At 66.2% G+C, this 56547-nt stretch carries 52 protein-coding genes and 1 tRNA gene (2 of these 53 only partly in view); 14 read left to right on the top strand and 39 right to left on the bottom strand.

The annotated features are described in order from the left end of the window. A protein-coding gene (locus tag AC5P9W_RS13730; protein WP_180832915.1) for a GH92 family glycosyl hydrolase crosses the window boundary here: on the bottom strand, window positions 1–1004 show its 5' end (the start). 1462 nt of this gene lie to the left of the window's left edge; only the first 1004 of its 2466 coding nucleotides appear in the window; its start codon is at window positions 1002–1004; its stop codon lies off the left edge, out of view. 1155 nt (window positions 1005–2159) lie between these two features. Between AC5P9W_RS13730 and AC5P9W_RS13725 the strand changes: the two genes are divergently transcribed. After that, complete coding sequence (locus AC5P9W_RS13725) at window positions 2160–5237, top strand: TonB-dependent receptor (RefSeq protein WP_495219320.1); 3078 nt, start codon at window positions 2160–2162, stop codon at window positions 5235–5237. A gap of 200 nt (window positions 5238–5437) precedes the next feature. Next, window positions 5438–5632, top strand: coding sequence for a heavy-metal-associated domain-containing protein (locus AC5P9W_RS13720; RefSeq protein ID WP_021204511.1), 195 nt, complete (start codon window positions 5438–5440; stop codon window positions 5630–5632). 79 nt (window positions 5633–5711) lie between these two features. On the opposite strand, the gene cueR is transcribed toward AC5P9W_RS13720, so the two are convergent. The 18 genes from cueR to hisS all read right to left on the bottom strand — a co-directional run bounded on the left by cueR (window position 5712) and on the right by hisS (window position 26223). After that, entirely contained in the window at window positions 5712–6167 is a 456-nt protein-coding gene (gene cueR / locus AC5P9W_RS13715) for a Cu(I)-responsive transcriptional regulator (protein ID WP_227852208.1), read from the bottom strand. Window positions 6168–6178: 11 nt separating this feature from the next. Further along, on the bottom strand, window positions 6179–8680 hold the full coding sequence (locus AC5P9W_RS13710) for a heavy metal translocating P-type ATPase (RefSeq protein WP_111103025.1): 2502 nt from the start codon (window positions 8678–8680) through the stop codon (window positions 6179–6181). A 160-nt stretch (window positions 8681–8840) separates the two neighbouring features. After that, the gene (locus tag AC5P9W_RS13705) at window positions 8841–11798 is read right to left on the bottom strand and encodes a TonB-dependent receptor plug domain-containing protein (RefSeq protein WP_206621939.1); all 2958 of its coding nucleotides are present in this window, start codon (window positions 11796–11798) and stop codon (window positions 8841–8843) included. Window positions 11799–12203: 405 nt separating this feature from the next. After that, entirely contained in the window at window positions 12204–12941 is a 738-nt protein-coding gene (locus AC5P9W_RS13700; RefSeq protein WP_206621938.1) for a copper homeostasis protein CutC, read from the bottom strand. Next, window positions 12938–13936 (bottom strand): glycosylasparaginase, encoded by a 999-nt coding sequence (locus tag AC5P9W_RS13695; RefSeq protein ID WP_180832222.1) that lies wholly within the window; start codon window positions 13934–13936, stop codon window positions 12938–12940. The genes AC5P9W_RS13700 and AC5P9W_RS13695 overlap by 4 nt, the downstream gene beginning before the upstream one ends. A gap of 51 nt (window positions 13937–13987) precedes the next feature. Beyond that, window positions 13988–15010, bottom strand: a complete 1023-nt coding sequence (locus AC5P9W_RS13690; protein ID WP_021202824.1) for a glucokinase — start codon at window positions 15008–15010, stop codon at window positions 13988–13990. Window positions 15011–15094: 84 nt separating this feature from the next. Further along, entirely contained in the window at window positions 15095–15379 is a 285-nt protein-coding gene (locus AC5P9W_RS13685) for a hypothetical protein (RefSeq protein ID WP_005409434.1), read from the bottom strand. A gap of 35 nt (window positions 15380–15414) precedes the next feature. Then, window positions 15415–17004, bottom strand: a complete 1590-nt coding sequence (locus AC5P9W_RS13680) for a calcineurin-like phosphoesterase C-terminal domain-containing protein (protein WP_021202826.1) — start codon at window positions 17002–17004, stop codon at window positions 15415–15417. 147 nt (window positions 17005–17151) lie between these two features. After that, window positions 17152–17772 (bottom strand): bifunctional phosphoribosyl-AMP cyclohydrolase/phosphoribosyl-ATP diphosphatase HisIE, encoded by a 621-nt coding sequence (hisIE, locus tag AC5P9W_RS13675; RefSeq protein WP_021202827.1) that lies wholly within the window; start codon window positions 17770–17772, stop codon window positions 17152–17154. Beyond that, window positions 17762–18538 carry an imidazole glycerol phosphate synthase subunit HisF gene (gene hisF, locus AC5P9W_RS13670; RefSeq protein WP_180832224.1) on the bottom strand — a complete coding sequence of 259 codons (777 nt, stop codon included), beginning with the start codon at window positions 18536–18538 and terminating at the stop codon, window positions 17762–17764. The genes hisIE and hisF overlap by 11 nt, the downstream gene beginning before the upstream one ends. Beyond that, complete coding sequence (hisA, locus tag AC5P9W_RS13665; RefSeq protein WP_197575599.1) at window positions 18532–19266, bottom strand: 1-(5-phosphoribosyl)-5-[(5-phosphoribosylamino)methylideneamino]imidazole-4-carboxamide isomerase; 735 nt, start codon at window positions 19264–19266, stop codon at window positions 18532–18534. The genes hisF and hisA overlap by 7 nt, the downstream gene beginning before the upstream one ends. Next, complete coding sequence (gene hisH, locus AC5P9W_RS13660; RefSeq protein ID WP_006436751.1) at window positions 19263–19865, bottom strand: imidazole glycerol phosphate synthase subunit HisH; 603 nt, start codon at window positions 19863–19865, stop codon at window positions 19263–19265. Before hisH ends, hisA begins: the two co-directional genes overlap by 4 nt. Continuing rightward, on the bottom strand, window positions 19862–20935 hold the full coding sequence (gene hisB, locus AC5P9W_RS13655; RefSeq protein WP_111099135.1) for a bifunctional histidinol-phosphatase/imidazoleglycerol-phosphate dehydratase HisB: 1074 nt from the start codon (window positions 20933–20935) through the stop codon (window positions 19862–19864). Before hisB ends, hisH begins: the two co-directional genes overlap by 4 nt. Further along, the gene (gene hisC / locus AC5P9W_RS13650) at window positions 20932–22026 is read right to left on the bottom strand and encodes a histidinol-phosphate transaminase (RefSeq protein ID WP_111099134.1); all 1095 of its coding nucleotides are present in this window, start codon (window positions 22024–22026) and stop codon (window positions 20932–20934) included. The genes hisB and hisC overlap by 4 nt, the downstream gene beginning before the upstream one ends. Further along, entirely contained in the window at window positions 22023–23318 is a 1296-nt protein-coding gene (hisD, locus tag AC5P9W_RS13645; RefSeq protein ID WP_495219319.1) for a histidinol dehydrogenase, read from the bottom strand. Before hisD ends, hisC begins: the two co-directional genes overlap by 4 nt. Next, window positions 23315–24226 carry an ATP phosphoribosyltransferase gene (hisG, locus tag AC5P9W_RS13640; protein ID WP_111102999.1) on the bottom strand — a complete coding sequence of 304 codons (912 nt, stop codon included), beginning with the start codon at window positions 24224–24226 and terminating at the stop codon, window positions 23315–23317. The genes hisD and hisG overlap by 4 nt, the downstream gene beginning before the upstream one ends. A gap of 34 nt (window positions 24227–24260) precedes the next feature. Then, complete coding sequence (locus tag AC5P9W_RS13635) at window positions 24261–24569, bottom strand: YerC/YecD family TrpR-related protein (RefSeq protein ID WP_180832226.1); 309 nt, start codon at window positions 24567–24569, stop codon at window positions 24261–24263. A 259-nt stretch (window positions 24570–24828) separates the two neighbouring features. After that, on the bottom strand, window positions 24829–26223 hold the full coding sequence (gene hisS, locus AC5P9W_RS13630) for a histidine--tRNA ligase (RefSeq protein WP_495219318.1): 1395 nt from the start codon (window positions 26221–26223) through the stop codon (window positions 24829–24831). Window positions 26224–26349: 126 nt separating this feature from the next. Between hisS and AC5P9W_RS13625 the strand changes: the two genes are divergently transcribed. Then, window positions 26350–27102: a Crp/Fnr family transcriptional regulator gene (locus AC5P9W_RS13625; protein WP_021202837.1), complete on the top strand. Its 753-nt coding sequence runs from the start codon at window positions 26350–26352 to the stop codon at window positions 27100–27102. Between the two features lie 129 nt (window positions 27103–27231). Here AC5P9W_RS13625 and thrC read toward each other — a convergent pair whose 3' ends face one another. Genes thrC through thrA form a run of 3 tightly spaced genes read right to left on the bottom strand, consistent with a single transcriptional unit; the run spans window position 27232 to window position 31966 of the window. Next, on the bottom strand, window positions 27232–28521 hold the full coding sequence (gene thrC / locus AC5P9W_RS13620) for a threonine synthase (RefSeq protein WP_111099132.1): 1290 nt from the start codon (window positions 28519–28521) through the stop codon (window positions 27232–27234). Window positions 28522–28550: 29 nt separating this feature from the next. Then, window positions 28551–29465: a homoserine kinase gene (locus AC5P9W_RS13615; protein ID WP_495219317.1), complete on the bottom strand. Its 915-nt coding sequence runs from the start codon at window positions 29463–29465 to the stop codon at window positions 28551–28553. Next, window positions 29462–31966, bottom strand: coding sequence for a bifunctional aspartate kinase/homoserine dehydrogenase I (gene thrA / locus AC5P9W_RS13610; RefSeq protein WP_495219316.1), 2505 nt, complete (start codon window positions 31964–31966; stop codon window positions 29462–29464). Before thrA ends, AC5P9W_RS13615 begins: the two co-directional genes overlap by 4 nt. Window positions 31967–31993: 27 nt before the next feature. On the opposite strand from thrA, the gene AC5P9W_RS13605 reads away from it, so the two are divergent. After that, window positions 31994–32263, top strand: coding sequence for a hypothetical protein (locus AC5P9W_RS13605; RefSeq protein ID WP_197575604.1), 270 nt, complete (start codon window positions 31994–31996; stop codon window positions 32261–32263). A gap of 60 nt (window positions 32264–32323) precedes the next feature. On the opposite strand, the gene AC5P9W_RS13600 is transcribed toward AC5P9W_RS13605, so the two are convergent. After that, window positions 32324–33274 (bottom strand): DMT family transporter, encoded by a 951-nt coding sequence (locus tag AC5P9W_RS13600; RefSeq protein ID WP_021202842.1) that lies wholly within the window; start codon window positions 33272–33274, stop codon window positions 32324–32326. A 168-nt stretch (window positions 33275–33442) separates the two neighbouring features. Further along, window positions 33443–34138, bottom strand: coding sequence for a helix-turn-helix transcriptional regulator (locus tag AC5P9W_RS13595; protein ID WP_021202843.1), 696 nt, complete (start codon window positions 34136–34138; stop codon window positions 33443–33445). 81 nt (window positions 34139–34219) lie between these two features. Here AC5P9W_RS13595 and AC5P9W_RS13590 point away from each other — a divergent pair, with 81 nt between their 5' ends. Continuing rightward, window positions 34220–34999, top strand: coding sequence for a DUF6491 family protein (locus tag AC5P9W_RS13590; protein ID WP_021202844.1), 780 nt, complete (start codon window positions 34220–34222; stop codon window positions 34997–34999). On the opposite strand, the gene AC5P9W_RS13585 is transcribed toward AC5P9W_RS13590, so the two are convergent. The 3 genes from AC5P9W_RS13585 to AC5P9W_RS13575 all read right to left on the bottom strand — a co-directional run bounded on the left by AC5P9W_RS13585 (window position 34996) and on the right by AC5P9W_RS13575 (window position 36961). Then, window positions 34996–36048 (bottom strand): linear amide C-N hydrolase, encoded by a 1053-nt coding sequence (locus AC5P9W_RS13585; protein ID WP_495219315.1) that lies wholly within the window; start codon window positions 36046–36048, stop codon window positions 34996–34998. The genes AC5P9W_RS13590 and AC5P9W_RS13585 overlap by 4 nt on opposite strands. 65 nt (window positions 36049–36113) lie before the next feature. Continuing rightward, window positions 36114–36527, bottom strand: coding sequence for a DUF6691 family protein (locus tag AC5P9W_RS13580; protein ID WP_134731443.1), 414 nt, complete (start codon window positions 36525–36527; stop codon window positions 36114–36116). Beyond that, window positions 36524–36961 carry a YeeE/YedE family protein gene (locus AC5P9W_RS13575; protein ID WP_058982685.1) on the bottom strand — a complete coding sequence of 146 codons (438 nt, stop codon included), beginning with the start codon at window positions 36959–36961 and terminating at the stop codon, window positions 36524–36526. The genes AC5P9W_RS13580 and AC5P9W_RS13575 overlap by 4 nt, the downstream gene beginning before the upstream one ends. Window positions 36962–37046: 85 nt before the next feature. Between AC5P9W_RS13575 and AC5P9W_RS13570 the strand changes: the two genes are divergently transcribed. Further along, on the top strand, window positions 37047–37367 hold the full coding sequence (locus AC5P9W_RS13570; protein WP_134731441.1) for an ArsR/SmtB family transcription factor: 321 nt from the start codon (window positions 37047–37049) through the stop codon (window positions 37365–37367). Between the two features lie 3 nt (window positions 37368–37370). Here the strand turns inward: AC5P9W_RS13570 and AC5P9W_RS13565 are convergent, their stop codons facing one another. The 5 genes from AC5P9W_RS13565 to AC5P9W_RS13545 all read right to left on the bottom strand — a co-directional run bounded on the left by AC5P9W_RS13565 (window position 37371) and on the right by AC5P9W_RS13545 (window position 43516). Next, window positions 37371–37799, bottom strand: coding sequence for a BLUF domain-containing protein (locus tag AC5P9W_RS13565; RefSeq protein WP_019661399.1), 429 nt, complete (start codon window positions 37797–37799; stop codon window positions 37371–37373). Between the two features lie 83 nt (window positions 37800–37882). Then, the gene (locus AC5P9W_RS13560) at window positions 37883–39016 is read right to left on the bottom strand and encodes a response regulator (protein WP_134735659.1); all 1134 of its coding nucleotides are present in this window, start codon (window positions 39014–39016) and stop codon (window positions 37883–37885) included. Continuing rightward, window positions 39013–39588, bottom strand: a complete 576-nt coding sequence (locus tag AC5P9W_RS13555; RefSeq protein WP_019661397.1) for a chemotaxis protein CheB — start codon at window positions 39586–39588, stop codon at window positions 39013–39015. The genes AC5P9W_RS13560 and AC5P9W_RS13555 overlap by 4 nt, the downstream gene beginning before the upstream one ends. After that, on the bottom strand, window positions 39588–40412 hold the full coding sequence (locus AC5P9W_RS13550) for a CheR family methyltransferase (RefSeq protein ID WP_019661396.1): 825 nt from the start codon (window positions 40410–40412) through the stop codon (window positions 39588–39590). Before AC5P9W_RS13550 ends, AC5P9W_RS13555 begins: the two co-directional genes overlap by 1 nt. Then, complete coding sequence (locus tag AC5P9W_RS13545; RefSeq protein ID WP_164144279.1) at window positions 40409–43516, bottom strand: response regulator; 3108 nt, start codon at window positions 43514–43516, stop codon at window positions 40409–40411. The genes AC5P9W_RS13550 and AC5P9W_RS13545 overlap by 4 nt, the downstream gene beginning before the upstream one ends. A 151-nt stretch (window positions 43517–43667) precedes the next feature. Here AC5P9W_RS13545 and AC5P9W_RS13540 point away from each other — a divergent pair, with 151 nt between their 5' ends. Both AC5P9W_RS13540 and AC5P9W_RS13535 read left to right on the top strand, forming a co-directional pair. Then, window positions 43668–44831 (top strand): two-component system sensor histidine kinase NtrB, encoded by a 1164-nt coding sequence (locus AC5P9W_RS13540; protein WP_407073566.1) that lies wholly within the window; start codon window positions 43668–43670, stop codon window positions 44829–44831. Further along, a complete protein-coding gene (locus AC5P9W_RS13535) occupies window positions 44821–45180 on the top strand; it encodes a response regulator (protein WP_021202849.1) in 360 nt (119 codons plus the stop codon). Before AC5P9W_RS13540 ends, AC5P9W_RS13535 begins: the two co-directional genes overlap by 11 nt. Window positions 45181–45287: 107 nt before the next feature. On the opposite strand, the gene AC5P9W_RS13530 is transcribed toward AC5P9W_RS13535, so the two are convergent. Then, window positions 45288–45752: a GNAT family N-acetyltransferase gene (locus tag AC5P9W_RS13530; protein ID WP_111099126.1), complete on the bottom strand. Its 465-nt coding sequence runs from the start codon at window positions 45750–45752 to the stop codon at window positions 45288–45290. Between the two features lie 332 nt (window positions 45753–46084). Then, window positions 46085–46161: transfer RNA gene (locus AC5P9W_RS13525), tRNA-Arg, on the bottom strand. A 109-nt stretch (window positions 46162–46270) separates the two neighbouring features. Between AC5P9W_RS13525 and AC5P9W_RS13520 the strand changes: the two genes are divergently transcribed. The 6 genes from AC5P9W_RS13520 to AC5P9W_RS13495 all read left to right on the top strand — a co-directional run bounded on the left by AC5P9W_RS13520 (window position 46271) and on the right by AC5P9W_RS13495 (window position 52125). Next, the gene (locus tag AC5P9W_RS13520; protein WP_346483762.1) at window positions 46271–46861 is read left to right on the top strand and encodes a phosphatase PAP2 family protein; all 591 of its coding nucleotides are present in this window, start codon (window positions 46271–46273) and stop codon (window positions 46859–46861) included. 108 nt (window positions 46862–46969) lie between these two features. After that, the gene (locus AC5P9W_RS13515) at window positions 46970–47302 is read left to right on the top strand and encodes a hypothetical protein (protein WP_031269856.1); all 333 of its coding nucleotides are present in this window, start codon (window positions 46970–46972) and stop codon (window positions 47300–47302) included. Window positions 47303–47379: 77 nt separating this feature from the next. Next, on the top strand, window positions 47380–48486 hold the full coding sequence (locus AC5P9W_RS13510) for a polysaccharide biosynthesis/export family protein (protein ID WP_031269857.1): 1107 nt from the start codon (window positions 47380–47382) through the stop codon (window positions 48484–48486). 19 nt (window positions 48487–48505) lie between these two features. Then, a complete protein-coding gene (locus AC5P9W_RS13505) occupies window positions 48506–49186 on the top strand; it encodes a YjbF family lipoprotein (protein WP_495219314.1) in 681 nt (226 codons plus the stop codon). 3 nt (window positions 49187–49189) lie between these two features. Continuing rightward, a complete protein-coding gene (locus AC5P9W_RS13500; protein WP_021202854.1) occupies window positions 49190–49951 on the top strand; it encodes a capsule biosynthesis GfcC family protein in 762 nt (253 codons plus the stop codon). Between the two features lie 32 nt (window positions 49952–49983). After that, the gene (locus AC5P9W_RS13495; protein WP_031269862.1) at window positions 49984–52125 is read left to right on the top strand and encodes a YjbH domain-containing protein; all 2142 of its coding nucleotides are present in this window, start codon (window positions 49984–49986) and stop codon (window positions 52123–52125) included. A 46-nt stretch (window positions 52126–52171) separates the two neighbouring features. Here the strand turns inward: AC5P9W_RS13495 and AC5P9W_RS13490 are convergent, their stop codons facing one another. The 5 genes from AC5P9W_RS13490 to AC5P9W_RS13470 all read right to left on the bottom strand — a co-directional run. Continuing rightward, entirely contained in the window at window positions 52172–52858 is a 687-nt protein-coding gene (locus AC5P9W_RS13490; RefSeq protein ID WP_193743835.1) for an acyltransferase, read from the bottom strand. A 26-nt stretch (window positions 52859–52884) separates the two neighbouring features. Then, window positions 52885–53718: a glycosyltransferase family protein gene (locus AC5P9W_RS13485; protein WP_152525791.1), complete on the bottom strand. Its 834-nt coding sequence runs from the start codon at window positions 53716–53718 to the stop codon at window positions 52885–52887. Further along, window positions 53715–54863 carry a DUF1972 domain-containing protein gene (locus AC5P9W_RS13480; protein WP_021202858.1) on the bottom strand — a complete coding sequence of 383 codons (1149 nt, stop codon included), beginning with the start codon at window positions 54861–54863 and terminating at the stop codon, window positions 53715–53717. Before AC5P9W_RS13480 ends, AC5P9W_RS13485 begins: the two co-directional genes overlap by 4 nt. Continuing rightward, complete coding sequence (locus AC5P9W_RS13475; RefSeq protein WP_021202859.1) at window positions 54860–56269, bottom strand: O-antigen ligase family protein; 1410 nt, start codon at window positions 56267–56269, stop codon at window positions 54860–54862. The genes AC5P9W_RS13480 and AC5P9W_RS13475 overlap by 4 nt, the downstream gene beginning before the upstream one ends. A gap of 91 nt (window positions 56270–56360) precedes the next feature. Beyond that, a protein-coding gene (locus tag AC5P9W_RS13470; RefSeq protein WP_021202860.1) for a glycosyltransferase family 4 protein crosses the window boundary here: on the bottom strand, window positions 56361–56547 show its final stretch. The gene runs 920 nt beyond the window's last position; 187 of the gene's 1107 nt are visible here — the last part of the coding sequence; its start codon lies off the right edge, out of view; it ends in the stop codon at window positions 56361–56363.

The following is a 56547-nucleotide window of genomic DNA, read 5'->3' as shown; positions in this document are numbered from 1 at the left end:
GCGTTGCCGCCCTGCACACGCACCCGGCCCAGCTGCTCACGCCACGACTGCTGGGACAACGCACGCATGCGGTCGAAACCGAGCAGCGCTCCACCCTGCATGCCATCTGCGCGCAGATTGATGCGCGCGCCTTCGGCATCCACGTGCGAGATTGCGCTGACCGCCGTCACCGACTGGCCCTTGGCCAGGTCGAAGGTCAGCCAGGCACCGTTCGGCTTCTGCTCGCCTTCCATGCTGTGCCGCGCACCCGGCAGGCCACCGCCCTCGCCCCAGGTGCCATGCGCCTTGAACGGACGGTCGAACTCGATGCGGAACCAGGTGGTGTACTGATGACCGCCACAGAAGCTCTTGGTCACCAGCTTGCCCTCGACTACACGGTCGCCGACCACATCGACCACGCTGCCGATCACTGAATGGCGTTCGTTGGCCTGGCCGACATTGACGAGGACGTGGCCATCGCCGCTGCGCTGGCTGAAGGTGTAGCGCTCGGCTGCGGCACGGGTGCGCGCGGTCGCCTCGGCATCGATGCCGCCGTAGCTGGTCAGGCGCACCTTGTAGTAGCCAGCCTGGCCGATCTCGCCGTCATGGGTGTAGTTCGAGGCATACGTCTTGTGGTCGAATTTCTTGGGGTTTCCGGTATCGAAATCGCCGCCCGGGCCGATCGAGCCGGTCACCGGCAGCACCGACACCTGGCCGCCCTGTTCCCAGCAGCCGGCACCGGAGATGAAGGAGTGGCCAAAGCCACGGATCTTCTCGTCGTCATAGCGCCAACCCGAATAGTGGCTGCCGATCGGGCTGACCTGGATCAGGCCGAACGGCGCCGACGCGCCCGGGAACGTATTGCCGTCGTCCTTGCTGCCGATGAATGTATTGACCTCCCGCTCCAGCGCTGCCGGCGCGGCCTGCAACAGCATCGGCATGGCCGAAAGTGCCAACAGGCAGGCCAGGCGCGCCAGCGGGCGCGAGGTCGATGGGACGGCGGGAGCGGACGGCACTGGGCGCATGTCGGGTTCCTGTAGTCGATGACGCGGAGGCAGACGGCCGGGGTCGTTCGGCACCGTTCCGCTGAGTCCCGCCGTGACTGGCAGAGAGCTCCCCCTGGAATGACGCCCGACCCGCGCGGTCGTGAATTTAGATCGATTCAAGTAGACCATGCAGGTTCAGCCGAATGCATTCTGCGGCGCAGCATGAGGGGGGGTGTTCGGCAGGGCTGCGCCCTGCACCTGCTCCGAGCTGGAGCAACAGCAACAGCAACAGCAGAAGCTGGTTTCCTGTGGGGAGTCGGGGTGGGTCCGGTTGCGGGGGACGCCGTAAACCCGTCCCTGGGGGCTTGGCCGCGGCATCCATGCCGCGGACACCCCCGCAACCGGACCCACCCCGCCTTCGACAGATCTCTGCGGTCTGTGGATCCACGCCATGCGTGGATGAATCTCTCACAGATAACGAAACAATCGGGGGTCAGATCCGTTTTCCAAAGGAAAACGGATCTGACCCCATGACCCCATGCCGCACCAAGATCAATCCAACCGTCACCGGGAAACTGTCAAAGGTGGGGCGGTGTGGGCTGGCAGGACCGTTGGCGCCATGGATGGCGCCATCGAGCCCCCAGGGGTGAGGGCGCTTTGCTTGCGAAGCACTGCTTCGCAAGCGCCCGAACGCCCAGCCGCCAGCGGCTGGGCCGGACCGCGGAGCGGGGTTTACGGCGTCCCCGCAATCCGACACCGCCCCGCCCAACCCACAGACAACCCAGAGCCGCTTTGGCTTTGGCTTTGGCTTTGGCGTTGGCTTTGGCTGTTGCCGGCCAGCGGCCGGCACTACCGCAGGTGCAGGGCGCAGCCCTGCCGACCCACCCTTCCCCTGCGCACGAAAACGATTTCACCGATTTCAGCAAACCGTCATCCCTTCGCCACGCCAGTACCATATTGCGCAGCAGCATGCGCCCACGGGCGACCCGTGCTAAAAATCGCCCGCCCATCGCTTAGATCGATCCAAGAACGACATTGCGATGGCCCGGAGTTGGGGGAGCAGCAACAGGACGTACCAGGCCACACGCGCGGTGCTCTGCCACCCACATGGCGACAGCCGCAAAGTCACTTCAAATTAGATCGATTCAAGTTGTCCGTGCCACGTCACCGGATCAATCCAGGAGAGAGGGAGAGATGGGAATGAAGCATTCAATACGTACGCATGGCCAGGACGCACTGTCGTTGGCCATCGCGCTGGCATTGGCCGCCGCCGTCATTCCGGCTGGCGCCGCCGCGCAGCAGGCCACGTCCACCGGCTCGCAGGACGCCACGACTCTGGACAGCGTCCAGGTCACCGGCTACCGCTACGCCATCGAAAAGAGCCTTGAGCAGAAGCGCGACGCCAACGCCGTTGTCGAAGTGATCACCGCCGAAGACGTCGGCAAGTTCCCCGACAAGAACGTGGCCGACGCATTGCAGCGCGTGCCCGGCGTGGTCATCACCCGCAGCGGTGGTGAAGGCAAGAGTGTCAGCGTGCGCGGCCTTGCGCCGGACCTGACCCTGACCCAGTTGAATGGCAACTACGTGGCCACGTCGGAAACCAACGACGAAGCCACCCGTTCGTTCAACTACACCCTGCTGCCGTCGAACATGCTGTCCAGCGCCGAGCTGTTCAAGTCGCCGGAAGCACGCATCGACGAAGGCGGCATCGGCGGCACGGTCATCCTGCACACCCGCCGTCCGCTGGACATGGAGTCCAACTCGGGCTTCGTCACACTGGAGGGCACCTCCTCCGATACCCACCACGATATCGACCCGCAGGCCTCGGCCCTGTATTCGTGGCACAGCAAGGATGAGCGTTTCGGCGTGCTGGTCGGCGTGACGCAGCAGAAGCGCACGACCCGTACCATGGAAGCCAGCACCGAGGACTACCAGTGGTACGGCGCCGGCAGGGCACGCGACGCCTATGGCAACGTGCAGCAGCAGGATGGCATCCACTACTGGTGGGGCAAGTCCGGCTTCAACAACCAGACCGGCGGCAACTACAGCGACTTCTTCATGCCGACCTCGGTCAACTTCGCGGTGAAGGAAGAAAAGCGCGAGCGCAAGGGCGGCCAGCTGACCTTCCAGTTCAAGCCGGTCGACAACGTCACGATGACCGCCAACTACTTCCGCTTCGAGCTGCAGGGTGACTACACCCAGAACATGCTGAAGATTCCGGAATGGAGCATGGCGCGCTACAACCAGGACGGCAACTGGGCCGGAGGCCGCCTTCTCAATGGCCTGGACTTCGATGCCAGCGGCAACACCGTCACGGGTGCCCAATTCGAAAAGCTGCCTGGAAAGACCTACTACTGCAGCGAAGACCAGGCCAAGGCCGCCGGCCTCAAGCCCGGCGGCTGGGGCCCGGACGACTGCACGATTCCGACACCGCAGCTGACCGGTGGCTACAGCAAGGAAAAGGCGCTGTCGCAGACCGCCGACCTGACCATCGACTGGGACATCAGCCCGCTGTGGAAGGCCTCGTTCACCGGTGGCCGCACCTGGTCCGAAGGTGGTCCGTCGATGAACTTCCGCATGTCGGCCAAGCCGCGCCGCAAGGTCGGCAACGACTACCTGTCCGGTAACCAGTACAGCGCATGGGACCTGACCGGCACGCCGTCTGCCACCTTCTCGCCCGACCTGCAGCAGCAGTTGATGAACGGCATCGCCGAAGTCGACACCGGCTCGACCGATTCGTCGTGGAAGCGCACCGAGGTCAAGCAGAACTACTTCCAGGCCGACGTGACCAAGCTGTTCGAGTCCGGTTGGCTGGATTCAATCCAGTTCGGTGCCAAATACCGCGACGGCAAGGTGCACCGCAACACCGGCAACACCTACTGGGTGTGCCCCGGCCGTGACCCGGCCGACTATGACAACAGCCGCTACCAGAGTGGCTGCGATCCGACTGCCGGCGATGCGCAGCCCGGCTTCTTCCTGTCCAATCCGATCAGCAACATTGCCGGTGGCTTCAATGCCAACGTGTTCCCGGGCATCAACTACCCGGCGTACATCGACTATCTGAACAAGACCTACGGTGGTTCGCACAACCGTACCGAGGAAGACTTCGTCTACAACGTCAACGAGAAGATCTACTCCGGCTACTTCCAGGCCAACTTCCGCACCGAGCGCGTGCGCGGCAATGTCGGCGTGCGCGTGGTGCGCACCAAGCAGTTCGCGCAGTCTTCCGACTCGATCGAGAAGTTCAACGACTACTTCCTGGACAACGCGTCCGGCGCGCCGATGGCGTGCACCGACCCCGCCGCTGCGGCCTACCCGACCTACAGCTGCGAGAGCGGCTTCGTGCGCCTGCCGCATGACCTGGCGCAGAGCAAGACCTACAGCCTGATCGGCGTGGACCGCACCTACACCGACGTGCTGCCGAGTTTCAACATCGCATGGGACATCACCGACACGCTGGTGCTGCGTGGTGCCGCATCGAAGGTGATCGCCCGCCCTGGCTACACCGACATCGCAGCACCGGGCGCACTGAGCTACTACAGCGAGGAGTACGTCAATGATCGCCGCGTTGCCGGTGGCGCATCGACCGCAGGCTGGGTCGGCCAGGGCAGCAACAAGCAGCTGGAGCCGTTCAAGGCCACCCAGTTCGACCTGGGCCTGGAGTGGTACTTCCAGCCGGGCGCGGTCGCCGGCGTCAGCCTGTTCCGCAAGAACGTGGACAACTTCACCCTGCCGGTGGTGCGCGACACGCCGATGGTCATCAACGGTGAAGCGGTGAACGTGCAGCGCTACGAGACCCAGGCCAATGGCCGCGATGGTGTGTCGCAGGGCGTCGAGCTGTATGGCCAGTACACCTTCGATTTCGGCTTCGGCGTGCAGGCCAACTACACCTACAACGACACCAACCTGGCTTCCATTGTTCTGGACGGGCAGGAAATCGGCTCCTCGCCGCTGGTCGGCAGCGCCAAGAACCAGGCCAACGTGACGGTCTTCTACGAGAACGAGAAGTTCCTCGCGCGCGCTTCGTTCAACCGTCGCGGCCAAGTGGTCGGCGGGCTCAACAATGGCCTCACCGTCTACACCGAACCGTATGACCAGCTGGATCTGAATGTTGCCTACAACCTGACCCCGGACTGGACCCTGACCGCCTCGGTGATCAACGCCACCAAGTCCGAGCAGCGCGTGCACCTGGGAAGCGACACCAAGGCACGCCTGATCTCCAATACCTATGCAGGCCGCCAGCTGTACTTCGGCGCTACCTGGAAGTTCTAAGGCAACACCGGGTTGCCCGGGCGCGCCCCGGTGCAACCCACGCCCCGCCCTGGCGGGGACGTTCCTCCACGGCAGCCGCGCTGGTACAGGCGGCTGCCGTTTTTCTTGCCGCCTTGCCTGTCGTTCAGCCCGGCACTTGACCCTGCCATCGTTGGAAGGTGCACACTGACTCGACCCCAAGAGCACCCAAGGAGCTACGGATGGAATTCCATGTTGAAGGCATGACCTGCGGCGGTTGCGCGCGCAGCGTGACCAAGGCGATCGAACTGGTCGATCCGCAGGCCAGCGTGCAGGCAGATCCGGCCAGCCGCCGAGTGCAGGTGCAGACCTCGGCCAGCGAAGCGCAGATCGTGGCGGCACTGACCGATGCCGGCTTCCCGCCGCGTACTGCCTGATCCCCTGTCCTGTCCCATACTGAAAAGCCCGCCGGGTACTACAGCACCCGGCGGGCTTTTTCATGCATGCGATATCGAGTCAATGCTTGTGCGTACGCCGCCGCACCGCACCAGTCTTCGCGGTATCGACCGGTACCAGCGTCCCATCGTCCTCACCCAACCGCTCCAGGATCGGGCACTCCGGGCGCTCATCGCCCGCGCAGCAGCTGATCAGCGACTTCAGCGTGTCGGCCATCTGCCGCATGTGCTCGATGCGTTGCTCCAGATCGGCGATGTGCTGCTCGGCCAGGTGCTTGACGTCGGCGCTGTGCCGCAAGGTATCGTTCCAGAGGCCGAGCAGATCGGTGATCTCGGCCACCTGGAAGCCCAGATCGCGTGCGCGGCGGATGAAACGCAGGCGGTGGATGTCCGCCTGCGAATACGCCCGGTAGCCCGACTCGGTTCTATCAGCGGCGGGAATCAGGCCGATCTGTTCGTAGTAGCGGATCATTTTCGCCGACACGCTGGAGGCTTTGGCGGCTTCACCGATGTTCATGGGTATTCCCTTCAATGAGTGACGGCGGCGGCATCCGCCATCGGTGGCTGGAAGCGGCGCAGGCGCAGCGCATTGCCCAGCACGAACACGCTGGACAGGGCCATCGCACCGGCCGCGAACACCGGTGACAGCAGCACGCCCCAGACCGGATACAGCACGCCGGCGGCCACCGGAATCAACGCGGTGTTGTAGGCGAAGGCCCAGAACAGGTTCTGCCGGATGTTGCCCAGCGTCGCCTTCGACAACGCAATGGCATTCGGCACACCCTGCAGGTTACCCGACATCAGCACCACGTCGGCCGATTCCACCGCGATATCGGTACCGGTTCCGATCGCCAGGCCGACATCGGCCTCGGCCAGTGCCGGCGCATCGTTGATGCCGTCGCCGACGAAGGCGACATGGCCATGTGTGGTCTTCAAGCGGCGCACCGCCTCGACCTTGCCTTCCGGCAGCACCTCGGCCACCACTTCGTCGATGCCGAGCTGGCGCGCGATCGCGTGCGCGGTACCAGCGTTGTCACCGGTGATCATCGCCACCTTCAGGCCAAGCTGATGCAGTGCCGCGATTGCGGCCGGCGTGCTCGGCTTGATCGGATCGGATACCGCGATGATTGCGGCCAGGCGACCGTCAATGGCGGCATACAGCGGCGACTTGCCCTGGGTGCCCAGCTCTGCCGCCAGCGCCGCAAACAAAGTGATGTCCACGCCCAGATCGCGCATGAAGCGATCGGCACCGACCTCCACCCGCGCACCATCAACGCTGGCACGCACGCCCATGCCGGTGACCGATTCGAAATCGACCATCGACGGCAGTGCAATGCCCTGTTCAGTGGCTGCATCGACGATGGCGCGGGCGATCGGATGTTCAGAGCGCGATTCCACTGCAGCCACTGCCGCCAACACTGTGCTGCGATCGAAGCCGTCCGTGATCTCGAAGTCGGTCAGGCGCGGGCGACCCTCGGTCAGCGTGCCGGTCTTGTCCACCGCCACCACCTGCGCATCCTTCAGCAGCTGCAGCGCTTCGCCCTTGCGGAACAGCACGCCCATTTCGGCGCCACGACCGGTCCCCACCATGATCGAGGTCGGCGTGGCCAGGCCCATCGCGCATGGGCAGGCAATGATCAGCACCGCCACCGCATTGACCAGCGCGAAGCTCAGCGCCGGCGACGGGCCGAAGATCAGCCAGACTGCGAAGGTCGCCAGCGCGGCCAGCATCACCGCCGGCACGAACCACAACGTGACCTTGTCAACCACCGCCTGGATCGGCAGCTTCGAGCCCTGCGCCTGTTCGACCATGCGGATGATCTGCGCCAGCAGGGTCTGCGCGCCCACCGCCGTCGCACGTACCGTCAGTGCGCCCTTCTGGTTGACCGTACCGCCCACCACGCTGCTGCCCGGCTGCTTCTCAACCGGAATCGGCTCGCCGCTGATCATCGATTCGTCGATGTAGCTGCGGCCTTCAACCACCTCGCCATCGACCGGCACACGCTCGCCTGGCCGCACTTCCACCACGTCGCCGCTCTGCACTTCATTGACCGGGATATCGACGGTGCGGCCGTCACGGATCACGTGGGCGACCTTGGCCTGCAGGTTGACCAGACGCTTGATCGCCTCCGAGGTGCGGCCCTTGGCGCGCGCTTCGAGGAAGCGGCCGAGCAGGATCAGTGCGACAATTACCGCCGCCGCTTCGTAGTAGACGTTCACCGTGCCCGGCGGCAGCAGCCGCGGTGCAAAGGTCGCGACCACCGAATAGCCGAACGCCGCAGCGGTGCCCACCGCCACAAGCGAATTCATGTCCGGTGCAAGGCGCAGCAGCGCCGGGAAGCCCTTCTGGTAGAAACGGCGACCGGGGATGGCCAGCACCAGGAGCGTCAGTGCGAACTGCAGGTACCAGCTGGCCTGCATGCCAATCGTGGCCATCACCCATTCGTGGATGCCGGGAATCAGGTGCGAGCCCATCTCCAGCACGAACACCGGCAATGCCAGCGCAGTGGCCACGATCAGGTCGCGCTTCAGTTCGGCACGCTCGGCATCCTTCTTTTCTACGGCCTCGTCATCGGACTGCACACCCGCCTCGATTACGCGTGCGTCATAGCCGGCCTTGTCGATGGCGGCGACCAGCGTCGCAGCATCCGCCACGCCACGCACCGTGGCGCGCTCGGTGGCCAGGTTGACGCTGGCCTGGCTCACGCCTGGCGCCGCCAGCAGCGCGCGCTCCACGCGGCCCACGCAGGAGGCGCACGTCATGCCTTCCACGGCCAGTTCAACGGTGGCGGCAGGTACGTCGTAGCCCACCCGCTCCACCGCCTGGATCAGCGCGGCCCGATCGACCGGGCCGGACGGGCGGATATCCGCGCGCTCGGTGGCCAGATTGACCGAAACACTGCCCACACCTTCGACCCTGGACAGCGCCGCCTCGACCCGGCCGACACAGCTGGCGCAGGTCATGCCCTCGATGGGCAGGCTGATGGTGGCAGGACTTGCGGAGGCGGCAGCGGCGCGGGGCGTGCTCATGATCGGATTCCCGGGGTTCCTTCTGGATGCGGACAGGCTAAACCTTGCCATCGTGGGAAGGTCAAATCCAGCCTGTCCGCATGCCTGAAGGGGGCGCCGCCCCCGGCGTTCCGTTTCCGCATCCACGCATGGCGTGGATCTACCGGCGAGGTCGGTCTCTTCAGAACGTGAACACATACTCCAATGCGAGCTCACGGCCGACCGCGCTCAGCAACCGGGTCGGGGCGAAGTCATAGTCCAGCTTGTACGGATCCTTGTGGTTCCAGCTGGCGGAGTTGAAGGCGTTGTTGACGTACACGTTTACCTTCGCGTGTTCGGTCACCTGGTAGCCCACGTTGAAGTTCCAGGTGATGAACGGCCCCACTCGACCGTAGTAGCGCGCCGTCTGCTGCCCGGCATTGGGGTTCGGGTTCGGCGAGCCATCCGGACGCGTTGCCGGCTCCAAGCAGTTCAGCGACGGGCTGTCGCTGGGCACGTAGCCATCGGCGAACGGCAGGCAGCCGCCGGGGTTGTCCAGGCGGTCGGTGCCCCAGTGGTAGCGCACGCCCGGCACCGAGCCCACGCGGTCGGCATAGACATTGGCATTCCAGTTGCCGCGCTGCCAGGCCAGGCTCGCGCGCAGCTTGCTGCGCAGGTCGCGGTCGCGGCGTTCCGGGTTCGGGTCGTTGGCGTAGCGCTGTTCCTTGGTGGAGATCTGGTTGGTGTAATTCACACCCAGCTGGAAGCTGCCCCACTGCGCGGTCTCCAGACGGTAGCGCGCGGTCAGGTCGACGCCACGCACTTCGCGGCTGGCCAGGTTGAACGGGCCGCGCTCGATCGACACCAGGCGCCCGTTGCTGTCACGGTTCACGCGCGCCAGGATGCCGGCGCAGTAGTCGCCACCGGCCGGATTGGCCCATGGCGTGCCATCGATGTTCTTGCCGGTCAGGCAGCCCGCCTCGCTGGCCAGCACCTCATCGGCGCCGACGTCGACGATCATGTCTTCCAGCTTGATCGCCCAGTAGTCGGCGCTGACCGACAGGTTGGGCATCACGTCCCAGACGAAGCCGACCGTCCACGAATCACCGGTTTCCGAGCGCAGCAGCGGCGTGCCACGGCGGTTCACGTCGAAGGTGTACCAGACATCGGTGTTGCCCACGCCACAGTTGTTGACCAGGTAGGCACCGCTCTGGATGCAGCGCAGGCGATCATAGGTCTGCACTTCGGAACTGCTCGGCTGGCCCAGCAGGTAGTGCATGTCCGGCGCGTGGAAGCTGGTGGCATACGAGCCACGCACCAGCAGCGATTCGACCGGGCGCCATTCCAGGCCGACGTTCCAGGTGGTTTCCTTCTGGCTGCCGATATCCAACGCTTCACTGCTGTCATCGGCCTTGTAGTTGCCATAGCGGTCGTAGCGTGCGGCCGCGGTGGCCGTCACGCTCTCCAGCAGCGGAATCTTGAACTCGACGCCCGCTGAATACCGGGTGCGCTCGCCACCACCGCGGTCGACGTTCTGCAGGTCGAAATCGATGCCGGCGCGTGGGTCCGGGCTGAGGTGGTAGCCCTGCTGCGCGACTTCAGCTACCGCTGCGAACGAGATCGGGCCTGCCCAGCCCTGGAACAGCTCGCCGGTGATATCCGCCGAGGCCTGGTTGACCCACGATGACGCGCGGTTCCTGGCCACCGTGCCCATCTGCCAGTATTGGTCCGGCGTGAGCGGATTCCACCAGCGCGATTCGTTCAACGCGTAGATCGCCTCGCCATCGGGGGTTGTGCCCAGGCGCGGGCCGAGGAAGTAGTCGTACGACTTCTGCTCGTCCACCACGTTCTGCCGTTCTTCCACGCGGTAGTAGGAACGGCCCACCGAGGCGCTCCAGTCGAAGCGATCGGCAAGGCGGCCACGCAGGCCTGCGCTCCAGTCCCAGGACAGCTCGCGGTTGGTGTTGCGCAGGGTATCCAGGCCACCGACTTCGTTCGGAGTGAACTGGCGCACGCCCAGGATCGGGCGGTTGCGGTTGGCATCCCAGTAATAGCCGTTGTCGTCGTCGATCAGCGAGACGCTGGGCGGATTGGTGCCCCAGATCGCTTCGGAGTGGTACACCGCCAGGTTGGTCCAGGCCTGCAGGTCGCTGCTGAAATCGAAGGTGGCGTAGAGGTTGCCGGAAACATTCTCGGCGCCGCCGGTGAGCAGCCAGTTGGCGTAGTCGGCGCTCATGCCGCACAGGCGGCCGGTGTTGGTGATGGTGTTGGTAGCGTAGTTGTAGACCAGCCGATCGGCAGTGTAGTACTCGCCGTCGAACTTCTCGCAGGTGCCTGCAGGCGGTGCCAGGCGCTGGCCGTTGGTCGGGTCGATCAATGCCAGGCCCGAGGTGGGGCGGAAGCCGACCCTGCGCTGCTCCATGTTCCAGGAGGGATACGGTGCGTCGTCGGCGTCGTCCATCTGCGGTCGGTCGCGTCCGAACAGCGGATCGCGCTTGGTGTACTGCAGCGCGTAGGTCACGCTCCAGTTGTCGCCGGTCTTGCCGCCGGCCCAGGACAGGTCCCAGGTATCTCGTCCACCTTCTGTGGAGGTACCGCCACGCACGCGCACTTCGTCGCCGTCGTAGTTGGTCTTGAGGATGACGTTGACCACGCCGGCGATCGCATCCGAACCGTAGATGGCCGAGGCGCCACCGGTCAGCACTTCGATGCGCTCCACTGCTGCGGCCGGAATGTTGCCGTAGTTGGAGAAATTGGTTTCGCCGCCGTAGGGCAGCGGGTAGTCGGCCACACGGCGGCCGTTGACCAGCAGCAGAGAACGGTTCGGGCCCATCCCGCGCAGGTTCAGGCCACTGGCGTTGGGCGTGTGCGAGCCCCATTGCGAGGCGGCTTCAACGGTGCCGGTCGCTTCGGTGAGCGTCTTCAGCGCGTCATACACGCTGACGAAGCCCTCTTTCTGGATCTGCTGCGCGGTGATCACGTTGACCGGGGCCGGGCCTTCGACACTGGCGCGCTTGATGCGCGAGCCGGTGACGGTGACCGCGTCGAGATCCTTGGTAGACGAGCTTGAGGCTTGCTGCGCATTGGCAGCCAGGGGAAGCAGGGCCAGGATCAGGGCCTGGGACAGCAGGTGGCGACGCTTGTGGACGATCTGAGCCATGGTGGTTGCTCTTCGAAGATGTGGACGCACGGGCGGACGGTGGCGCGGCACTACGACGGATCCAGGCGCTTGGGTCGGTTCACGACCGATAGGGCACCTCCCCTGTGGATCGATCCAAACTAAAGCACAGCTGAACCACGCCCGGCATGCGGCGGCGCAGCAACAGCCGGCGGAATGCCGCTAGCGGCCACCGACATCCATAACAATCAAATAGTTGCGACACATCACTGAAAGAACGGCGCACGAAGTAGTGACACGATCACGACAACCGCGCGCGGAACGGTTTTGTCCGTGATGCCGTGTACGGCCGACAGCGGGTCGTTGTAGATCCGAGCCCGCGCTCGGCTGCTGTTGTTCGCCGAGAAAAGCAGCCGAGCGTGGGCTCGGCTCTACAGAAGAGGCGGGCTACCTTGCGCCGTCCAGCGCCTGCCGCAGCGCGGCCACGGTCGCGGTGGCGGTCTGGCTCCAGTCCGGGTCCAAGCCGCGCAGGGCCGGGTTCTGGAACTGCATGGCCGAGCGGCGCAGGCCTTTTGCGGACGCGTGCAGTTCGGTACAGCTCGTCTGCCGCGCGACGGTTGCGATGTTGCCCGGGGCCAATCCGGCACCTGCCATCACCGTGATACGCCCGGCCGCCTGGGTGACCAGCGCCGCCAGCACATCGACACCGGCCTCGGCGCTGACCTGGCCGCCGGAGGTCAGCACGCGCTGGCAGCCCAGCCCGATCACCTGCTCCAGCGCCGCCGGCAGGTCGCGGGCAGCATCAAAGGCGCGGTGGAAGGTCACCTGCAACGGCCCGGCCGCCTGCATCAGTTCACGGCACAGCGCCACGTCAACGCCGCCCTGCACGTCCAATGCACCAATCACCACGCCATCGCAGCCCAGCGCGCGGCACTGCGCGATGTCACGCAGCATCAGTTCGGTTTCCAGCGCGTCGTAGTGGAAGTCGCCCGGGCGTGGGCGCACCAGTACGAACAGCGGAATCGACAGGCGTTCGCGGGCAATCGCGATGCTGGCAAACGACGGCGTGGTGCCACCCTCGGCCAGGTTGTCGAACAGCTCGATGCGGTCGGCGCCGCCGGCCTGCGCGGCCAGTGCCGAAGCCAGCGAATTGCTGGCGACCTCCAGGGTCAGCCGCGTGCTCACGCCTGGCTGCTCGTGTAGATCGACGGCGAGTCGCGCAGGTCATCCTGGCGCTGCGCATCGCACACCGCGTAGACGAAGCCGCGATGCAACGCGCAGGCGCCCACCTCGCCCTGCTTGTTCATGGCCAGGAAGCACACCTGCAGGGTCTTGCTCGCCTCCGGCCGCTTGCGCACCACACGGTCGATCGCTTCGCGGCAGGCCTGTGCCGGCGAGCGCCCCTGGCGCATCAGTTCGACCACCAGGAACGAAGCGGCGTTGCGGATCATCTCTTCACCCACGCCCGAAGCAGTGGCCGCGCCCACGTCGTTGTCGACATACAGGCCGGCACCGATAATCGGGCTGTCGCCGACCCGGCCGTGCAGCTTCCAGGCCATGCCGCTGGTGGTGCAGGCACCGGCAAGGTGGCCCTTGGCATCCAGCGCCAGCATGCCGATGGTGTCGTGGTTGTCGCTGTTGCCGGGAATACCACGGCGCTCGGCGTTGATCTGCGGCTGATACTTCTCCGTCTTCAGCCACTCGCGCCAGGCCGCTTCGGCCTGCGGCGTCAGCAGGTGCTTGCGCTCGAAACCCTGCTGCATCGCGAACTGCTGCGCGCCCTCGCCCACCAGCAGCACGTGCGGGCTGTTCTCCATCACTTTGCGGGCCACCGACACCGGATGCAGGATGTCGACCAGCGCGGCCACTGCGCCACAACGGCCATCGCCATCCATGATGCTCGCGTCCAGGCTCAGCACGCCGTCGCGATCGGGGTTGCCACAATGGCCGACGGTGGGGTTGCACAGCTCGCTCTCGGCCCAGCGTGCGCCTGCTTCCACCGCATCCAGCGCGCTGCCGCCCTGCGCCAGCACCTTCCACGCGGCCTGGTTGGCCGGTACGCCGAAGTCCCAGGTCGAAACCACCCTGGCCCCACCCTGCGTGCGCGCCTGCACGCCCGGCAAAGCCGCCATGCCTGCAGCCAGTGCACCGGCCTGCAGGAACTGCCTGCGATCCACCATCTTCCCCTCCCAGTCTGCAATGCACGGCCGGCACGATGCCGGTCATGCCGATCAGTCGTGCGTGGGCTGCCGTGCGGCGTGCCAGACCGCTGCGCCGAGCACGCCCAACTGGCCGTGCTCCACGCGCCATACCGGCACCTGGCGCAGCACCTCGGTCAGCACGCCCTTGTTGAGGAAGCGCTCACGGAAGCGGCCATCGGCCAGGAAATCCTGCACATGCGCGGAAATACCTCCGGCGAGGTACACCGAGCGCGCACCGACGGCGATCGCTGCGTCGCCGGCCAGGCTGCCCAGCCAGGCGCAGAACACCTGCAGCGTCTCCACCGCCAGCGCGTCTTCACCGCTGCGGGCGGCACCGATCAGTGCTTCGGTACTGGTCCACACCGGGGTGACGCCGCGCAGCTCGCACAGGCACGGGTACAGGTTCATCAGGCCACTGCCGGACAGCACGCGCTCGTTGTCCACGTGCGCCCAGCGCTGCAGCAGTTTGCCCAGCACCTGCAGTTCCAGCGCGTTGCCGGCGCCGAGCGCGGCATGGCCGATCTCGCTGGCCAGCACCGGGCGCTCGCCATCGGCGAAACGCAGTGCCGCGCCCAGGCCGGTACCGGCGCCCAGCACCAGCGCCGGGAACGCCTGCGCCGGGTCAGCATCGCCGTTCAGTGGCACCAGAGTGGCAGGCTGCAGGTACGGGATGGCCAGCGCCACCGCTTCGAAATCATTGATCAACTGCAGCTCATGCAGCCCGGACTGCGCGCGGGTGGCCGACAGCGAGACCGTCCACGGCAGATTGGAATTGATCAGCACATCGCCATCGAGCAGGCCGGCGATGGCGACCACCGCGGTCTGCACCGGCTGGCCGAGGCCAGCGGTGAAATCAGCAAGGATCGCCGCCAGGCTGGGGTGCTCGGCGCAGGCGTAGGTGCGATGGCTGCCCAGCAGCGGCGCCTGGCCGGGTTGGGTTTCAGCCAGCGCAAGGCGGGCGAAGGTGCCACCGACATCGGCGACCACCAGACTGCGCGGAGGACCGCCGCGGGCGGAGTCGGAGGAAACCGGGGACGCTGCTGCGATGGTCACGCTGGCCTGCTTGGATCGATTGAATCGCCCCGATTCTCAGGCATCGGGGCGGCTTTGCCTAGCGCGCCGGCGGTTCAGGTTGGCCTACATGCCTTCCTGTTCGGCCACCTGCACGCCATCCACCAGCACGCGCAGCCGCTGCGGGCGGAAGCCGGCAAACAGCAGCGGCCGGGTGCGCTCGACCAGCACTTCGTGGCCGGCGATGTGGCGCAGCCACGACTGTACCAGCGAGAAGGAGAAGTGCGTGCCCGGATGCAGCGGATGCTGCACCCAGACCTTCTCGGTGGCGCTCTGCAGCAGCATCGCGCCGGTGAACCAGTGGCGGCTCAGGGTCACCGGCGTGGTGCCGGCCATGAAGCGGATATCCATGCGGGGTCCTTTCGCTGGAGAGGCCTTGCGGCGTGTCAGGGCTGGGCCGTCTGCAGGCTGTAGCGGGTGGTGGCGGTGAACACCGCGCCATCGGGCTGGGTGGAGCGTACCTCGACCTTGTGGCTGCCCACGGCCAGGTCGGTCGGCAGCGCGCCACGCCACAGGTGCGGCGACGCGGTGGCCTCCGGCGAGCGGTCGTAGCCACGCAGGCTGTCAGCCAGATCGTCGGCCACGTTCTCCACCATCAGGCGCGGGTCGGGCTGGCTGACCTGCTTCATCGGCTGCCAAGCGCCGCCATCAACGCGGTACTCAACCACGCTGGCATCCTCACCCATGTAGACGTTGGCATAGATGCCCCACGCCGGGTAAGCCCCCTGGCGCAGCACTTTCGGCGCATGCAGGCCGATCTGCTCGCTGGCCGGCTTGCCGGCCACGCGGTACTGCAGGCGATAGCTGCCGTTGCCGGCCACGTCGAGCAATGCGTAGCCCTTCGGCGTGCCATCACTCATGGTGCTGTCCGGCACGCCGGCGGCATCCTTCACCCCCGACCAGAACGCGCCGCAGTTGGCACCCACGTTGTATTCGTGCAGCGGTTTGTCGCCGTTCCAGCCGTCGGCCTTGCCGTGGTAGACGTGCTGCTGGGTGTGGCTGTGGCCGCTGAGCACGAGCACGTTGCGGAAGTCCTTGAGCAGGTCGAACAGGCGCTGGCGGTCGGCATGGCGGAAGGTCTCGCGCCCCGGCGCCGCGTCGAACAGCGGGATGTGCATGCCCAGCACCAGCAGGCGATCCTTGTGCAGGCCCTTCAGGTAGCTGGCGAGGAAGGCGAACTGGTCTTCGCGCAGGCCGCCGATGTACTTCGGCCTGGCCTTGGGGTCGTACACCACGTCGTCCAGGAACACGAAACTGGCGCCGCCCTCTTCCACCGCGTAGGTGTCCGGACCGTAGATGTTGCGCCAGCTGTCCAGCGAGTGTTCGTCGCTGGCCGCATCGAAATCGAGGTCGTGGTTGCCCGGCACATGGAACCACGGCACGCCAAGTCCGGTGGTGACCTTGTTGATCGCCGGGTAGAGCGTCAAGTCATCGTTGACGATGTCACCCAGGGTGGTGCCCATGCGCGCCTTGGTCTGGCCGACCAGCGGCGCCACGATCGACTGCTGGTAGTAGCCGATGTCCTTCAGGCTCGCGGTCTGGGAGTCGGTGAACACCAGCATCTGGAAGCCGCGCCGACTGTCATGGCGATCCGACTGCAGGGCGAAATCCCAGTTGCGGGTGACGTCGCTGGTCGCGGCGATGCCGCCGTACTTCAACGCCGGCGAACCGTTCGGGCGATAGTGCCGCCAGAACGAAGGCAGGCCGTCGGCCGCTTTCGGGAAGGAATACGCATCAGGCTTGATCACGAATACGGTCTGGCCGTCGCGCACCGGCAGGCTGTAGCTGCCGTCAGCGGCAGTCTTGACGATGATCTCGCCGTTGGAAACCTGCACCCCGGCCAGGCCCGGATCGGTCGCACCGCGGCCAGGCTTGCCGTCACGCTCCAGATACACCTTGCCGCTGACCACGGTGTCCGCGGCCCAGGCCGGCGAGGTCAGCAACAGGCAGCACAGCCACGCGGCAGGCAGTTTCATGAGGGAGATCCGGCAGAAAGAGACGCGGTATTGTAGAGCCGAGCCATGCTCGGCTGCATTGCCGGCGGGTCGTGCCGGCCGCTGGCCGGCAAGCCTCAGATGCCAGGCGAGCATGAGTTGCCGGCCAGCGGCCGGCACTACCGCCGCTCAACGATGGCGCTTTTCCAGTACCGCGCGCGCATCATCCAGCGACAGCCCGCGCGCGCGCAGCAGCACCAGCAGGTGGTACAGCAGGTCCGACGCCTCGCCCAGCAATGCCTCGTCATCCTGCGCCACGGCGGCCAATGCGGTCTCCACGCCCTCCTCGCCCACCTTCTGCGCGATACGGCGGATGCCGCCCTCGAACAGGCTGGTGGTGTAGCTGCCCGGCGGGCGTTGCGCCTCACGCATCGCCACCAGCTGGCCCAGCCCGCCCAGGAAATCCTTCGGCGCCTGGTCAAAGCAGCTCTCTGCACCGGTGTGGCAGGTTGGCCCCGCCGGCCGTGCCATCACCAGCAAAGTATCGGCATCGCAGTCGACGCTGATCGACTGCACCACCAGCACGTTGCCGGACTGCTCGCCCTTGGTCCACAACCGCTGCTTGCTGCGGCTGAAGAACGTCATGTGGCTGATGGCCAGCGTGGCCGCCAGCGATTCGGCACTCACATAGCCCAGCATCAGCACCTGCAGGGTGTCGGCATCCTGAACCACGGCCGGCAGCAGGCCGTCGCCCTTGCTCCAGTCCAGCGCCTGCAATGCGTCCGACGACGGCCTGACTTCAATAGACATCCCGCACCTCGATCTGCTGTCCGCGCAGGTAGCGCTTCAATTCTGGAATGGCGATGGCACCGCTGTGGAACACGCTCGCCGCCAGTGCACCATCGACGTCGGCCTGGTCGAAGGCTTCTGCGAAATGTTCCATCGCACCGGCGCCACCGGAGGCGATCAGCGGCACCTGGCAGAGTGCCCGTGCCTGCTGCAGCTGCACGACATCGTAGCCACGGCGCACGCCATCGCTGTCCATGCAGTTCAACACGATCTCACCGGCGCCACGCCGTTGTGCTTCGACGATCCAGTCCAGCGTGCGCAGCCGCACCGCCTGGGTCTTGTCCGGGTCGCCGCTGAAACGGCGCACCCGCCATTGCCCATCGGCCTCGCGCACCGAATCGACGCCGACCACCACGCACTGCACGCCGAACTCGTCGGCCAGCTCGGTGATCAGTTCCGGGCGCCCCAGCGCCGGCGAGTTGATCGACACCTTGTCGGCACCGGAGAACAGCACGCGGCGTGCCGTTTCGACGCTGTCGATGCCACCGGCCACGCAGAACGGGATGTCGATCAGTCGCGCGATACGCTCGATCCAGGCAACGTCGACCGAACGCGCCTCGGGGCTGGCGCCGATGTCATAAAACACCAGCTCGTCGGCGCCCTGGTCACGGTAGCGCTGCGCCAGCTCGGCGATATCGCCCATGTCGACGTGATCGCGGAAGCGCACGCCCTTGACCACGCGGCCCTCACGCACGTCCAGGCACGGAATGATGCGGCGGCTCAACATGCCAGTGCCTCCGCCAGGTCCATGCGCTGCTCCAGCAGGGCCTTGCCGAGGATGGCACCGCCGCAGCCGGCAGCACGGGCCTCGGCCACATCGTCCACGTCGCGGATGCCACCGGAAGCCTGCACGGCCACGCCCGGCAGCAACGCCGCCAGGTGCTGGTAGAGGCTGATGTTGGGCCCAGCCAGCATGCCGTCGCGGGCAATGTCGGTGCACAGCAGGTGGCGCATGCCGGCGCGTGCGTAGCGCTGGGCCAGGTCATCCAGGGTCACCCCGGCGTTCTCGGTCCAGCCGTGCACCGGCAGCTGCCATTGGCCTTGGGCATCCTGACGCGCATCCAGCGCGATGGTGATGCGCTCGGCGCCGAATTCCTCCAGCCAGCCGACCACTTCATCGGGGCGACGCACCGCCAGCGAGCCGACCACTACGCGACCGGCGCCGGCATCGAGGATGCGCGCCACGTCGTCGCGGCCGCGCACGCCACCGCCGGTCTGCACCTGCAGCGGCGTCTGCGCACGGATCGACGCCAGCAGCGGCGCAAGGGTGTAGCCACCGGCACGCGCAGCGTCCAGGTCGACCAGATGCATCCACTGCGCGCCCTGCGCAGCGAAGGCCTGTGCACGCGGCAGCGGATCGTCGCCATACGAGGTTTCCTGCGCGTAGTCACCCTGGCGCAGCCGCACCACGCGGCCGTCGCGGATATCCAGCGCGGGGTAGACGATGAAACTCATGCAGCAGTGCCCTCAAGGAAGTTGCGCAGCATCAGCGAGCCGGTCTCGCCGGAGCGCTCGGGATGGAACTGTGCGCCGTAGTAGCGGCCCTGCTCCACCACGGCCGTGAACAGGCCGCCGTGATCACAGGCAGCAACGGTGTGGGTATTGAGCGGCGCCGCATAGCTGTGCACGAAATAGGCGCTGGCCCGCTCGGGTACACCCTGCAACAGCAGCGACTCACGTAGCGGCAGCAGGCGGTTCCAACCCATGTGCGGCACCCGGATGCCGCAGGCTGGTACCAGCTTGCGCACCACCCCGGGAATCAGCCCCAGCGTTTCCACGCCGGCTTCCTCGGAGCGCTCGAACAACAGCTGCATGCCCAGGCAGATGCCCATCAACGGCACTTCCAGCCGCTGCAACGGCTCGACCAGGCCCTGCGCATGCAGGCGCTGCATGCCGGGACCGGCGGCACCGACGCCGGGCAGGATCACCCGCTGCGCGCCGACCAGTCCATCGGCATCGCGCACCAGCCGAACGCTGGCGCCAAGACGTTCGAGCGCATAGCGCACCGAGCCCAGGTTGGCACCACCGGCATCGATCAGCGCGACGTCACTCACAACGCCCCCTTGGTACTCGGCAGTGCCGTGCCCTGCCGGGCCAATGCAGGGCGCAGCGCGCGTGCCAGCGCCTTGAAGCAGGCCTCGACCTTGTGGTGATCGTTGTCGCCCCGTACCTGCAGGTTAAGGTTCAAACCGCTGGCATCGCACAGCGAACGGAAGAAGTGCGGCACCAGCTCGGTCGGCATATCGCCCACGCGCTCACGCTTGAACTCACCTTCGAACACAAAGTACGGGCGGCCGCTGAAATCCAGTGCGGCGCTGGCCAGCGTCTCGTCCATCGGCAGGGTGAAACCGTAGCGGCCGATGCCGCGCTTGTCGCCTAGTGCTTCGCGCAGGGCCTGGCCCAGGGCCAGCCCGGTGTCCTCGATGGTGTGGTGCTCGTCGATGTGCAGGTCACCCTCGGCCTGGATGTCCAGCGCGAAGCCGCCATGCTTGCCGATCTGTTCCAGCATGTGGTCGAAGAACGGCAGGCCTGTGGAGATGCGTGCATCAGCGGCACGGTCCAGGTCCAGTTCCACGCGGATCTTCGTTTCTTTCGTATTTCGCTGGACCACGGCGGTGCGCGGTGCGTCGGCCAGCGCGTGGGCAATGCCCGGCCAGTCCCACTGACCACCGAACTGCGCGGTGCGCAACTGGAAACCGCGGATGTTGAGGTTGTCGGCAAACTGCAGGTCGGTGATGCGATCGCCGACCATGCCCGAACGCGCCCAGTCGATGCTGCGGTCCTGCAGATAAGCCGTCATCAGTCCGATGCCCGGCTTGCGGGTCGGCGCATTGTCGTGCGGCCAGCTGCAGTCGATCAGCACATCACGGAAGGTGATGCCTTGGCTCTCGAAGATCTGCAGCATCAGGTCGTTGGGGCCATCGAAGCTGGCGCGCGGGTAGCTGTCGCTGCCGAGGCCGTCCTGGTTGGTGACGATCACGAACTGGTAGCCGGCGTCACGCAGCTTCAGCAGCGCCGGGATCACCTGCGGCACGAAGCGCAGCTTCTCGTAGGCGTCGATCTGGAAGTCGGACGGCTCCTCGATGAGGGTGCCGTCGCGGTCAATGAACAGGATCGGGGTCATGCTGCGGCCCTCCGCGCCGACAGGGCCGCAAGCACGCGGTCATTCTCTTCTGGGCTGCCGATGCTGATGCGCAGCGCATCACCCAACTGCGGCGCGGCGCGCTGGTCCCGCACCACCACGCCCGCAGCCAGCAGCGTATCGAACGCGGCCTGGGCATCGGCGAAGCGCACCAGCAGGTAGTTGCCGGATGAGCGGTAGACGCGACGCACGCCGGGCAGGCCCGGCAGCGCCACGCGCAGGCGTTCGCGCTCGGCAATCACCGTGGCTACGCGTTCGGCGGTCCTGGCCAGCGCGCCGGGTTGCAGCGCCTGTACCGCCAGTTCCGCGCACGGCGTCGGCACCGGGTACGGCGCCTGGCAGCGGCGCAGCACGGCAATCAGCTCCGGGGCGGCGATGAGGGTGCCGACGCGGGCAGCAGCCAGCGCGTGCGCCTTGGACAAGGTGCGCAGTACTGCAAGATTGGCATGTGCGGCCAGAAGCGTGATGGCCGATGCGCGCCCTGCGTACTCGACATAGGCCTCGTCCACCACCACCAGCGCCTGCCCGCGCAGCGCAACCACCACGCGCTCGACTTCATCCAGGGCGATATCACTGCCGGCCGGGTTCGACGGGGCGCACAGGAACACCAGCTTGGCGCCTTGCGCCTTGGCCGCGTCGATCACCGCATCCAGGTCGGCGCGCAGGCCATCCTCGCTGTCCACCAGCGGCACTTCAATCAATGCGGCACCCTGCAGGCGTGCGCAGACAGCGTACATGCCGAACACCGGCGGCGTGACCAGCACGCCATCGCGGCCCGGCACGCACAGCGCGCGCACCAGCAGATCAATGGCTTCGTCGCTGCCGCGACCGATCAGCAGCTGCTGTGGCGTCACGCCGTACAGCGCCGCCAGTCCCTCACGCAATGCCAACGGCTGCGGTTCGGGATAGCGCCGGCTGCTGCCAGCCGCGTCGGCCGGATTGGCCCAGGCCGACTCGTTGGCGTTCAACCAGACCTCGCCCTGCACCGCCGCGCTGCGCGCCGAACTGTAGCCAGCGAAGGCCTGCAGATCGGGGCGCACCAGCCCCAGCACGTCATCGATCGCCGTGCTCATGCTGCCACCTCCATGCGCACTGCGACCGCACGTTCATGTGCATCCAGGCCTTCGGCGCTGGCGATGATGCGCGCGCAGCGGCCGATCGCGGCCAGGCCGGCGGCGCTGGCGCTCTGCACGCTGATCAGGTTCTGGAAGCTGGCGACGCTGACGCCACTGTAGGCACGCGCCGCACCGGCGGTCGGCAGCACGTGATTGGTGCCACTGCAGTAGTCGCCCAGTGCTTCGGGCGTGTAATCCCCCAGGAACACCGAGCCGGCCGCCTGCACCTTGTCCAGCCACGCGCGCGGATCACGCAGTGCCAGGATCAGGTGCTCCGGCGCATAGCGGTTGCTGATCGCGAAGGCTTCCTCCAGCGAATCGACCTGGATCAACCGCGAGGCCGACAAGGCCTGGCGCGCGATCTGCTGGCGCGGCAACAAGACCACCTGGCGCTCCACCTCGACTTCGACCGCGGCCAGCATCGCGGCATCGTCGGTCAGCAGCAGCACCTGTGAATCCGGGCCGTGCTCGGCCTGCGACAGCAGGTCGGCGGCGACGAACGCCGGATTGGCACCAGCATCGGCAATCACCAGCACTTCGGAGGGACCGGCCGGCATATCGATGGCGGCGGCGCCATCCTGCGCGACCTGCTGCTTGGCTTCGGTCACGAAGCTGTTGCCGGGCCCGAACAGCTTGTCGCAGGCCGGAACGCTGGCGGTGCCATAGGCCATCGCGGCGATCGCCTGCGCGCCGCCCAGCTTGAACACGCGCCGCACGCCGGTCAGGCCGGCGGCTACCAGCACTGCCGGATCGGCACTTCCGTCGGCGCGTGGCGGCGTGCACAGCACCACCTGCGGGCAGCCAGCCAGCTGCGCGGGCACGCCCAGCATCAACGCAGTGGACGGCAGCGGTGCGCTGCCGGCCGGCACGTAGAGCCCTACCCGTCCGATCGGACGCAGCATGCGTTCGCAGACCACCCCCGGCGCGGTCTCCACCGCGTATCCCTTGCCCATGCCGGCGGCGTGGAAGCGGGCGATGCGCTCGGCGGCGTCCACCATGGCCTGGCGAAGTTCGGCGGGCACGGCGGCTTCGGCAGCGGCAAATTCGGCTTCGCTCACCTCAAAGGACGAGAGCTCGACACCATCGAAACGCGCGGTGATCGCACGCAGTGCGTCGTCGCCCTGCGCACGCACCTGCGCGATCAACGCAGCCACCGCGTCGCGGGTCTGCTGCGCCACGGTCTGCACCGGGCGGGTCAGCGCGGCGCGGCGCGCGGTTTCATCAAGTCGGGACCAGGTCAGACGGTTCATGCCAGCGACCGCTCCACGCTCAACACCATCAGGCCCTGCGCGCCGGCGCGCTCGAGTTCTTCCATGCGCTGCCAGCTCAGCGGGCCCGGGCACATGGTCTGCAGGCGCAGCGCGCCGCCATCGGCCGGCAGCCGCACCAGCGGCTCGGCATCGGCCAGCAGCTGCGCCAGCGCGTCGACGCGATCCTCGCTGGCGCGGAACATCAGCAGCTTGCGGTCCTGGCGCTGCACCACGCCGTCGAGGCGGCGCAGCAGCATCGCGCGCAGCGATGCGCGCGCATCATCCGGTACGCGCACTGCACCGGCCAGCACTGCTTCGCTGTCGAGCAGGTTGTGTACCGGGGTCAGCTGATTGGCGCGCAGTGTCGCGCCGCTGGACACCAGATCGCAGATCAGGTCGGCCGTGCCCAGGCGCGGTGCGATTTCCACCGAACCGGACAGCTCGACCACCTGTGCATCCACGTTCTGCTCGGCCAGCCACTGCTTGAGGATGGCCGGGTAGCTGGTGGCGATGCGGGTACCGGCCAGCTGCGCCGGTCCCTGCCACTGCCACTCCTCGGGTACCGCCAGCATCAGCCGGCACTGGCCAAAGCCCAGCCCGCGCAGTGCCTCGTAGGCATCCGGCAGGCCGATCTGGCGACGTGCCGCAGCCTGCTCGTCCAGCTCGTTGCGGCCGACGATGCCGAGGTCGCAGACGCCGTCGGCGATCAGGCCCGGGATGTCGTCGTCGCGCACCAGCAGCAGATCCACCGGCAGCGATTCACCGTAGCAGAACAGCTTGTCGCGGCTCTCGCGCCAGCTCAGGCCACAGGCACTGAGCAGGTTGCGGGCGGGCTCGGCCAGCCGGCCACTCTTCTGGATGGCGATACGCAGCCGGTCTCGTGCCGGCGCTGCCTGGGTTGCACTCATGGGGGAGGTCTCGAAGTTCGGAACGGGGCGCGGATCAGCGCGAAGCAAGGCGGTCGATGGCGGCGGCATAGCCTCGATGGCCATGCTCGAGCGTTCGCGCCACCCGTCCGGTGGTGGTCACGCTGACGCCAGTGCGCTCGTGGATCTCGCGGTACGGCACGCCCTGCTGCAGCAGCGGCACCACTTTCCAACGGTCGGCCATGGCTTCCAGCTCAGCGGGGGTGCACAGATCGCGCAGGAAGGCCTCGACCTGTTCCGGCTCGCGCAGGGCGGCAAAGGCCCGGGCCAGGGCTTCCAGGTCGGCCCTGGGGTCTTTGGCGGCAATGTCGGGACGGGCTTTCACGGGGTCGTTTCCATGCATCAATGTAATAGCGCGTTAGTACATTAGCGCATTATTCCGCGACGCGTCAAATAGGGGGGTGAGGGGGCGGCAGGGCTGCTGCCCTGCGCCCGCACAGGCCGGAGCAGCGGCAAAGCGGGGTTCGGACCACCCCCGCCTTCGACAGTTGGCCGCGAGCTGTTGGGACGGCCGGGGTCCGGAAACGACAACGCCCACCGGTGGGTGGGCGTTTCGTTGAAGCGCTGCATGCTGCCAATGGCCGTTACATCACCTTCGACTGCTCCAGCTCCACCTGCAAAGTGCTGGCCAGCTCGTCGCGGGAGACTTCGAACTGCTGCTCGCGCACCAGGTCCTTCACCGCCACCACCCCGCGCGCCAGCTCGTCCTCACCGGCCAACACCACGAAGCGGATGCCCGCCTTGGCGGCGTACTGGAACTGCTTGCCGATCTTCTTCGGCTCCATCTGCACTTCGGTGTTGATGCCACCGGCGCGCAGGCGACGCGCGATGTCCAGCGACTGCGGCATGCCCTGCTCGTCCATCAGCGCCACCAGCGCCTGCACGCTGCTGGCCTCGATGCCATCGATCAGGCCAGCCTCGCGCAGCTGCCAGAACAGGCGCGACAGGCCGATGGAAATGCCTACGCCCGGCAGCTTCGACTTGCTGTAGTGGCTGGCCAGGTCTTCATAACGGCCGCCCGAGCAGATGGAGCCGATCTGCGGGTGGTCGGTCAGCGTGGTCTCGTACACGGTACCGGTGTAGTAATCCAGGCCACGCGCAATCGAGAAATTCAGGCAATAGGCGCTTTCCGGCACGCCAAGCGCCTGCACCAGCTGCAGCACTTCGCGTAGTTCAGCAACACCGGCACGCAGGATCTCCGAAGAACCGGCGTTGGCTTCAAGCTTGGCCAGCTGCGCCAGGGCATCGGCATGCCCCTGCGAACGCACGGCCACGAAGGCCAGGATCTTCTCGACCTGCTCGCCCGGGATGTTGAAGCCCTCGCCCACCAGCGTCTCGCGCACGTAATCGGCGCCGCGCTTGTCGAGCTTGTCCACTTCGCGCAGCACCGCCAGCTGGCGCTCGCCTTCGGCCACGCCCAGGCTTTCGAAGAAGCCGCGCATCAGCTTGCGGTTGTTCAGCTGGATGCTGAAGTCACCGATGCGCAGTTCCGAGAACACGGCGTGGATGACCGCCAGCACTTCGGCATCATAGCGAACGCTCAGGCTGTCCTTGCCGATCACGTCGATGTCGCACTGGTAGAACTCACGGAAACGGCCGCGCTGGGCACGCTCGCCGCGGTACACACGCTGCATCTGGTAGCGACGGAACGGGAAGGTGAGTTCGTGTTCGTGCTCGGCCACGTAGCGTGCCAGCGGCACGGTCAGGTCGAAGCGCAGCGCCATTTCCGGCAGCGAACGGTCGCCCGATTCGGCCGCATTGGCCAGCGCACCGGTGGACTGCACGAAGTACACCTGGCGCTCGGTCTCGCCGCCGGACTTGGTCAGCAGCACGTCGGACAGTTCGAACACCGGCGTCTCCACCGGCAGGAACCCGAAGCGCTCGTAGTTGCGGCGGATCACGTCCAGCATGCGCTGGAATGCAATCTGCTCGCGCGGCAGCAGTTCAAGGGTGCCGGGCGGGGTACGGGGCTTGATCACGGGCGGAACTCCTGCTGGAACGGGACGTGGGAGGGGGCGACATTCTAGCGCCCCCGCCTCGGGCAGGGTCGAACGGCCGCTTGAAGTATCATAAGGCCCTCCCCGCCCGCGATACGCCCCCGCACCATGTCACGGCCTTCCGGCGCTCCGCCCGCCACCAACGATCCCGCCGCGCCGTCCTGCACCACGCTGGACTGCCTGCACTGCTCGGTTCGCCACCTTGCGGTGTGCTCGGCGCTGTCGCCCGATGAAGTGCAGGCGCTGGAACAGGTCACCGTGTCACAGCAGGTCAGCATGGGCAGCACGCTGGCACGCACGGGTGAAGAGCGCGACCATGTCTATACATTGACCGCTGGCGCACTGCGACTGGTACGCACCCTGGCCGACGGCCGCCGCCAGATCAACGGTTTCGTGCTTCCCGGCGACTACCTCGGACTGAGTGGCAGCGACCATCACCGCTACGACATCGAAGCCATCGCCGACAGCCGCGTATGCCGCGTCGCGTTGCCGCAGATGAAGGCGCTGCGCAGCCGCTTCCCGCACCTGGAGCGCAAGCTGCTGCAGCGTGCCTGCCAGGAACTGGATGCCGCGCAGGACGCTGCACTGGCGCTGGCACGCCTGCAGCCGGCAGAGAAGCTGGCTGATTTCCTGCTGCGCCTGGCCGCGCGCGAGGCCAGGCTCGGTGGTGACGGCCTGCGCGTATCGCTGCCGATGGGGCGTGGCGATATCGCCGACCACCTGGGCCTGACCATGGAAACGGTCAGCCGCACCTTCACCAAGCTGCGCCAGCAGGGGTTGATCGCCCTGCCCCATTTGAACGTGGTGGAGATCCTCGATGAGGATGGACTGCGCACGCTGGCCGGTGAAGGGTTGATCTGACCGCATCGCGGTTGGCTGGGTTGCCGGCCAGCGGCCGGCACTACCCGTGTTGCGCGAAGGGCATTGTAGAGTCGAGCCATGCTCGACTCATCGCGCCGTGCGCGAACAGCAGCCGAGCATGGCTCGGGTCTACATGGGAGCCAACACCTCACGCAACGCCGCGTAATCGGCGGCCAACGGTTCGGCGTGCGCCGGCCGCTGCAACAACGCATCCAATGCAGGCGGCACGGCCACAGGTTCGCCGATCAACGGTTCGACCACAGCCTCGAACTTGGCCGGATGTGCGGTAGCCACCACCGCCCAGTCGCCCTTGGCGCCGCGCGCACGCAGGTCCTGCAGCACCTTCACCGCTGTGGCCGTATGCGGGCAGAACAGTTCGCCGTTGCTGGCGTGCGCCGCCGCAATCGTCGCGCGGATGGTCACGTCATCCACCGAGAACGCGCGGAAGGCAGCGCGCAGCTCGGCATCATCACCGTGATAGAGCCAGCGCAGGCGTTCGAAGTTGCTTGGCGCCCCCACATCCATTGCGTTGGCAACCGTGGCCACACTGGCCTGCGGCTGGTAGTCGCCACCGTTGAAGTACACCGGCAGTACCGCATTGGCATTGGTGGCCAGCACGATCTGCCCGATCGGCACGCCCAGCGCGCGCGCCAGCACGGCCGCCATCGCATTGCCAAGGTTGCCGGTCGGCACCACCAGGTTGAGCCGGCGACGATGCGTCGCGTAATGGGACAACGCCGCATGCGCGTAATAACTCATCTGCGGCAGCAGGCGGCCGAGGCTGATGCTGTTGGCCGAACTCAGCGGCACCTGCGCCTGCAGTTCGCGGTCAGCCAGTGCCTGCTTGACCATCGCCTGGCAATCGTCGAAGGCGCCGGCCACGCGCAGCGCCTGGATGTTGTCGCCGAAACAACCGAGCTGATGCGCCTGCCGCGGTGACACGCGGCCATCCGGATACAGCACCACCACGCGTACGCCGGGCTGGCGATGGAAGGCCGCGGCAACGGCGGCGCCGGTATCGCCGGAGGTGGCGACGACGATGGTCAGATCACGGTCCTTGCCGTCCTGCAGCCGCGACAGCGTACCGGCCAGGAAGCGCGCACCGATATCCTTGAACGCCGCCGTCGGCCCATGGAACAGCTCCAGCACATGGTCACCGTCGCCGAGTGCACGCAGTGGCACCGGGAAGTCGAACGCCTCGCGGCAGATCGAAGGCAGCGCTGCCTCCAGAGCATCACCTGCGAAGAACGGTGCCAGCAGATCGGCGGCGGTATCGGCCAGCGTTGCGCCGGCCTGCAGCTCACGTGGCGCCGGCAGCACCTGCGGAACATACAGCCCTCCATCGGGCGCCAATCCTGCAGCGATCGCCGCACTGAGGCCAACGGCCGGGGACTGACCCCGGGTCGAAACAAATTGCATGGGTTCGGTATCCAGTAAAGGGGAAGGATTCAGCACAAGCGGGCTCCCGGTGCATCCAGCGGCGACACCCAGGCATCGCTGTCGAAACCGGCGGAGGCAAATGCGGCCTGCACCGGTGCGGCAGCGGCGCGGGCCTGGTCGGCGTCCTCGAACCAGGCGAATACGCTGGGTCCGGCACCGGAGATGCCCGCACCCATTGCATGGGCCGACAGCGCCGCATCGCGGGCCGCTTCGAAACCTGCAATCAGGCCGGCCCGCCGTGGTTCGACCAGCACATCGCGCAATCCAGCCCGCACCAGCGCCGCATCACTACGATGGCAACCACTGAGTACCAGCGCGAGGTTCGCACTCTGTGCCACGAATTCACCCAGCGCGTAGCTGCCCTGCAGCACCTGGCGCGCACGGCGTGTTTCCAGCACCGCGTGCGGATGCACCAGCAGGCTGTGCCAGGCCGCCGGCACAGGAATTGGCAGCAGGCGGTCGGCCGTACACAGCGCCAGGCCACCCAGCAGCAGCGGGCCGACGTTGTCACCGTGGCGGCCACCACTGGCCACCGCCTCACCGTCCAGCGCGTAGGGGTAAAGCGCCTCGCGCGGCAACGGGGCCTGCAGCAGCGCATTGGCGGCGACCAGCGCCGCGACACTCGACGCTGCCGAACCGCCCATGCCGGAACCGAACGGGATGCCCTTGTCGATCTCGACTGCGAAACCGAAATCCAGGCCCAGGCCTTCGCGCAGCGACATCAGCGCAGCCCCGGCCGTGTTTCCAGCCGCATCCAGTGGCAGCGCGACGACGCTGCCGCGAATCGCCTCGATGCGCACCACCGGCTCATCGATGCGGCGCACGCTCACGGTATCGCCAACACCGGCTATGGCATGACCAAGAATGTCGAAGCCCACTGCCACGTTGGCCACCGAGGCAGGCGCGAACGCACGTGCGATCACAGCCGCGCTCCTTCACCGGCGGCGACCCGCAGCAGGTCCGCGAACACACCCGCTGCCGTCACCTCCGGACCCGCACCCGGACCCTGCACCACCAACGGGTTGTCGCAGTAGCGACGGGTACGGAACTGCACCACGTTGTCGGTCAACCGAAGGTTGGCGAAGGCGTGGTCGGCGGGCAGTTCCTGCAGGCCCACCGAGGCACCGTCAGCGCCCAGCTGTGCCACGTAGCGCAGCACCGCGCCACGCGCCCGCGCGTCCTGCAACCGCTGCAGCAGGCTGGCATCGGACTCGCCCAGCCGCGCCATGAAGTCATCCACGCTGCCGTCGCGCAGCAGCGCCGGCACCAGGCTTTCCACCTGTACCTGTTCCAGGCTGAGCGCGTGGCCGGCCTCGCGGGCGAGGATCACCAGCTTGCGCGCCACGTCCACACCCGAAAGATCGTCACGCGGGTCCGGCTCGGTGTAGCCCATCGACCGCGCCTGCGCGACCAGCTGCGAGAACGGCTGGCTGCCATCGAAGCGGTTGAACAGCCAGGCCAGCGTGCCGGAGAAGATGCCTTCGATCGCCAGCACCTCGTCGCCCGTATCGACCAGATCACGCAGCGTGGTGATCACCGGCAGGCCCGCGCCCACCGTGGCTTCGTAGCGGAAGCGCGCACCACTGGCCGCCGCAGCAGCGCGGATGCGCTGGTAGCGCGGCAGTGGGCCAGCACCGGCTTGCTTGTTCGGGGTCACCACGTGGATGCCGGCTGCCAGCCAGTCCTCATAGCGCTCGGCCACGTCGGCGCTGCCACTGCAGTCGATCACCACCGCATGCGGCAGGTGTGCGGCCAGCAGGTGTTCGGTGAAGCGATCCAGGTCGCTGGGCTCGCCCGCGTCCTGCAATGCCTCCCGCCAATCGGCGTGCAGGCCATCCACTTCCAGCCGCATGCGCGAACGCGAGGCCAGCGCGCGCAGGCGAAGATCCACATTGGCCTTGGCCAGCAGCTGCGGGCGGGCCGCCAGCAGCTGGTCCAGCAGTGCCGCGCCGACGTTGCCCGGCCCGATCACACCGACCGCGAACGTCTGCGGCGACAGCCAGAAGCCCGCATGTGCGGCCCGCAATGCGCGGGTGGCATCGGCACTGTCCACCGCCACAGAAATATTGCGCTCCGACGAGCCCTGCGCGATCGCCAGGATGTTCACCTGCGCGCGTCCCAGCGCCTCGAACAGGCGCGCCGCCACACCGGGCTGGCCGGCCATGCCGTCGCCCACTGCCGCCAGCACGCTGACGCCCTCGCTGACCTGCACGCGCTGCACCTGCCCTACCGACAGTTCATGCGCGAACGCATGCAGCAGTGCCTCACGGCCACGCGCCGCTTCGGCGGCGCGAACCACGCAGCAGATCGAATGCTCTGACGAACCCTGCGAGATCATCACCACCGACACCTGCGCCTGGCGCAGCGCCGCGAACACGCGCTCGGCGGTACCGGGCACGCCGATCAGGCCGGTGCCCTCCAGGTTCAACAGGGCCAAGCCGGGGCTCAGGGTCAGGCCCTTCACCGGCCCGCGCGGCGAGCGCTCGGCGCTGATGCGCGTCCCCGGATGCGCCGGCTGGAAGGTATTGCGGATGAAGATCGGCAGGCCGAGGCGGATGGCCGGCGACATCGTCTGCGGGTGCACCACCTTGGCGCCGAAATAAGCCAGCTCGCAGGCCTCGTCGTAGCTCAGTGACTCCAGCTGCACCGCCTCGGGCACCAGCCGCGGGTCGGCCGACAGCACGCCGTCGACGTCGGTCCAGATGTGCAGTTCATCGGCATTGAACAACGCGGCGAAGATCGCGCCGGAATAGTCGCTGCCGTTGCGGCCCAGCGTGGTAATGCGGTCATGGCGGTCACGGGCAACGAAACCGGTGGCGACCAGGCGCATCTGCGGATGCCGCAGGCGCCACTTGGCCAGGCGGTCCGCGCTGGACTCCCAGTCGACATCCACACCCAGTTCGCCATGCCCGACCACCAGCACGTCGCGTGCATCGAGTACCGCACAGTCTTCGCCCAGGGCACGCAGGTGGCTGCCGAGCAGCTGTGCGGAAAACACTTCGCCCAGGCCCTGCACACGGTCGAGCACTTCGCGCGGCAGCTCGCCGATCACCGCCAGCGCCGCCAGCACTTCGGCCAGCTGATCGAAGCGGGCGTCGATCCATTCGACCGTCTCGCCGACCTGCTCGCCCAGCAGCGCCACGGCGGCGCCGCGATGGCGCGCGCGCAGGACATGCCACGCCTCGCGCCAACCTTCGTCGCCCTTGGCCGCCAGCTGCGCCAGATCAATCAGCGCGTCAGTGACGCCCTTCATCGCCGAGACGACAGTGACCTGCAGCGGTTCGGGGCGGGCCAGCAGCAGGCCGGCAACATGGCGATAGCGTTCGGCATCGGCCACCGAGGTGCCGCCGAACTTGTGCACGACAGTGGACGGCGCAGCCAGATCGGCCAGGGGAACGCGATGGGCGGGGGTGTGGGAAGACATGCAGACCTCGGCAGGAGGCCCCGTCGCATGCAGGTGTCGAGTTTCCCCGCCACCTGGATGGTGCGGGGCCGTGGTTTTCGGGAGTTACACGAAGACGACGGGCCGCACCAGGGCAGTGGTGACGGTGGTGGTGGTAATGGTGGTGGTGGCGACCGGCGCAGTCGAACGGCCCGCAGTGGCGGGGGCGATCAGGCTGGCGTGGGCGGCATCAAGGACCATGGCGCACAGAAAACACTGCGCATGGGCCTGCTGTCAAGTGTTGCACCGCAAAAGACCACTGCCGCGATCATCGGCTAACGTGCGTACATTTGGTTGCAACTGAGACCAAGCGCGCATCAGCACGCTTGTCGACCGGATTCAGCCGGCATGTTCGGCGATCGCCCGCGGCGTGCGATGGGCATGCGCGCACAGCATCACGCCGGCAATCAGCATCACGATCGCCAGTGCTTCCAGCAGCGACGGCCAACGCTGTTGCCAGGCGAAGGCATACAGCAGTGCGAACAGTGTTTCGAACACGATCATCTGGCCAGTCAGGGTCAGCGGCAGCAGGCGGCTGGCGCGGTTCCAGAATGCGTTGCCGAGGATCGAGGCCACCACTGCCACACCGGCGCTGATCGCCCAGAACCCACTCCACTGCGCCGCCGAATGGCTGCCGGTGTGACCGATGAAGGCCATCGGCACCAGCAGCAGGGCCAGGCCGCCGGTAGTGACGCCGGTCAGCAGCGACCAGTCATGGCTGGACAGGTCCGGCCTGCGCGCCAGCCAGCGGCTGTTGCCGATCGAGTACAGCGCCCACGAGAACAGCGCGCCGAACGCGCACAGCAGGCCGATCAGGCGCTGCCGCCACGGGGTGGCCAGATGCTCGGACATCAGCGCTTCCCAGCCAACCAGTCCCACGCCGAGCACGCACAGGCCCAGCGCCGGCAGCAGCTGCCTCAGCGGCACCGCCCCCTGCTCGCGCACGCCAACGAGGGTGACCACCACCGGGATCAGGCCGACAATCAAGGAGGCTGCAGCGCCACCAGCCCACTGCACCGCCACGGCCAGCAGCAGGAAATAGACCAGGTTGCCTGCCAGGCTCAGCCACAGCAGGCCGATCCATTCGGCACGGCCCAGCCGCGGTGCCAGCCGCTTCCATCGCGGCAGCAGCAGGGCGACTGCCATCAGGCCATAGACCAGGTAGCGACCAGCGGACAGTTGCAGCGCATTGAAGGACTGAAGCACGGCAGGTGCGAGAAAGACCACGCCCCACAGTGCGCCAGCGGCAACGCCATTGGCGATGCCCAGGGCCATCGGGTTGTTGCGCATTCGGGTTCTTTGGGGGAGAGAGACCAAGCCGCGCAGTGTAAGCGCTGGCCGGTAGGGGCTCTTGACCCAGGCTATTGCCTTGTCATCTCTGTAGAGCCGAGCCACTGCTCGGCTGCGATTGGCCGCTGTGCAGATAAGGGCAGCCGAGCGTGGGCTCGGCTCTATAGATCAGCCGGCGCTCCTGCGCCACGCAGCCGGGGTCTGGCCACACTCGCGGCGCAGCGCACGAGTCAGTGCGCTCTGCTCGGAATAGCCTGCGGCCAGCGCGATATCGCTGATCGGCGCCGTACTGGTGCGAAGCTGGTGCTTGGCCCAGCGCAGCCGGCACGCGCTGAGCCAGGCCTGCGGGCTCAGCCCGAACTCGCGCTGGAACAATGCGTGCAACCGGCTCTCGCTGACACCGACAAATCCGGCCATCCGGGCAACCGGCCAGGCCCGGCCGGGATCGGCCTGCACCGCCGCACACAGGCCCTGCATGCGCGCGCCACTGCCCGCCGGTGCAAACACCTGCAGCAGCTGCGGCAGCAGCGCCGGCATCGGCTGCCCTGTCTGCACGTCGGCCAGGCACCGGCGCAACGCCAGCGGCAGATGCAGCCAGCGCTGCCGGCACAGATGCTCCTGCGTGCCGTCATCAAGCACGCCTGGAGGACAATCAACGATCACGAAACCATTGGGGCCGTCCGCCATCTGGTCATGCGCTTCGCCGGCAGCAACAAATGCCCCCTGCAGCAGGTCCAGCCGACCGCCGCGCCCTTCCATCTCGAACTGCAGCTCGCCCTGCAGCGGCAGAACCCACTGCGCGTAGTCATGGCGGTCCAGGCCGGTGGCCTGCCCGTAGTGCCGCAGATGGAAGATGGCGCCCATCCGGGCAGTGTGCGCGTGTAACAACGGCCGTGCAAACCGCTGCTATAGTCGGTCCGTCATCCAACGCAGGGAGTGCAGGTCATGACCCATCAGCAGCTGTCCCTGGTGCTTGCCACCAGCCTCGGCCTGGCGCTCACCGCCCCGGCCTCCGCGCAGGAACGTACCCCACCGGCGCCGCACTGCATGGACGCGGTCGGCGTCCAGGAAGTGGAGCAGGCGTCACCGCGTTCAATCGCCCTGCGAGCCGCCTCGGGCCAGGCTTATCGGATCGACTTCAGCGAGGAGTGCCCCGGCGTCCGCGGTGCCACCACGCTGAAACTTGAGGCGCCCGCTGGCTGGGCCTGCGGTCGCCCCAGCGAGCGTGTGGTGGTCGATGGCCGCACCTGCGCGATCAGCGCGGTGACCCCCGTGCAGGATCGCGACTACGCCAACGTGGCCCGCGACAGCGACCGCCTGCGCATGGCCACCCTGCCCGCCCTGACCATCCGCGAGCGCAGGGACATCCGCCGCAGTTTCGGTGGTTCGCCGTCGTACTGCTTTGCCACGCGCAACGTGCGCGCGTGGTCGTCCGACCCGCAGGGCATGCTGGTGGAGACCAATCCGCATCGCAATGGTGGTCACCGCTACTATCGCGTGGAGCTTGGCAGCCACTGCCGCCAGCTCGACCGTGCGCCACAGCTGAGCTTCCACTCCGGCATGCAGAACGGCCTGATCTGTGGCAATCCGGGCGATCGCATCCTTACCGCCGGATTCGAGAAGGGTGACCTGCGCAACGATGCACTGGCGCCGCTGCCGCAGTACACCCACGGCGGCTGCACGATCCAGGCGGTCTATCCGGCTTCCAGCCAGGCGTCGAACTAACCGTCGACGCCGAGGAAGGTGAACGGTGCGCTGGGTACGAACTGGCCCAGCGCATCGCCGGCAAAGGTGTTGCGCTGGTCCTTGCCGAGGTCCAGCTTGAGGACCTGGCCGCCGAAGTCGACCTTGTTCAGATCAACCCAGAAGGTGTTCGGGGTCAACGCCGACTCGAAGAAGTACAACCGCCGCTTGTGGTCGGCTACGGTGCGCCAGCGCGTGGAAGAAATGTTCGGCTCGCCTGGCGTGGTGATGCCATACGGCACCGATGCATTGCGGATCACGCTGAACACGCTGGCCAGCGCCATCACCGGGTCTTCGGACTTGGGAATGGCATTGATGTAGAACGAGGCGCGGGCGAAGCGGTCGGCGGAACGGTTGGTGCCGGGCAGCATCACCGTGCCACCGATCTGCTGCCAATAGCTGTTCAGCGCCAGCTGGTGCTCGAAGATCGGCGAGTTGGTCATCACCTGGTAGCGCCGGTCATGATGGATCACCTGGCGACCGCCGATGTATTCGACGATCGCGCTGTCGCCGCTGGCATCGGACAGCGACAGGTGCAGCGTCGCCTGGCGGTCTTCGCCGGGCACCTTGTCGGTGACGATCGAGTACGGCTCGCGCTTCAACGCGGTGACCGCCTCTTCGACGGTAGCGAAGTTGTCCAGCACATACTGCGCCCACAGCGAAATCGCCAGGCCCGGCTTGCTGCCACGCTTCTGCGGATACTCCGATTCGACCAGCCACAGCAGGTTGGCCACCAGGCCCTTTTCGTTCATGCCGTCGGTGGTCGACACGTCGTAGCCGGTGGCCACCACGCTGCCGTAGCGCGCGGTCCACGCCAGCGACTTCGGGCCGGCCTGGCCGGTGCGCGCAATGCCGCGCGGCAGTATGTAGAGGTTGGTCGCCACATCGACCTTCCAGTCCATCGAGCGCGCGGTGATCACATCGCCGTTGTCACCCAGGTACACCGCACGCGTGCAGGCCAGTGCCGGCGTGGTCGCGGACGCCAACGCCACGGCCAGCATCACCTTTCCTTTCCAGTTCATCCGTGCCATGCACTACGCTCCTTTCCCCGTGATGCATGATCTGATCCGATCCAGGGTGACACCGGAGTGAAGCCTCAGCGCGCGAACCGATCGTGCGCCCAGAAGCCCAGGACCATGGCAGGCACGAACCACAGCGCCTCGCGCGATGCCGCCGCCAGCCCCGCGATGGCCGGGCCCGGGCAGTAGCCGGCCCATCCCCAGCCGATACCGAACAGTGCGGCACCCAGCAGTAGACGCGTATCGACATCGCGCGCGGTGGGCAACTGGAAGCGCATCGCGAACCACGGCCGCGCGCGCCGCAGCGCCCAGCGCTGGCCGGCCGCACTGACCAGCAGCGCCGACCCCAGCACCCATAGCAGGGTGGGATCGAAATCCCCGGTGACATCAAGGAAGCCGAGCACGCGACGCGCATCGGTCATGCCGGAAAGGGCCAGGCCTGCGCCGAACAGCGCACCCGCTACAGCGGCAGCAGCCCTCGGACGACTCATGCCAGGGCTCCACCGTGCCGGACCAGGAAGGTCGTCAGCATCGCGAACGCCATGAATAACAGCACCGCCAGCGACGATCGCTTCGAACCGCGCGCCAGGCCACACACGCCGTGGCCACTGGTACAGCCGCTGCCCAAGCGGGTGCCGAAGCCGACCAGCAGGCCGGCGCCGACCAACTGCCAGGCCGGCAATGCATCACGCAGCAGTGCGCGTGGCGATGCCGCGGGCACCGACTGCCACCACAGCACCAGCCCCGCCGATGCCAGCAGGCCGGCCAGGAATGCCCAGCGCCAGCCACGCTCGCCTTCGGCTGCCCGCAGGCTGCCCGCGGCGATGCCGCTGATGCCCGCCACGCGCCCGATGCTGGCCAGCAACAGCACCGCAGCGGCACCGATCAAGGCGCCGCCGGTGACCGCACCCCAGGGCAGGTTCATGCCCCACCCTCTTCGCCACCGCACATGGAATTGCTCCTTAATTTAGACTACTCTAAATTAGATCATCCTAAACAAAGGAGTCAACATGGTCCGGTCCCTGCCCGACGGCGCAGCCATGGCCGAACACGCTTCAGAGGCAGCCACGCTGCTCAAAGGCCTGGCCCACCCCGCCCGGCTGCGGGTGTTGTGCCGCCTGGTCGAAGGCGAGGCGGCAGTAGCGGAGCTGCAGGCGCTTACCGGGCTGAGCGCGTCGGCGCTGTCCCAGCACCTGGCGGTACTGCGCGCGATGAAGATCGTGGCAACCCGGCGCGAGGCACAGGCGATCCACTATCGGGTGGTCGAAGGGCCTGCGCTGGGTGTGCTGCAGGCCCTGCACGCTGCCTACTGCGGCCGGGCGCGAGGTTGAATGTCAGCCGGCATGCAGCGCCGGCTGCACCACCGTGTCCAGCAGGTCGACCGGTGTCGGCGCCGCGCGATCCCCCTCCAGCGCCCGGCTGAAACCGGCCCAGTCGCTGGATGACAACTGGCGCAGCAGCGCTGCCTCCACCGGCAACGCCCGCATCGACCAGTAGGGAAACTGGCGCTGGCCGAGGCGGCCTCGCGCCAGCTCGATGATGTCGATGTGACTGCCGGCCTGGAGAATGCGCTCATACACCGAGTCGATGCCATCCGGCGGCCCCTCGATGTACTGCAGGAAACGATTGCCATCGTGCAGCAGCACTCCGGTCACCCCCGCCATCTTGTTGAAACGCGCAGCGTCTTCGACCAGCGCCTGCAGGCGTTGGCTGGAGAGCTCCGGCAGCGCCCGGCTGATGTAGGCGATGGCGCGCAATGGCATGGTGCTTCCTTGGCTGGGTGTGAACGCACGGTAGCAGTTGCGGACGAGTCCGTCTCAATACGCCCGCCCGTTCCCTGAAGAATTCAGGTTGCGATGGCGCCCGCCCCGTCCCACCGCCGCGGCAGCACGGCCTCGAACACGACCTGGCCTGCCTCGTTGCGCGCCCCGATCCGGCCGCCGTGCGCGCGCACGAACTGATCCACGATGTACAGGCCCAGCCCCAGTCCCTTGCTCTGGTGGAAACTGGCCTTGAACGGCTCGAACAAGCGCGGCAACAGCGCGTCATCGATATGGCCGGCATTGCTCACCCGCAGCACCACCGCGCGGGCATCGTTGCCATCCAGCTGCACGTGTGCCTCGCTGCCATGCGTCAACGCATTGCCCACCAGGTTTGCTGCGATCTGGCCCAGGCGGTCCATGTCGCCTTGCAGGCGCGTGTCGCCGACGGCGTCGAAACGAATGCGCTCCTGACCGTGGGCACTGCCCGCTTCGGCGATCACCGCACGGGTGACCTCACGCAGGTCGCAGGCGGTAGCCTGCAGCCGCAGGCCACCACTGCGGATCCGCGAAAAGTCCAGCAACTGCTCGACCATCCGCGCCATGCGCAGGGTACTGGCCTCCAGATGCGCCAGTGTCTGCTGCGCGCTGCTGTTGTTCGCCGGAAGCTCCAGCGCCAGCTTGTCGGCACACAACAGGATCGCCGACAGCGGCGTGCGCAGGTCGTGGGTCAACACGGCGGCCATCGTCTCGTTGAGCTTCAGCGCCCGCTCGAGCGCCTCGTTGCGGGCCTTCAGCAGCTGGCGCTGCTGGTACAGCTCGATGAAGACGTTGACCTTGCTCAGGATGACCTGTGGTGCCACCGGCTTGTGCAGGAAATCCACCGCACCGGTTTCGTAGCCCTTGAACGCACGCAGCGGATCGTCCGGCGAGGCGGTCAGGAAGATGATCGGCACCGTGCGGCTGCGATGCGAGCCGCGCATCAGTTCGGCCAGGGTGAAGCCATCGATCTCGGGCATGTGCACATCGAGCAACGCCAGCGCCACCTCGTGCTCCAGCAGCAGCTCCAGCGCCTCCGCGCCCGAACCGGCCAGCAGCAGGTTCACGCCCTCGCGCTGCAACAGCGCCTGCATGGCCACCAGATTCTGCGGCACGTCGTCGACGATCAGCAGGTTGACCGGGGACTGCGACTGCGCAGGGTCCGGCGGCAACAGGTTCATGCAAACAGCTCCTTCAGGCGACGACACATCAGTTCAAGGGGCAGCACGGCATCGGCACCAGCGTGCTGCAGGGCGGAGGCCGGCATCATCGATGCCTCGGCCTCCTCGGGACATTGCAGCCAGGCTCGACCACCGGCGCCGCGCACTGCGGCCACCCCTTCACTGCCATCGCTGCTGGCGCCGGTCAGCAGCAGGGCCAGCACCTGGTCGCCGAATACGGCCGCTGCCGATTCGAACAGCGGATCGATGGCCGGGCGCGAGAACAGCACCGGCGCGTCCACCGACAGCGCCAGCGAGCCGGCGTCTTCCACCAGCAGGTGGTAATCCGGCGGCGCGAAGGTCACCGTGCCACGCAGCAACGGCTGCTTGTCTTCGGCCTCGCGCACCGGCAGCGCGCAGTACGGTGCCAGCACTTCGGCGATGCGGCTGCTGCGATCGCGTGGCAGGTGCAGCACCGCCAGCACCGGCACCGGCAGCGTCGCGGGCAGCGCACCGAGCACCGCCTGCAGGGCCGCGACGCCACCGGCCGAAGCCCCGATCACCAGTACGGCCGGGGGTGTCGGCGTGGCCATCAGGCCACCTTCCGGTACAGGCGATGCTCGCGCGAACAGACCTCGAACGCATCGTGGTGGCACCCGAACTGCAGCGACTCCTTGCTGCCCAGGCCCAGGAAGCCGCGGTGCACCAGCGCTTCACGGAACAGGCCCACCGCGCGGTCCTGCAGGTCGCGGTTGAAATAGATCAGCACGTTGCGGCACGACACCAGGTGTACTTCGGAGAACACCGTGTCGGTGGCCAGGCTGTGGTCGGCAAACACCACGTTGCGGCGCAGCTGCCGATCGAACACCGCGCCATCGTAAGCCGTGGCGTAGTAATCGGACAGCGACGCGGCGCCACCGGCCGCCAGATAGTTGCGGCTGAACTGCGCCATCCGGTCGATGCCATAAGCCCCGGCTTCCGCGGTGGCCAGCGCCGCTGGATTGATGTCGGTGGCGTAGACGATGCTGCGCTCGAGCAGGCCTTCCTCGTGCAACAGGATCGCCAGCGACCAGACTTCTTCGCCCGTGCTGCAACCGGCCACCCACAGCTTCACCGACGGATAGGTGCGCAGTACCGGCACTACCTGCTCGCGCAGCTCACGGAAATAGGCCGGGTCACGGAACATCTCCGAGACCTGCACGGTGAAGAACTGCATCGCCTGCGCGAACAGGTCCGGCTCGTGCAGCAGGCGGTGCTGCAGATCGGCCAGCCGCCCGCACTCATAACGCTGCATGGCCTGGCGGATCCGTCGGCGCAGCGACGACACCGCGTAACTGCGGAAATCGTAGTGGTAGCGCTGGTACAACGCTTCCAGCAGCACCTTCAGCTCCAGGTCGAACAGGGCCTGCTCGTTCATTGCCGCGAGCACCAGACCCGGCACAGCGATACCAGCTTGTCGACGTCGATGGGCTTGGCGATGTAGTCGTTGGCACCGGCCTGCAGGCAGCGCTCACGATCGTCCGGCATGGCCTTGGCGGTCAGCGCGATGATCGGCAGGTCCTGCAGGTGGCGTTGCGCGCGGATCTCGCGCATTGCGGCCAGCCCATCCTTCTCCGGCATCATGATGTCCATCAGCACCAGGTCGACCTCGCGCTCGGCCAGGCGATCCACCGCTTCCTGGCCATTGCGTGCGATCTCCAGAGTCACGCCCAGCGGTTCAAGCACACTGGACAGTGCGAAGATGTTGCGCACGTCGTCCTCGGCCAGCAGCACCGTCCGACCGTCGAGCACAGTATCGCGACGGCGCGCCTCGCGCAGCAGGCGCTGCTGGTCGGTCGGCAGGCTGGCCTCCACGCTGTGCAGGAACAGGGTGACCTCGTCCAGCAGGCGCTCGGGCGAACGTGCGCCCTTGATGATGATGCTCTTGGAATAGCGACGCAGGCGCTGCTCTTCCTCGCGGCTGAGCGCGCGACCGGTGTAGACGATCACCGGCGGGAAACCGACATCGTCGTTGCCGGCCATGTGCTCGAGCAGGTCGTAGCCACTGCCGTCGGGCAGCGACAGGTCCATCACCATGCAGTCGAACGTGACCGTGCTGAGCTGTTCCAGTGCGCCGGCCAGGGTGCCCACCGCGACGATCTGCAGCTGGTCGCGGCCCAGCAGCAGTTCCAGGTTGCGGCGCAGCTCGCTGTCGTCCTCGACGATCAGCAGCCGCCGCACGTCGCGTTGGCTGGTCTGTTCCAGCTGCTCGATGGCCGTCACCAGCCGCTCGCGCGTGGTCGGCTTGATCGCAAACCCGATCGCGCCCAGCTCGCGCGCCACCTGGCTGCGATCCGTGGCCGAGACCACATGCACCGGGATATGGCGGGTATCCGGGTTGCGCTTCAGCCGCTCCAGCACGCTCAGCCCGGACACATCGGGCAGGCCGATGTCGAGCAGGATGCCATTCGGGCGCAGTTCGCTGGCCAGGGCCAGCGCCTCTTCCGCCGTGCCCGCCACCACACAGTCGAAGTCCAGTTCATGGGCCAGGGCCACCAGCGCTTCGGCGAACGTGGCATCGTCCTCCACCGCCAGGATCAGGCGACCGGCGCGCTGCCGGCGACCACGGTCGTCGGCCACGCCGGCCGTCGCAGTGACCGGCGCTGCCGCGCTCGCAACGCGCACGGGCGCGGCTGGCAGCACGGCCGGTGCCGCCGGCGGCGCTGCCAAGGGACCCTCGGCAGCGTCAGCCGCGCTCGCGGCGGGCGCACCCTGCAACGGCAGCTCCAGGATGAAGCAGCTGCCGCGTCCGGGCTCACTGTCGACCTGGATGCCACCGCCCATGCGCTCGGCCAGATCGCGCGAGATCGACAGGCCCAGCCCGGTACCGCCGTAGCGACGGCGGGTGCTGCCGTCGGCCTGGCGGAAGGCTTCAAAGATGACGTCCAGCTGCTCGCGGGCAATGCCGATGCCGGTGTCGCAGACCTCGAACCGGATGCGGCCGTTACCGCCGGCACGCACGTGCAGGCTGACCTTTCCATGCTCGGTGAACTTCACTGCGTTGGCCAGCAGGTTCTTCAGGATCTGCTGCAGCCGCTGGCTGTCGACCACCAGCTGGGTCGGTGCCAGCGCGTCGGCTTCGATCTGCAACGCCAGGCCCTTCTGCCGCGCCATCGGTTCGAAGGTCTCGCGCAGGCGCTGCAGCGCGCTCTCGACCACCACCACTTCATCGGACAGTTCGACGTGGCCGGCCTCGATGCGCGACAGGTCCAGGATGTCGTTGATCAGCGCCAGCAGGTCGTTGTTGGACGAGAGGATCGCACGCGCGTACTTCACCTGCTCCTCGGTGAGCGTGCCATCCTTGTTGTCGGCCAGCAGCTTGGCCAGGATCAGCGAGCTGTTCAGCGGCGTGCGCAGCTCATGCGACATGTTGGCCAGGAACTCGGACTTGTAGCGCGAGGTCGCGGCCAGCTCGTTGCTGTTGCGCACCAGCTGGCTCTGCGCCACCAGCAGCGCCTGCTTCTGCGCCTCCAGCTCGTGGGTGCGCTCTTCCAGCTGCACGTTGCTCTGTTCCAGCTCGGCCTGCTGTTCTTCCAGGTGGCTCTGCGACTGGAGCAGGCTGCGGCTCTGCTCTTCCAGTTCTTCGTTGGCCACGCGCAGCTCTTCCTGCTGGGCCTGCAGCTCTTCACCCTGGCGCTGCGACTCTTCCAGCAGCACCACCAGCTGCGCACGCAGCAGCGATGCGCGCAGCGCCATGCCGACGGTCTCCGCACAGCGCTCCAGAAGTTCGCGATCCAGGTCACGCAGTTCGCCCACCTTGGCGCGACCCAGCTCGATGACCCCGACCACCGCGCCATCGCTGCTGATCGGCGCCAGGATGCGCTCGCGCACCGGCAACCGGCCGAGGCTGGTCTGCAGTTCAAGCACGGCGGCATCATCGCCGTGCAGGTGGCGGATGCGTTCATCACGAGCGACCTGCCCGGCCAGCCCTTCGTGAAGGGCCAGCGACGCTGGCGTTCCCGCAGGCAAGGCGATGCCACCGGTCAGCTGCAACCGCCCGCCTTCCAGTCGGTAGACCGCACCTACCTCCGCGCCGAGCTGCGCGGCCAGGCTTGTCGCTGCAGCCTCGGCGATCTGTTCCGGCCCCAGGTCACCGCGAAGGCTCGTCGCCACCGCGTTCTCGGCTTCCTGCAGCCAGAGCGCGCGCATGGCCTGGCGCCGGGCCTGGATCGCGCGCGAGACGATCAGTGCGATCATCAGGAAGGCACAGCCGCCAATGGTCCGGTTGACGAAGGAGAACGCCGAGTTGGAACTGGCGGGCGCGACGTTGAAGCCGATGACCAGCAGGAGGCAGGACAGCAGGGCCACCACGAACGGCGCCCGCGCGCTGCGCTGGAACACCGTGACGCCAACAGCCAGGAAGTAGGCCAGCCATACGGCATAGCCGAGCGGGACGACCAGTTCCAACGCGATGGTCGCGGCCAGCAGCACAGCGGACGTCATCCAGATCCAGCGGTCACGCGTAGTCGCACCAGGACGCATGCAGGTCGGTTCCAGAAGGCAAAGGGTGGAAGATGGTACTCCGTGTCGCATTCAGCCGCACAGGACAAATGGCACGTGTCAGGTGTGCACGCATCCTTCACACTTGAATGCCTAGCTTCACGTCCCTCACAGGGGTAACACTTATTTACACGTGGACGCAGCTGCCTCTACGACGTCCGTGCTGACGGACCCTTCCCGACAACTGCGACTGCTGATCGACAGCGTGCGCGATCATGCGCTGTACCTGCTTGATCCTGAAGGCATCGTCTGCAGCTGGAACCCCGGCGCCGAACGCATCAAAGGCTATTCAGCCGACGAAGTGGTGGGAACCCACTTCAGCCGCTTCTACCTGGCCAGCGACCGCGAGGCCGGCGAACCGCAGCGCCTGCTCCGCGTCGCAGCGCAACAAGGGCATGTCGCCAGCGAGGGCTGGCGGGTACGCCGTGATGGCTCGTCGTTCCGCGCCAGCGTGGTCATCGAGCCGGTCGTCGAAGCGGGCGAACTGCTCGGCTTCGTCAAGATCACCCGTGACATCACCGAGCAGTGGCAGGCGCAACGGCTGCTGCGTGATGCCCAGCGTGCGCTGCGCAATACCCAGCAGTTCGAAACGGTCGGCCGGCTCAGCCGCGGCCTGTCGCACGAGTTCAACAACCTGCTGACCACCATCGGCAACGCGCTGGACCTGCTGTCGCTGCGCGTCAGCGGTGACGATGCACGCGCGGCCGAGCTGCTGGATGCCGCGCAGGCGGCCACTGACCGTGGCGCGCTGCTGACCCGCCAGCTGCTGGCCTTCAGCACCGGCCAGACCCTGATCCGCGAACCGGTGGACATCAACACGCTGGTGCGGCAGTGGCTGCCGGACCTGCAACGCGCCTGCCCGCCCACGGTGACGCTGGATGCCCATCTCACCCCCGGCCTGCCGCAGGTGAGCACCGATGCGATGCAATTGCAGACCGCCCTGGCAAACCTGGTGGCCAATGCCGTGGAGGCCACCGCCGATGGCGGCCGCATCCTGATCGGCACCGCACTGGAACATCGCCTCGACCCGGATGCGGACACCACGCTGCAACGCGGCTATGTCACCCTCAGCGTCTGCGACGAAGGCCACGGCATGGCCGCCGACATCGCCGAGCGGGCCAGCGAGCCCTTCTTCACCACCAAGGACATCGGCAAGGGCAGCGGCCTGGGCCTGAGCCAGGTGTTCGGATTCACTACCCAGAGCGGCGGCTTCGTCGATGTGTCCACCACCCCCGGTGTCGGCACCACGGTCAGCCTGCTACTCCCCGCAACAGAGGATGCAACCGATGACCGATGAACCGATCCGCGTACTGATGGTGGAGGACCAGAACGATCTGCGCGAGATGATCGGCATGGCCCTGCGCGATTTCGGCATCGAGGTATCCACCACCGCCGACGGCCATGAAGCTGCCGCGTTGCTGAAAGGCGACGCACGCTTCGACGTGGTGTTCAGCGATGTCAGCATGCCAAACGGCATGTCCGGTATCGAGCTGAGCGAGCATGTGGCGCGCGAACAGCCGCAGGCGCGGATGATCCTCTCATCCGGATATGCGCGCTCGCAGCTGCCGCCACTGCCCGATCAGGTGGAATTCCTGCCCAAGCCGTATCGTTTGCGCCAGCTGGTGGAGCTGCTGAAGCAGGATTGAGGAAGGCCGGTCAAGCGCTCGACGGCCCTCATCCCTGACGCCCCAACGGCTTGTGGTCATCCTGCGGGCAATGGTGTGCCCTGAAGGCCGCCACGCCGGAGCAGCGTTCAGCCCGAGGTGCGCTGCATGAACAAAAGGTCGGGGGTCGAGAACGCTTCAACCTGCTGGAAACCGAGGTCCCGGTACAGCGCCACGGCAGCCGTGTTGTCACGATAGACGCGCAGGGTGAGCTGCTGCACATCCGCTTGGCCCAGGGCCTGTGCACTCAATGCCTGCATGAGCAGCCGGCCAAGGCCGCGCCCGCGTGCCAGCGGGGAAACGATGATGCGGCCCAGATGTGCGGTGCGGGCGTCAGTCATCCAGTATTGGCCGAATCCAACGCAGGTACCCTGCTCGTCCAGCAGCGCCCAGCCTGGGCGCGACCCGAGTTCGAGCACCTGCGCGAACCGTTCCGGCAGCAGGGGAAACGGCACACCGGGGCCTGCCCAGCGCCGGGTCGCCTCGGCTGATTCAGGCCAGTTGGCCACGATGGCGTAGTGCGACGGCTGGACGGGGCGAAGCTGGGGGCTCATGGCGTTCATGGTGCGTCATCTGCGGCAGGCCTACACGCTGCGCGGCCGCATTTGGGATCTGCCATAGGGCAATAGATTCCAGACGCGCCGCCATCACGCCCCGTGTGCCGCCGCACCCAGCCCAGCCCGGTTTCGCGTGTTCAAAGGCCTCGGCGCGTTTCCCGTTGCCCCGCCCTCTGAAGCGGGTGTTTTCGCGACTGATCGGGCGCGTGACCGGCAGCCACGCCCACGTGGATTCGCGTCATGGCCTGCGCGGCGGCGGCGCTGGGCTGTCTGGGGAGGACTGCCTGCCGCTGCCGTCCGGCGAGCGGTTGCCATGCGGCTGTAGCAGATGGTGACCCCGGCCCGATTCGAACGGGCGACCTTCCCCTTAGGAGGGGGACGCTCTATCCAGCTGAGCTACGGGGCCATTGGCAGCGGAGAAGGATACCTCGTCTGGCTGAATGGACCAAGCGCCGGGCGTTCTGCACAGCGCCCGGACTCGATATGCTGGCCCGCCGCGACCCGTTGTGAACTGGATGTCCGACGTCTGGCGAACCCTCTCCGCCCTTGGCGACAGCCGCTGGCTGCTGCCGATGGCCCTGGTGCTGCTGTTCACCCTCCCCCGCGCAGACGCACGCCTGAAATGGCGATGGCTGCTGGCCATCGCCGTCACCGCCGGCATCACGCTTGCTTCGAAGCTCGCCTTCATGGGCTGGGGGATTGGCATCAAGAGCGTGCACTTCACCGGCTTCTCCGGGCATGCGGCAATGTCCAGCGTCATCTACCCAGTTGTTGGAGTGTTGCTCGCTGGCCCCGGCAGGCGCGCTCGGACGTTCGGCCTGGTCATCGGTGTGCTGCTGGCCACCGCCATTGCCGGGTCACGAATCCCGCTGCATGCACATAGCCTGTCGGAAGTCGTTGCCGGCCTGGCACTTGGGCTGAGCTGCAGCACATTGGCACTGTGCGCCGCATCACCCATCGGTCGCCCGCCTGCGATGGCTGTTTTCGCTGCCGTAGTTGCGGGGATAGTCCTACCCTTTACCCTACCCGACCTTCATACCCATCAGCTCGTGATCGCACTGGCGAAGTTCATCTCCGGCAGGTCTGAGATCTTCCAACACTTCTGAGAACCGCCAACATGACTCCACATTTCCTTCACGTTCCTTGACAGGACAAATGAATAGCAGCCAACATAGCGGTGGAAAATTTCCCTCACGGAGTAGGAGACCCCGTAGATGAAGAAGATGATTGCCGCCCTGGCCCTGCTGGGCCTGTCCTCGCCGGTGTTCGCTCAGGAAGTCCCGGCTGCGGAAGCCTCGACGGAGGGGGCGGTTGCTACCACTGCCGCTGGCGCCGAGGCCGCAGGCATTTCCACCGCCGCCATCGTCGGCACCAGCGTCATCGCTGTGGCAGCTGGCGCAGTGCTCTACAGCGTGGCTGGCGACAGCTCCAGCGGCGAGCGCGACAACGGCGGGAACGATGGCACTGGCGGTACGGGTGGCACTGGCGGTACGGGTGGCACTGGCGGTACGGGTGGCACCGGCGGTACGGGTGGCACCGGCGGCTGATCCAGGCCGAGCCTGCCCCAAGCCCTCGCCGGGCTCCGGCGAGGGTTTTTTATGCCCGAATTTCTCTCGATATGGCCATGACCAAGAAGCACTTTCGAATCGCTGCCGCGCTGCTGGCGGCCTCAGCCCTGCCCGGCTGCATGTGGTCCCCCGGGCAACATCTGCGCAGCTCTGAACTGATCCGCTCCCAGACCAGCGACGACGGTCAGCTGCAGCTGGTGCCGATCACTGCCAAGCTCATCGCGATGGATGCCGCGTCCGAAAGTGAGCAGTCACTGCCCGAAGCCCTTCTGAATTATGTCCCCGGCCAGTACCGCATCGGCATCGGCGACTCCCTGTACATCACCGTTTGGGATCACCCGGAACTGACCGTGCCAGCGGGCCCCCAACAGACGCCTAATCTGGCCGGGCGCACCGTGCAGAGCGACGGCTCGTTCTTCTATCCCTACATCGGCGTGGTCGAGGCCGATGGCAAGACCCCCAGCCAGGTCCGCGAAGAAGTAGCACGCCGCCTGGCCAAATACATCGAATCGCCGCAAGTGGACGTCTCGGTGCTGACCTACGCCAGCAAGCGTGTATGGGTAACCGGTGCAGCGCAGCAGTCAACGCCGGTGACGCTCGGCACGGCACCACTGACCCTGTCCGATGCGATCAGCCAGGCCGGCCTCAGTTCGGCCGGAGCCGACCTGTCCGGCGTGCAGCTCAGCCGCGACGGTGCCAGTTACACGATCGATCTTGAAGCACTGGCATCCCGCTACGGCGGTCGTCAGATCTACCTGAAGGATGGGGACTCGATCTACGTGCCCTTCCTGGATCGCAAGGAGATCTTTGTTGTCGGCGAAGTCGGGCAGCCCGGCGCCTTCAGCTTCCGCACAGGCGACGTGACACTGAACCAAGCCATCGGCCGTGCGCGCGGACTCAGCCAGACCACCGCCAACGGTAAGGCCGTCTACGTCATCCGCGGATCGCGCAATCTGCTGGAGCAGCCCTCGGTCGTCTACCAGCTTGACGCGCAGTCACCGGCCGCATTCGCTGTCGGCAGCCAGTTCCACCTGGTTCCTGGCGACGTGGTGTTTGTCGGCGCGGCCGGCGTAACGCGCTGGAGCCGCTTCGTGAACCAGCTGCTGCCGTTCACCTCGATCCTGAGCAATGCTGCAAGCGCACGCAACGATCTGAGCAACTGATATGCGATGGATGACGTCGGTGGCCGCTGCTGGCCGCCTGCCAAGGAACGGCACCTGGGCGCGCGCCTTCTGGCTCGCGCCCCCGGCACTGGCAGCACTGCTGTCCGGTTGCACGACCGCGAGCCGGGCGACCGCTGACAGCATCATGCAGCTGGTGCATCGCCAGCCGTCCTATACGACGCAACAGGTGCTGCGCACGCCCTATCCGCAGGCAGATGTGCAGACCCCGGACATCCGTGGCCTGGTCGTACTGGGCTACGTGGACGACGGCCAGCAGGTGTGGATGGCGGGCAAGCATGCCGTGCTGCGCCTGTCGGCCACCGGCGTGCTCGTGTCCCTCAGCAAACAGGACGCGCAGTACGCCACCACCGTCGAGGACGAAGCACTGTTCGCCGACCTTCGCAGCACCGCCGATGGCGCCAGCGTCGTGCGGCACTACGACCGCACACCCGGCTACGCGATGAGCGTCGAGGTTGTCGGTACGATCCGCGCGAAGGGCGAAGACACGGTCACCCTCCTCGACAAGCGCCGCACGCTGCTGCGCTTTGACGAACAGCTCAGCGGGGGCGACATGCGCGCGACCAACAGCTATTGGGTCGACCCTGCCGACGGCTTCATCTGGAAGAGCCGGCAGTTTCTCGCCCCGGGCTATCCGGTCGACCTTGTCCATCTAAAGCCCTATCGGCCGGCAGGACGCTGATCCATGCACAGATTCACCCTGCAGATTGCCGCATTGGTGGCGGCCATCGTGATCCCCTCGGCGAACAGTTTCGGCGCAGACGCCGCGCTGTTCAGCGGAGCCGTGCAACAGCCTGGAATGCACCGTGGCGACGATGGCGGACGCCTCGCAGCCGCGCTTCTTGCTGCTCGACCCGCGCCCGATGCGTTCCTGCCGGCAACACTGTTTGCCCGGCAGGGCGCTCGGCTGGCGCAGGTTCGATTGAAGGCAGGCGTGCTGCATGATCTGCAGACACTGAGCGAGGGTGGCGACGACGCGCTCCGCCAGCTCTCTGAACGCCTGGCGCGCTGGATCGAGGACATGCCGGTCACCGGACGTGTCCCGCTTTTGGCCGACCCCCGCCTCATGCAGCTGCAACCCCGATGGAACCCGCCGATCCAAGCAGGTGATTCGGTGCGCCTGTTCCAGCGGCCCGCCACCATCCAGGTGGTCGGAGCGGTTGCCGAGCACTGCACCCTCCCCCATCAGCCATTGCGCAGCGCATTGGAGTACGTGAAGGACTGCGCCGCCACGGCCTTTGCTGATGCCGACACCGTGCTGGTCATCCAGGTCGACGGCACCGTACAGACGCTGGGCGCCGCTGCCTGGAACCGCGCTGACCCGCAACCGGTTTCGCCGGGCGGGGTGGTGCTGGTGCCGTTCGCAACGAAGTACATCCGATCGGTGGACGCCGAATTCAACGCAGACCTTGCTGCTCTCATTGCGACCCAGGCCGCCACACCGTGATCCATAGTCTCCGCAACACTACGGGCCGCAAGGTGCGTGCCACGCTGGCCCTGTCCCTGCTATCGATGTCCGTCTGTGCCGCACTGCGTGCGCAGGAAGCACCACCACCGACCTCCAGCGAATGGGGTGGCATCGGCCTGCTGCAGACACCGACCGCGCGCATGGCCGACGACGGCGACATCGCGATCACCGCTTCGCACAACTCGCCGTACAGCCGCTACAACGTGACGATGCAGCCGCTTCCCTGGCTGGAGGGTTCGTTCCGGTACATCAACGTCGCCAACCTCCGCTACGGCATTCCTTCGGTCAGCGGTGACCAGAATTACAAGGACAAGTCGATCGACTTCAAGGTTCGCCTGCTCGAGGAATCCCATTGGATTCCCGAGGTAGCCTTTGGTGTCCGTGACCTCGGCGGAACCGGCCTGTTCTCCAGCGAATATCTGGTGGCCAGCAAGCGCTACGGAAGCTTCGATGCATCACTGGGTGTAGCAACCGGTTACATCGGCAATCGCGGCGACTTTTCCAACCCGCTGGGCGCCATTGACGACCGCTTCAAGGAGCGGCCAATGCCGACCAGCGCCATTGTCAATGCAGGCAAATTCGGCGCCAGTGCAATGTTCCGTGGTCCGGTTGGGGTCTTCGGCGGCGTCTCCTACCAGACACCGCTTGAACAGCTCATCGTGAAAGTCGAATACGACGGCAACGACTACCGCCGGGAGCCGCGCGGCGCCAACCTCAACCAGTCCACCCCCATCAACGTCGGCCTCGTCTATCGCCCCAGCAAGGTGGTTGAGCTGACGGCCGCCTGGGAGCGCGGCGACGCCGCCATGTTCTCACTGACGTTGCGTGGCAACCCTGGCGGCTCACGTAGCGCGCCGAAATCGTTGGACCCCCTGCCCCTCGCCCTTGAAGGTGACCACCACCAGGCAAGAGAACTGGGCGCGGCCCCAACCGGAGCAGCGCCGACACCGCACGACTGGGGTGCGATCACGGCGGATCTGAGATCCAATGCAGGATTCAACCTGCAGCGGGCCTCCGTGCAAGGGAAGGAACTCATCCTGATCGGATCGCAATCGCGCTATTTCAACCCGGCCAAAGGCCTGGGCCGCTCGTCGCGTGTCCTCTCCCATCATCTGGGCGATCAGTACGACTGGTACACGCTGCGCACCGAACGCCTGGGCATGCCCATCGCCGACATGTCCGTCAAGCGCGATGCATTTGAGGGCTATGTGAACGGCAGCGTCGACGAAGCAACCCTCAAGCGGAGCACCGAGCTCAGCGCGCCAGGGACCACCGAGGGGCACGAGCTGTTCAAACCGAAGCGTTCGCCCTTTGGAAGCGGCTTCAGCTTCGGGTACCGACAGAACCTTGGCGGCCCGGATGGCTTCATCCTGTACCAGGTGTCGGCCAACTACAGCGCCAGCTACTTCTTCGGCAAGAACGTCTGGTTGACTGGCAGTGCAAGCCAGAACCTGCTCAACAACTACGACAAGTTCAAGTACGACGCACCGAGCAACCTGCCGCGCGTCCGAACCGACGTGCGCAAGTACACGCGCACCTCGGACTTCACGATTCCCAATCTGCAGTTGAACCTGTCGCGACGGCTGTCCCGCGACGTCTACGCCATCGCCTATGCAGGCTACCTGGAGTGGATGTACGCCGGCGCCGGCAGCGAAGTGCTGTATCGCCCGATGGATCAGCCTTGGGCGATCAGCGCCAACATCAACTGGGTCAAGCAGCGTGACTTCAACCAGCGCTTTGGCTTGCGCGACTACTCGACCACCACCGGTCACGCGACGCTCTACTATGCTTTCGGAGATCAGCAGCGGGTTATTGCTTCGCTGAGCGCTGGCCGGTACCTGGCAGGCGACTACGGTGCCACCGCCAACGTGGCGCGGGTCTTCCGCAACGGCGTCACCATGGGTGCCTACGCGACCAAGACCAACGTCAGCTCCGCCGAGTTCGGCGAAGGCAGCTTCGACAAGGGCATCTACTTCAGCATCCCGTTTGACACCCTGCTACCTCGATCGACTCCGGCCAGGGCTACGCTCACCTGGAACCCGCTGATCCGTGACGGTGGCGCCATGCTTGCAAGGAAGTACCCGCTCTACAACCTCACGGGCGAGCGCGACGAGCGCTTCTTCTACGAGAATATCCAGGGTATCGCTGATTGATTCTTCAAACAGATGCGGCCACTCGAACCCTCGAGTGGCCGAAGAGTCAGTAGCTTTTGATCAGGCGGGCCGGCACGCCACCGATGACCGAATACGGCGGGAAGCGGGAATTGACCACGCTGCCAGCCGCCACGACGCTGGAGTGCCCCACTTCGCTTCCGGCAAGCAGGGTGACCTTTGCGCCGATCCAGCAGTTGGCGCCGACCACCACCGGCGCCCGGGCAGTACCCTGCTCACGGATCAGGCGCTGCTTATCGGAGAACTCATGATTCTCCGGATGCACACTGAAGTACTGCCCGACGATTGTGTCCTCGCCAATGGACACGCCTCCAGAGCCACCAATCCGGCAGAACTCGCCAATACCGACGCGATGGCCGATGGATATGCCCTCACCCAGGTGGGTCAGGCTGCCAGAGCAGATCAGCCGACCAAAGTCACCGATCTTCACGCTATCACCGAAGGTGATGCCGGAAGCGCCAAGGCCATCAAGCACGACGAAATCACCCAGCCGCACACCCTTCCCCAGGCGGATGCGCGAGGCACAGCGCACCACGACGCCTCGCCCGCGAAACAACGGCGACAGCCACGACTCACGCACACCCAACGTGAGCGCGCCCCGGATCAGACAAATGCCGTACTCCAGCGAGAGTCGTAGCTTGTAGGAAAGAGGAACGCGTTCATCCAGTTGTATGCGCAGCGAAAGGAGCGAGCCAAGGCGGCTGAGTAGTGTCATGGGAGGGTTCCGGGGCCTTTCAGCCATCATGCAAACAGGAATCTGGGATCGCGGTACTTGATCGCGAGCTTCAACAACATGAGACGTGCATGGCATCGCGCGAGCAGCCGTGCGAACGGCCTCTTCTCGAAGACGATCGGCCAGGAGCGCACCAGTGTCTGCACGCGGCCAAGCATGCGATCGGCACTGATGTCGGACCACAGTGCGGTGTCGTGCCCCAGAACGATCGGCATCACGACCACACTTCGACCGCTGTCTGCGTAGTCCAGCATGAAGCGCGTATCAATGCCGTACAGGCTCAACCGCTCATCGAAGCGAGGCTCTTGAAGATAGGCGGATCGAATGACCATGCCACTGGTAATGGCCAGCATTCTGCGGGAACGTTGCTGACCCTGTCGCGGTGAAGCCAGATGCCTTCCCTTGAAGTACCAGAGTTCCCCCGGGCTTACGCACCGACCACTGGACAGCACCACTGGCAGGAACAGGTCCTGCGCAGGATGGGCGTCCAACTGCGACCGCAGCACGGAGAAATAGTCTGCCGGAAGCTGCGAATCCTGATCGAGAATCAGAAAATGGCCCGTCGCAATGCCTGCAGCGACGTTGTTGTAGACCTTCGACAGAGCCAGGTTCTCAGGACACGCCATGTACTTCACCGAAAAGCCGGGGAAGCTCAAGCCATTGAGCGAGGCGGCGCCGAACGACTGCGGGCTGTTGTCCCAGACGACGATCTCACCAACAAAGTCCTCGTTCGACCTGCTGGCCAACTGAAGAGTTTCCAGCGTAAGTGACTGATCGGGTGCAGTACCGTAGAGCACCACCACGATCCGAAGCACGTGACGCTGCGCTGGTGGCTGACTCATTCCCGCTCCGCTTCCGCTACTGCCGTCGCGCGTGCGTTGGATCCTGCTGCAAAGCGCGAGAGCAGCTGCTCATACTGACCAAGAATCTGCTCCCAGGTAAATGCCTCCCGGTGGCGCGATGCCGACGCTGCGGACATCGCCTGTAGCCGGGTCGCGTCACCTTCAAGCTCGTCAAGCAGCGAAGCAAACGAAGCCGCACCATTGAAGTAGCACGCGCCTGGCCCGGCCACCCAGCGATTGAACGGATTGTCGTGGGCAATGACTGGATTGGAGGCACCGAGCGCCTCCACCAGCGACGGATTGGTGCCGCCTACCTGATGCCCATGAACGTAGGCACTGCTGAAGTAACGCAGCGCCTGGACGACCTTCTTGTCGTAGATCGGCCCCAGGAACACCACGCCCTCTCCGGCCGCCTCGAGCACCTTCCGGTGATAGTCGTTGTCGCGGTCATACTTGCCGAGAACTGCTAGCTTTCTGCGCCGCGGCTGCCGTGAGAAACCCTGGACGATCTCCAGCAGCGAGTTCTCCGGCTCTGCGCGCGCAATCACGGTGTAATAGTCGTTCGGAGTGAGCCCAAGCTCCTCAACGATTGATGCATCCGCCGAATGGATCGCTTCACCTCCGTAGGCGATGGTGGTGATCTTGCTGCGCCTGACGCGGGTGGAAAGGTGATCCTTGATGCGCGGATGATCTGCGACCAGGTGATCGCCAATCCAGCAACCGAAACGTTCGTTGAGCCAGAACCAGGTCTTTGCGATTCGCCCCCACTTTGCGCGGGCCCACTCGATGCCATCCATATTGATGACATTGACGACTCTGCACAGACGAAGCATCGCAGAGAAAACCGCCGTATTGTAGCCAAGCGTCAAGCACAGCCCGCCGCGCCTGGCCGCATCAACATTCGCCTTCCAGTCAAAGATGATGGTACCTGCCGGCCCAGCGGTGGAGACAGGAATATGGACTCGCTGCACGCCGTTCCATTCGTCACGCCAGACACCCCCGGTGCCGTCGACCTGGCAGTACACCACCACCTCCCAGCCGCTCGACACCAGATACAGGGCGAGATGCTCGGCGAACGTCTCAAACCCACCATGGGCCGCCGGAACGCCGCGAATACCCAGAATCCTCAACACGCGCTTGCTCACACACCACCTCGTTCCAGTTGACCTGCATCCTGCATCGCCGAACCCGGCATCGCTGCTGCTTGAACCATCTGTCCATCCGGCGTGCGGTGATGGGTGGCATCAGAAGCAGCGAATGCCCTTCCATAGGCACCCACAAACAGCGACAGGAGCAGGAACAACTGCAGCGTGTCCATTACTCCGGTGGCCACGGTGAACAAGGCGTAGCCCAGCACGAGCCCGGTGAACATTCGACGCGAACTCACCGTCGGCAAAAGTCGTCCCACGCCTCGAAGCACAGCAAGCAACAAGCCGATGTAGCCGATGAAGCCCAGCAACCCCTGGTTGATCAGCAGTGTAAAAACAACGCTTTCGGCATCGTAGAGATCGGCCGCTGCGCCGCCGGCCACCAGTTCGCGAGTCGCGTCCAGACCCAGGCCCCAGATGGGGGACTGCCAGAAGTAGGAGAGCGAGACGGCGAACTGCCCAGCCCGCATGGCGAGGTCAGAACCGTTCTGCTCGGCACCTACAGAGGCATCGAAGATATTGACCACGGAAAGGACTTTCTCAAGGAACACATTCGACGTTGCCAATGCGATCACGAACGCCATGCCGCCCAGCAGCGAGTACTTCAGCGACCTGACGATGCCTACCGATACACCGAACACCAGCAGGGCAAAGAAATAGAGCATCAGTGGGCTGCGTGAGTTGGTGAAAAGCATCGAAATGATGATGCACCCTGAGACAGCAGCCATTGCCATCATGTCGCGCATCCGCACCTGGCCACACAGGCGGGCGACGTAGTACGTCAGAAGCATGATCGCGACCAGCGCGCCATAGGTGATCGGATGCGATGTGGTTCCCTGCGCGCGCATGCCCCGCAGTGTGTCGGCATACGTTCTTGCCATCACGCGGCCGGTCTGGGTCGTCGAATTGATGAAGTCGATATAGGGGTTCCAGTTCACCAGATAGGCCGCGATGGCATACACCGACAGCAGACTGAAGAACACCACGTAGACCCTGAGCAGGCGCTTGGCTTCTGCCAGGCCCAATCCGCCGGCAAAGTGACTGAAGGCCAGGACCGGAACACCCACTTCCAGGCACAGCGCAATCCAGGTAAGCAGCCCGGCGGAGGCGCTGCCTATGTTCATCAAGACCGAAACGGCCGCCACGCCCAGGAACAACATCAAACCACTGAAGAATGGCCCCTTCCTGACCGAGCCCTTGCGCGCAAGCGCCAGCGTCATCAGATACATGACCAGTACCATCGCCATCAGAAAGCGATAGAGACTGAGCACCGGAATGCCGGGCACATCGACCAGCAGCAGCGCCTTGGGCGTGAGCATCATCCAGGCCGGCATGAGGAGCACGGCTTTTCGAAAGTAGAGGATGATCAGCAACGCGCCGATGCATACCAACAGGAAGATCATGCGAATGCCGCCATGCCAGATGCGGAGCTACCGACCGCTGTCCGAACGGTAGCTCCGGCGGTTCCGTTGCAATGCCCTAGTTGGGAGTCAATCATGTCGTAGATCCAGATGAAGCAAACACCAATCGTGAAATCCGCTCTGCGTAGTTCTCCACCGAGAAGCGCGAGGAGAACGCGTCGAAGGCACGCCTGCCGAGTGCCAGGTGGCCAGGTGAAAGGGCATGGGGAAGGTCCTCGATCGTCTGTGCAAGCGCGACCTGACTGGCAGGTTCGAACAGG

The sequence above is a fragment of the Stenotrophomonas sp. YJH_SMC_33 genome, assembly GCF_059372295.1.
This window is presented reverse-complemented; position numbering and strand designations above follow the sequence as displayed.

What these genes read in the sequence shown, in the direction of transcription:
- AC5P9W_RS13725 (WP_495219320.1), top strand. Translation starts at nt 2,160, where the DNA reads ATGGGAATGAAGCATTCAATACGTACGCATGGCCAGGACGCACTGTCG.
- AC5P9W_RS13720 (WP_021204511.1), top strand. Translation starts at nt 5,438, where the DNA reads ATGGAATTCCATGTTGAAGGCATGACCTGCGGCGGTTGCGCGCGCAGC.
- cueR (WP_227852208.1), bottom strand. Translation starts at nt 6,167, where the DNA reads ATGAACATCGGTGAAGCCGCCAAAGCCTCCAGCGTGTCGGCGAAAATG.
- AC5P9W_RS13710 (WP_111103025.1), bottom strand. Translation starts at nt 8,680, where the DNA reads ATGAGCACGCCCCGCGCCGCTGCCGCCTCCGCAAGTCCTGCCACCATC.
- AC5P9W_RS13705 (WP_206621939.1), bottom strand. Translation starts at nt 11,798, where the DNA reads ATGGCTCAGATCGTCCACAAGCGTCGCCACCTGCTGTCCCAGGCCCTG.
- AC5P9W_RS13695 (WP_180832222.1), bottom strand. Translation starts at nt 13,936, where the DNA reads ATGGTGGATCGCAGGCAGTTCCTGCAGGCCGGTGCACTGGCTGCAGGC.
- AC5P9W_RS13685 (WP_005409434.1), bottom strand. Translation starts at nt 15,379, where the DNA reads ATGGATATCCGCTTCATGGCCGGCACCACGCCGGTGACCCTGAGCCGC.
- AC5P9W_RS13680 (WP_021202826.1), bottom strand. Translation starts at nt 17,004, where the DNA reads ATGAAACTGCCTGCCGCGTGGCTGTGCTGCCTGTTGCTGACCTCGCCG.
- hisIE (WP_021202827.1), bottom strand. Translation starts at nt 17,772, where the DNA reads ATGTCTATTGAAGTCAGGCCGTCGTCGGACGCATTGCAGGCGCTGGAC.
- hisF (WP_180832224.1), bottom strand. Translation starts at nt 18,538, where the DNA reads ATGTTGAGCCGCCGCATCATTCCGTGCCTGGACGTGCGTGAGGGCCGC.
- hisA (WP_197575599.1), bottom strand. Translation starts at nt 19,266, where the DNA reads ATGAGTTTCATCGTCTACCCCGCGCTGGATATCCGCGACGGCCGCGTG.
- hisB (WP_111099135.1), bottom strand. Translation starts at nt 20,935, where the DNA reads ATGACCCCGATCCTGTTCATTGACCGCGACGGCACCCTCATCGAGGAG.
- hisC (WP_111099134.1), bottom strand. Translation starts at nt 22,026, where the DNA reads ATGAGCACGGCGATCGATGACGTGCTGGGGCTGGTGCGCCCCGATCTG.
- hisD (WP_495219319.1), bottom strand. Translation starts at nt 23,318, where the DNA reads ATGAACCGTCTGACCTGGTCCCGACTTGATGAAACCGCGCGCCGCGCC.
- hisG (WP_111102999.1), bottom strand. Translation starts at nt 24,226, where the DNA reads ATGAGTGCAACCCAGGCAGCGCCGGCACGAGACCGGCTGCGTATCGCC.
- AC5P9W_RS13625 (WP_021202837.1), top strand. Translation starts at nt 26,350, where the DNA reads ATGTCACGGCCTTCCGGCGCTCCGCCCGCCACCAACGATCCCGCCGCG.
- thrC (WP_111099132.1), bottom strand. Translation starts at nt 28,521, where the DNA reads ATGCAATTTGTTTCGACCCGGGGTCAGTCCCCGGCCGTTGGCCTCAGT.
- thrA (WP_495219316.1), bottom strand. Translation starts at nt 31,966, where the DNA reads ATGTCTTCCCACACCCCCGCCCATCGCGTTCCCCTGGCCGATCTGGCT.
- AC5P9W_RS13605 (WP_197575604.1), top strand. Translation starts at nt 31,994, where the DNA reads ATGCAGGTGTCGAGTTTCCCCGCCACCTGGATGGTGCGGGGCCGTGGT.
- AC5P9W_RS13600 (WP_021202842.1), bottom strand. Translation starts at nt 33,274, where the DNA reads ATGCGCAACAACCCGATGGCCCTGGGCATCGCCAATGGCGTTGCCGCT.
- AC5P9W_RS13595 (WP_021202843.1), bottom strand. Translation starts at nt 34,138, where the DNA reads ATGGGCGCCATCTTCCATCTGCGGCACTACGGGCAGGCCACCGGCCTG.
- AC5P9W_RS13590 (WP_021202844.1), top strand. Translation starts at nt 34,220, where the DNA reads ATGACCCATCAGCAGCTGTCCCTGGTGCTTGCCACCAGCCTCGGCCTG.
- AC5P9W_RS13585 (WP_495219315.1), bottom strand. Translation starts at nt 36,048, where the DNA reads ATGGCACGGATGAACTGGAAAGGAAAGGTGATGCTGGCCGTGGCGTTG.
- AC5P9W_RS13580 (WP_134731443.1), bottom strand. Translation starts at nt 36,527, where the DNA reads ATGAGTCGTCCGAGGGCTGCTGCCGCTGTAGCGGGTGCGCTGTTCGGC.
- AC5P9W_RS13575 (WP_058982685.1), bottom strand. Translation starts at nt 36,961, where the DNA reads ATGAACCTGCCCTGGGGTGCGGTCACCGGCGGCGCCTTGATCGGTGCC.
- AC5P9W_RS13570 (WP_134731441.1), top strand. Translation starts at nt 37,047, where the DNA reads ATGGTCCGGTCCCTGCCCGACGGCGCAGCCATGGCCGAACACGCTTCA.
- AC5P9W_RS13565 (WP_019661399.1), bottom strand. Translation starts at nt 37,799, where the DNA reads ATGCCATTGCGCGCCATCGCCTACATCAGCCGGGCGCTGCCGGAGCTC.
- AC5P9W_RS13560 (WP_134735659.1), bottom strand. Translation starts at nt 39,016, where the DNA reads ATGAACCTGTTGCCGCCGGACCCTGCGCAGTCGCAGTCCCCGGTCAAC.
- AC5P9W_RS13555 (WP_019661397.1), bottom strand. Translation starts at nt 39,588, where the DNA reads ATGGCCACGCCGACACCCCCGGCCGTACTGGTGATCGGGGCTTCGGCC.
- AC5P9W_RS13550 (WP_019661396.1), bottom strand. Translation starts at nt 40,412, where the DNA reads ATGAACGAGCAGGCCCTGTTCGACCTGGAGCTGAAGGTGCTGCTGGAA.
- AC5P9W_RS13545 (WP_164144279.1), bottom strand. Translation starts at nt 43,516, where the DNA reads ATGCGTCCTGGTGCGACTACGCGTGACCGCTGGATCTGGATGACGTCC.
- AC5P9W_RS13535 (WP_021202849.1), top strand. Translation starts at nt 44,821, where the DNA reads ATGACCGATGAACCGATCCGCGTACTGATGGTGGAGGACCAGAACGAT.
- AC5P9W_RS13530 (WP_111099126.1), bottom strand. Translation starts at nt 45,752, where the DNA reads ATGAGCCCCCAGCTTCGCCCCGTCCAGCCGTCGCACTACGCCATCGTG.
- AC5P9W_RS13520 (WP_346483762.1), top strand. Translation starts at nt 46,271, where the DNA reads ATGTCCGACGTCTGGCGAACCCTCTCCGCCCTTGGCGACAGCCGCTGG.
- AC5P9W_RS13515 (WP_031269856.1), top strand. Translation starts at nt 46,970, where the DNA reads ATGAAGAAGATGATTGCCGCCCTGGCCCTGCTGGGCCTGTCCTCGCCG.
- AC5P9W_RS13510 (WP_031269857.1), top strand. Translation starts at nt 47,380, where the DNA reads ATGACCAAGAAGCACTTTCGAATCGCTGCCGCGCTGCTGGCGGCCTCA.
- AC5P9W_RS13500 (WP_021202854.1), top strand. Translation starts at nt 49,190, where the DNA reads ATGCACAGATTCACCCTGCAGATTGCCGCATTGGTGGCGGCCATCGTG.
- AC5P9W_RS13490 (WP_193743835.1), bottom strand. Translation starts at nt 52,858, where the DNA reads ATGACACTACTCAGCCGCCTTGGCTCGCTCCTTTCGCTGCGCATACAA.
- AC5P9W_RS13485 (WP_152525791.1), bottom strand. Translation starts at nt 53,718, where the DNA reads ATGAGTCAGCCACCAGCGCAGCGTCACGTGCTTCGGATCGTGGTGGTG.
- AC5P9W_RS13475 (WP_021202859.1), bottom strand. Translation starts at nt 56,269, where the DNA reads ATGATCTTCCTGTTGGTATGCATCGGCGCGTTGCTGATCATCCTCTAC.